Here is a 57,278-nt window from a genome sequence, read left to right on the forward strand (position 1 = left end):
GATGTCGACCAGGGGCAGTCCAGCTTCGCAGCCCAGGCTGGCACGGCCGGCAGCCATGGTTACGGCAGTTTCACGCTAGCGGCGAATGGCAGCTGGACCTACACGGCCAACAATGGCCAGGCGGCGATCCAGCAGTTGGGTGCAGGAGAGTCGATCAGCGACAGCTTTATTGCAGTCTCGTCCGACGGGACCGCCAGCCAGGTGGTGACGGTGACGATCACCGGGACCAACGACGTGCCGGTGATCGGCGGCGTCGCCAGCGGCGCGGTGACCGAGGATGCCTCGACGCCGAACCTGAGCACCAGCGGCGCGCTGACGATTGCCGATGTCGACCAGGGGCAGTCCAGCTTCGCAGCCCAGGCTGGCACGGCCGGCAGCCATGGTTACGGCAGTTTCACGCTGGCGGCGAATGGCAGCTGGACCTACACGGCCAACAATGGCCAGACGGCGATCCAGCAGTTGGGTGCAGGAGAGTCGATCAGCGACAGCTTTATTGCAGTCTCGTCCGACGGAACGGCGAGCCAGATCGTGACGGTGACGATCACTGGCACTAATGACGTGCCGGTGATTGGCGGCGTTGCCACCGGCGCGGTGACCGAGGATGCCTCGATGCCGAATCTGAGCACCGGTGGTGCGCTGACGATTGCCGATGTGGATGCGGGCCAGTCCAGCTTCGCAGCCCAGGCTGGCACCGCCGGCAGCAACGGCTACGGCAGTTTCTCGCTCGCGGCCGATGGCAGTTGGAGCTACATGGCCGACAACGGCCAGGCAGCGATCCAGCAACTGGGCGCCGGTCAATCGATCAGCGACAGCTTTACTGCAGTCTCGTCTGACGGAACGGCCAGTCAAGTGGTGACGGTGACGATCACTGGCACCAACGACGTGCCGGTGATTGGTGGAGTGGCCAGCGGCGCGGTGACCGAGGATGCCTCGACGCCGAACCTGAGCACGAGCGGTGCGCTGACGATTGCCGATGTAGACCAGGGTCAGTCGAACTTCACGCCCCAGGCTGGCACCGCCGGTAGCAACGGCTACGGCAGTTTCTCGCTGGCGGCCGACGGCACTTGGACCTATGCGGCCGACAACAACCAAAGCGTGATTCAGCAGTTGGGTGCAGGGGAGTCGATCAGCGAGAGCTTTACCGCAGTTTCCTCCGACGGTACGGCGAGCCAACTCGTGACGGTGACCATCACCGGGACCAACGATGTGCCGGTGATCGGTGGCGTCACCAGCGGCGCGGTCAGCGAGGACGGATCGGCTCCGAATCTGAGCACCAGCGGTGCGCTGACGATTGCCGATGTAGACCAGGGTCAGTCGAACTTCACGCCTCAGGCCGGCACCAGCGGCAGCAACGGCTATGGCAGCTTCACGCTCGCGGCGAATGGCAGCTGGACCTACACGGCCGACAACAGCCAGTCGGCGATCCAGCAACTGGGCGCTGGCGAGTCGATCAGTGACAGCTTCACTGCAGTGTCGTCCGATGGGACGGCCAGCCAGGTGGTGACGGTGACGATCACCGGCACCAATGACGTGCCGGTGATTGGTGGCGTCGCCAGTGGGGCGGTGACCGAGGACGCCTCGATGCCGAACCTGAGCACCGGTGGTGCGCTGACGATTGCTGATGTAGACCAAGGTCAGTCGAACTTCGCGTCACAGGCCGGCACGGCCGGCAGCAATGGCTACGGCAGCTTCTCGCTAGCGGCCGACGGCACTTGGACCTATGCAGCCGACAACAGCCAAGGCGCGATCCAGCAACTGGGCGTCGGTCAATCGATCAGCGACAGCTTCACCGCCGTGTCGTCCGACGGAACGGCCAGTCAGGTGGTGACGGTGACGATCACCGGGACCAATGACGTGCCGGTGATCGGTGGAGTGGCCAGCGGCGCGGTGACCGAGGATGCCTCGACGCCGAACCTGAGTACCAGCGGCGCGCTGACGATTGCCGATGTGGATGCAGGCCAGTCGAACTTCGCCCCTCAAGCGAGTACGGCCGGCAGCCATGGCTACGGCAGTTTCACGCTGGCGGCGAATGGCAATTGGACTTACGCGGCCAACAATGGTCAGACGGCGATCCAACAACTGGCCGCAGGTCAAACGATCAGCGACAGCTTCACCGCGGTGTCGTCGGATGGCACCGCCAGCCAAGTGGTGACGGTAACGATCACCGGCAGCAACGACGTGCCGGTGATTGGTGGCGTTGCCAGCGGCGCGGTGACCGAGGATGCTTCGACGCCGAACCTGAGCACCAGCGGTGCACTGACGATTGCCGATGTCGATCAAGGCCAGTCCAGCTTCGCAGCCCAGGCTGGCACCGCCGGAAGCAGCGGCTACGGCAACTTCACGCTTGCGGCCAATGGCAGCTGGACCTACACGGCCAACAATGGCCAAGCGGCGATCCAACAGCTTGGCGCAGGTCAGTCGATCAGCGACAGCTTTACTGCAGTCTCGTCCGACGGGACCGCCAGCCAGGTGGTGACGGTAACGATCACCGGCACCAACGACGTGCCGGTGATTGGCGGTGTGGCCAGCGCTACGGTGCAAGAAGACGTTGCGGTGTCCGGTGGCAGTCTCGCGGCCAGCGGCGCGCTGACGATTGCCGACGTGGATGCGGGCCAGTCGAACTTCGCGGCTCAAGCGAGCACTGCCGGCAGCAATGGCTACGGCAGCTTCGCATTGGCAGCTGACGGCAACTGGACCTACACGGCCAACAATGGCCAGACGGCGATCCAGCAGTTGGCGGCAGGTCAATCGATCAGCGACAGCTTTACTGCAGTCTCGTCCGACGGGACCGCCAGCCAGGTGGTGACGGTAACGATCACTGGCACCAACGACGTGCCGGTGATCGGCGGCGTGGCCAGCGGCGCGGTGACCGAGGATGCCTCGACGCCGAACCTGAGCACCGGTGGTGCGCTGACGATTGCCGATGTCGACCAGGGCCAGTCGAACTTCGCGCCCCAAGCGAGCACTACCGGCAGCAATGGCTACGGCAGCTTCGCATTGGCAGCCGACGGCAACTGGACCTACACGGCCAACAATGGCCAGGCGGCGATCCAGCAACTGGCCGCAGGTCAATCGATCAGCGACAGCTTCACTGCAGTCTCGTCCGACGGCACCGCCAGCCGGGTTGTGACCGTGACCATCGCCGGCACCAACGATGCCCCCGTACTGAATGCTGCCGCGACACCCGCTCTGGCGTCGGTCAACGAGGATGCCGGCGCACCGGTCGGGGCCGTCGGGACGCTCGTATCGAGCCTGGTGAATCTGAATCCGCCGGCCGGCGGCCTCGACAACGTGACCGATGCGGACAACGGCGCCATCACCGGCATCGCGTTGTCGGGGGTGAATGCCTCCAACGGAAGCTGGTGGTATTCCACCAACGGCGGCGCCAGCTGGGCAGCGGTGGGTGCGGTGTCGGACGCGTCCGCGCTGCTGTTGGCCGCGGACGCGAACACGCGTGTCTACTTCCAGGCGAATCCGAACTTCAATGGAACAGTCGGCAATGGCATCACCTTCCACGCCTGGGACCAGACGAGCGGCACGGCGGGCACCACGGCCAGCACTGTGACGAATGGAGGCAGCTCCGCGTTCTCGAGCGCCACCGACACGGCGAGCATCACCGTCAACGCGGTGAACGACGACCCGGTCGCCGCGACCGACAGGGTCATCGTGTCCAGCAGCACGCTGGTCACGCTGTCGGCGAGTTCGCTGCTCGGCAACGACACCGACATCGACGGTCTTGCGTTGACGATCACAGGCGTCAGCGGCGCGGTCGGGATTTCGGGCCTGACCCTGGACGCCACCAACGGCACGATCAGCTTCACCAGCGGCAGCACGGCGGGCGCCGCGGCCGGCAGTTTCCAGTACACCGTGTCGGACGGGGCCGGCGGCACCGCCACAGCAACGGCGACGATCGACGTCATGGCCGTGTCCAACGGCAACGCAGCCGACACGATCGATCTCAGCGCGGCCGGCACCTACCAGGCCTCCTTCATCGATGGCCGCGGCGGCGCCGACAACCTGACCGGCGGTGCGGGCGGTGACGTCTTCATCGGAGGCAGCGGCAACGGAGCCGACACGCTGCTCGGCTCTTCCGGCAACGACCTCCTGATCGGCGGCGACGGCAACGACACCCTGTCGGGCGGTGCCGGCAACGATGTGCTGCGAGGCGGCCTGGGCAGCAACGACTCGATGGATGGCGGTGCCGGCACCGAGGACCTGCTCGACTTCTCGGATGGGACCGTGGCGGTCAATTTCACGCTGGTCCAGAGTGCCGCATCGACCACTATCGTCAACGGCACCGGCGGACTCGGCAACAACGACACCTACCAGAACATCGAAGGCGTGATCGGAACGGGCCTGGCCGACACTCTCACCGGCAGCGCCTCGAACGACATCATCCGCGGTGGCGCCGGCAACGACACGCTCGATGGGGCAGGGGGCACCGGTGACCTGCTCGACTTCTCGGACGGCACCGCCGGGCTCACGTTCACGTTGACGCAAAGCAGCAGCAGCACGAGCTTCAATGCCAGCGCCGCCGGGCTCGGCACCGACAGCTACAGGAACTTCGAGGGCGTCATCGGCACGGCCTTCGCCGACACGATCACCGGTTCTGCGTCGAATGACCAATTGCGCGGCGGCGGCGGCAACGACGTGATCAACGGCCTTGCGGGCGACGACCGCATCGTCGGTGGAGCCGGCGCCGACATACTCACCGGCGGCGCGGACAACGACACCTTCGTTTTCGACTCGGCACCCAATGCTGTGGATTCGATCACCGACTTCGATGCGTCGGGATCGGCGGCGAGCGGCGACCTGATCGAGCTGTCGCGCGGCACGTTCACGGCCCTCACGACTGCGAGCGGAAGCACGCTGTCGGCGGCCGAGTTCGCGTCCTTGAACGGCGGTGGCGCGGGAGACGTGGTGGGGGCGGGCGTGCACGTGATCTACGACAGCGCGACGGGCAACCTGTATTACGACGCCGACGGCCTGGGCGCCGCCAACCGCACGCTGGTGGCGACGTTGACGCTGAGCAATCCGGCCGACACCTTCGACAGCAACGACATCAAGGTCGGGCTGTGAGAAATCGCCCGCCGCCCGCGGGTGCGGGTGGCGGCACAAGAGAGAAATCGACATGAAGCCTCTTCTCCAGCTTCTCGAGCGGCCGCTTCTTTTCGTTGCGGGCTTCTCGTTCTTCGTGAACCTGCTGCTGCTCGCCCCCGCGCTTTTCATGCTGCAGGTTTTCGACCGCGTGCTGACGAGCCAGAGCCGGGAGACGCTGCTGGTGCTGCTGATCGGCGTCGCTGTGGCGCTCGGCCTGATGCTGATGCTGGACTACCTGCGCAGCCGGCTGCAGGGCGTCGCGGGCAATCTGATCGCCGATCAGCTGTCTCCGGTGGTGGCCAAGGTCATGCTGGCCCGCACGGCGCGGCGCGCCGAGCGCGTGCCTTCCGAAGGCTTGCGCGACGTCGCAGCGCTGCGTAGCCTGTTTTCCGCCCAGGGCCTGCTGGCCCTGTTCGATGTGCCATGGACATTCGTCTATGTCGCGGTCATCTGGATGGCGCATCCGATGCTGGGCATGGCCGCCGCCGCCGCGTCGGTGCTGATGCTCATCCTTGCCGTGGTGAACGACCGCATCACGCGCCGCGACATCGAAGCCCTGCAGAAGGACGCCGCCAGGGCCACGCGCTACCTCGAATCCTCGATGCAAAACGCGGAGCTGGCGCAATCGCTCGGAATGGGGGAGGCGGTGATCGGGCGCTGGCGGGATCTCAACGCCGGCGTCGCCGCGCGGCAGGGGCCGACCGCGCGCAAGTCGGTGGCGATGGCTGCGCTCACGCGCACCACGCGCCAGGCGGTGCAGGTCCTGTTGCAGGCACTGGGTGCCTACCTCGTCATCACGGGCGAGGGCACGCCGGGCATCCTGGTGGCCTGCACCATCCTGCTCGGCCGGGCGCTGGCGCCGGTCGAACAGGTGGTGGGGAGTTGGCGCGTGCTGGCCGAGGGGCGCCTCGCCTTCGCGCGCCTGTCCGAGGTGCTGGGTGCCGCCGAGCGGCAGCCGCAACGCATGGCGCTGCCGGCGCCGAGTGGCCGCCTGTACGCGGAGGGCCTCGTGTTCCGGCCTCCGCAGGGCGAGCGGATGATCCTCGCGGGCGTGTCGCTGAGCCTGGAGCCCGGCGAGTCGCTGGCCATCACCGGCCCCAGCGGCGCCGGCAAGTCGACCCTGGTGCGCCTGTTGACCGGCCTGTGGCGACCGCATGCAGGTGTCGTACGGCTGGACGAGGTCGACCTCGCGCAATGGCCGCGCGAAGAACTCGGCCCCTGGCTCGGCTATGTGCCGCAGGATGTCGAGCTGTTCGCCGGCACCGTTGCCGACAACATCGCGCGGCTGGGCGAGGTCGATGCGGACAAGGTCGTGCAGGCGGCACAGCGTGCCGGCGTGCATGCGCTGATCCTGGCGCTGCCCGAGGGCTACGACACCGTCGTCGACAACATGGGCGTGATGCTGTCGCCGGGCCAGCGCCAGCGCATCGCGCTGGCGCGCGCGCTCTATGGCAACCCGAAGCTGCTGGTGCTGGACGAGCCCAACTCCAACCTGGACGGGGCGGGCGAACTGGCGCTGGGCGAGGCCTTGAAGGCGCTGCGCGGGCAGGTCACGGTGGTCGTCGTCACGCACCGCAGCGCGCTGGTGCAGCATATGGACAAGCTCCTGGTGTTGGAGGCCGGCCGCGTCAAGCAGTACGGACCGGCGGCGGAGGTGATGCAGACGATCAGGCGTTCGGGTCAGAACACGGGCAGCGCCCAGGTGGTGATGATGCCGTCGCGCCCTGCGGAGAAGGTGTCATGAGCGCCGCGCCGGGCCGCCCCAAGCAAGCTCGCACCGCAGTGCGCAGCACGGAGGTTGTCCGATGACTCACGCGGCGCATGCCATCGCGGCCAACGACCCTCTGGCGCTGCATATGCGCGAAGCGCGCAGCCTGATGCACTGGGGCCTGGCCGTGCTGGTCTGCGGATTTCTGCCGGCCGCCGCGTGGCTGGGCTTCGCGCCGCTGTCGTCCGCCGTGGTGGCGCAGGCCTATGTGAAGGTGGATCTGAACCGGCGCCCAGTGCAGCATGCCGAAGGCGGCATCGTGCGCGAGGTCCTGGTGCGCGACGGCCAGCATGTGCGGCTGGGCGAGCCCCTGCTGGTGCTGGGTGACGTCTCGGTCGATGCTGACAGGAACCGGCTGGACCACCGCGTCAAGACCGAGCGCGCCAGCCTCGCGCGGCTCGATGCGGAGCAGACCATGGCGCGCGCGATCACCTTCGCTCCCGACGTGGTCGAGACAGCGGCGGCCGACCCACGCCTGGCAGCGCAACTGGACAAGGAGCGCGCGCTGTTCGAGGCGCGGCGCGATGCGCTGGTGGGGCAGGTGCGCCTGCTGCGTTCGCAGCGCGAGAAGGTGGCCGAGGAGATCGGCGCGCTGCGCGCTCAGATCATGCAGGCGAGCGAGTCAATGAAGTTCCAGAAGAACGATCTGGAGACCAACCGCAAGCTGCTCAAGGATGGCTTCATTTCGGCCACGCGCATCGCGCAGCTCGAAGGCACCGTGGCCGACTACGGCGTGAAGATCGAGGAGCGGCGCGCGGAGCTGGCGCGCGCCGAGCAGCGCACGGTCGATGCCGATCTGCGCATCCGCTCGCTCGAGAGCGACTACCGCCAGCAGGCGAGCGACCAGCTCAAGGTCACGGCGGCGCGACTGGCCGAGATCGAGCAGGAGCGGCGCAAGTCGGCCGACGCCTCGGCGCGCCAGGTGATCACGGCGCCGGCCAGCGGCGAGATCATCGATCTGAAGTATTCGACGCCCGGCGCGGTGATCCCGCCTCGCGAGACCATCGCCGACGTGGTGCCGGACGACACCCGCCTGGTGACCGATGCGCGCGTCCGCCCCGAGGACATCGGGCGGATTCAACGCGGGCAGCCGGCCGACATCCGGTTCACGGCATTCAAGTACCGCACCACGCAATTGGTGCACGGCAAGGTGATCTATGTGTCGGGCGACCGCCTGATCGACCATGCGACCGGCGCTCCCTACTACTCGGTGCTGGTCGAGGCCGACCCGGCTTCTCTCGCGACGGCGGGAGACCTGAAGCTGCTCGCCGGCATGCCTGCCGAAATCTACCTGCGGGGAGAGGAGCACACCGCGCTCCAGTACATGGTGGAGCCGATCACCCAGGTGCTGCGCCGCGCCGCGCGCGAGCGTTGATGCGCCGCAGCCCTGCGTGCGGCGGCGCTGGCGCAGGGGGCAAAATGCGGGCATTCGCCGTGCGCGCCTTGCGCTTGAAAAATGTTCTGCTGTTTCGGCGGGACCTGAAGCGGCAAGTCATCGTTATCTATGGACACTGAACACACCTGGGCCGGCCGCTTGTCGGTCGCGCCGATGATGGATTGGACGGACCGCCATTGCCGGTACTTCCATCGCCTTCTGTCGCGCCAAGCATTGCTCTACACCGAGATGGTGACGACCGGTGCGCTGGTGCATGGCGACGTGCCCCGGCACCTGCGCTTCCACGCCGAGGAACACCCGGTCGCACTGCAGCTGGGCGGCAGCGAGCCGGCGGACCTCGCGCACTGCGCGAAGCTCGGCGAAGAGTGGGGCTACGACGAGATCAACCTGAACTGCGGCTGCCCGAGCGAGCGCGTGCAGCGCGGCGCTTTCGGCGCCTGCCTGATGAACGAGCCGCAACTGGTGGCCGACTGCGTGAAGGCGATGGTCGATGTGGTGAGCGTGCCCGTCACGGTCAAGCACCGCATCGGCATCGACAAGATCGAGAGCTACGAATTCGTGCGCGACTTCGTGGGCCAGGTGAGCGAGGCTGGTTGCCAGACCTTCATCGTGCACGCGCGCAATGCGTGGCTGAAGGGACTGAGCCCGAAGCAGAACCGCGAGATTCCGCCGCTGCGCTACGAGCTGGTGCACCGGCTGAAGCACGAGTTTCCGTCGCTGCGGTTTTCCATCAACGGCGGTATCTCGGTCAGCGCACAGGTGCATGAACACCTGCGCCTGCTCGACGGCGTGATGGTCGGGCGCGAGGCGTATCACAACCCCTGGTGGCTGGCCGAGTGGGACGCAGAGTTCTACGGCGCAGAAGCGCAATCGCTGACGCGCGACGAGGTCGAGTCGCTGATGTGCGACTACATGGCGCGCGAGGCGGCCGAGCATGGCACGCAGTGGTGGTCGATCGCGCGGCACATGCTGGGCCTGCGCAACGGCTTGCCGGGCGCGCGGCGCTGGCGCCAGGTCTGGAGCGATCACCGGCTCAAGATGCTGCCTGCGCACGAGGTGATGGCGATGGCGCGCGAGCCGGCTGCGCAAGCCGCCTGAAGCCCCACACGCATCGCACGCTTTCCCCAAAAGCAGGCCCGCCGCGGCTTGCTGCCTCTTGTTGAAACATTGTTCCGAAATCTCTACTTCGCGATAAGTGGCGCGTCAACCGTTTTTTGCTGAAAAATGAGGAGCATCAGGGACATAAAAAGGTTTGGATAAATGAATGACGCGGTTGGCGGCAAAGAAGAGGTAAGTGCGCTCGCCAGGGGCCTGGCTCTCCTCAGGGTCATCGGCATGGCATCGGCACCCATAGGCAATCGCGAACTGGCTGACACCACGGGCATCCCCAAGGCCACGGTGTCGCGGCTCACCGCCACGCTGGTGAGTGCGGGGTATTTGCGACAGTCGCAGGACAGCGAGCGCTTCAGCCTCGGCCCGGCGCTACTCGACATGAGCAGCCGCTACCTGCGCCAATTCGACCTGCGCACGGTGGCGCGGCCGCACCTGGCGGCGCTGTCGGAATCGGCCGGCGTGAGCGTGCACATGGGCGTGCGCGACGAACTCGACATGCTCATCATCGATTCGGTGCGGCCGCGTTCCATGGTCATCAGCTCGCGCATCGAGGTGGGCACGCGCATGACCATCGCCACCTCGGCCGCCGGGCGCGCCTACCTGGCGGCGTTGCCGGCGCAGGACCAGGCCGAACTGCTGGCGCAGATCCGAGCCGAGAGCGGGGAGAGCTGGAGCGCCATCGAGCCCAGCCTGATGGCCGGCCTCGACGAGTACGCCCGGCTGGGCTACTGCAGCTCTTTCGGCGAATGGAATCCGCACATCCACGCCATCGCCTTCGCACTGCAGGGCCCGCGCGGCGAACGCTACTCAGTGAGCTGTGCCGGCCCCGCATACCTGCTGCCCAAGGACACGATGGTGGTGCGCATCGCGCCGCTGCTGCTGGAGACGGCGCAGCGTCTCGCCGGGGAAGCAGGAACCTCGAGCCAGGAATGAGGGGCGCCCGGCCCTGATTGCTCAGCTTCAGCACGTAGCCCCGGCCGCATTCCAATGCGCCATGGAGGTGTTCCTCGCCGGCGCGGCGCCGCGCTGGCAGGTTTCAGTTCGCGGCTTCGAGGCCGTTCTGGAAGTGCTCCCGCATGCGGGCCATGGCGGCATCCGCGTCGCGCGCCTCGATGGCGGCCATCACCGAGCGGTGCTCCGCCAGCGACTCCGCAATGCGCCCCGCCTTCAACAGCGAGTTGTGCCGGTTGAGCTTCATCACCTTGCGCAGGTCGGCCACCATCTGGTCGCGCCACTTGTTGTTGGCGATGGCCAGCAGCTGCATGTGGAAGCGCTCGTTGATCGCGAAGAAATGCTCGCGGTTTCCGACCGCGGCTTCCAGCTCGGCATGCAGCGCCTTCAGCTCCGCACGCTGCGCGTCGGTGGCACGCTCGGCCACCACGCCGGCGGCATCGCTTTCCAGCAGTGAGAGCAGGTGGTAGACGTCGGCCAGGTCCTGCTCCGACACCTCGGTGACGTAGGCGCCGCGCCGCACCTTCATCGTGACCAGGCCCTCGGCCGCCAGCACTTTCAAGGCCTCGCGCAGCGGCGTGCGGCTGATGCCGTATTCCTCGGCCAGCTTGAGTTCGTCGATCCAGCTGCCGGGCTCCAGCTCGCGGCGGAAGATCCGCTGGCGCAACAGCTCGGCCACCTCTTCGTAGAGGGCGCGGGGGGTGAGGGTAACGGCGGACATGGGCCGGACTGTACTGCAAAAATGGGGTTTGAATTAATAATTATGGATCGGTTAGACTCGCGGCCGGCTTGCAAATCCGTGCAGGCGAATTTGCGAATACCCTGAAAGACCCTGCGAACGGCCCCTTCATGAGCAGTACACCCGAACCCTCTTTCAAGCCCGCCGATCTCGAAGCCTGGGCCAAGGCCGCTGCCAAGTCAGCGCCGGGCGGCGACGTGAATGCGCTGAACTGGATCACGCCCGACGGCATCGCGGTGAAGCCGCTGTACACCGCGGCCGACCTGCAGGGCCTGAAGTACACCGACACACTGCCCGGCTTCGAGCCCTACCTGCGCGGCCCGCAGGCCACCATGTACGCGGTGCGCCCCTGGACCATCCGCCAGTATGCGGGCTTCTCGACCGCCGAGGAATCCAACGCCTTCTATCGCAAGGCGCTGGCCGCCGGCGGCCAGGGCGTGAGCGTGGCCTTCGACCTGGCCACCCACCGCGGCTACGACAGCGACCACCCGCGCGTGACGGGCGACGTCGGCAAGGCCGGCGTGGCGATCGATTCGGTCGAGGACATGAAGATCCTGTTCGACCAGATCCCGCTGGACAAGGTCAGCGTGTCGATGACGATGAACGGCGCCGTGCTGCCGGTGCTCGCGGGCTACGTGGTCGCGGCCGAAGAGCAGGGCGTGGCGCAAGACCAGCTCAGCGGAACCATCCAGAACGACATCCTCAAGGAGTTCATGGTCCGCAACACCTACATCTTTCCGCCAGCGCCGAGCATGCGGATCATCGGCGACATCATCGAGTACACGGCGCAGAAGATGCCCAAGTTCAACTCGATCTCGATCAGCGGCTACCACATGCAGGAAGCCGGCGCCAACCAGGCGCTGGAACTGGCCTTCACGCTGGCCGACGGCAAGGAGTACGTGAAGACCGCGCTGGCCAAGGGCCTGGACGTCGACGGCTTTGCGGGGCGCCTGAGCTTCTTCTGGGCCATCGGCATGAACTTCTATCTTGAAGTCGCCAAGATGCGCGCAGCGCGCCTGCTGTGGTGCCGCATCATGAAGGAGTTCAACCCCAAGAACCCCAAGAGCCTGATGCTGCGCACGCACTGCCAGACCTCGGGCTGGAGCCTCACCGAGCAGGACCCGTACAACAACGTGGTGCGCACCACCATCGAGGCGATGGCCGCGGTGTTCGGCGGCACGCAGTCGCTGCACACCAATGCGCTCGACGAAGCCATCGCGCTGCCCACCGAGTTCAGCGCCCGCATCGCGCGCAACACGCAGCTCATCATCCAGGAAGAGACGCACATCACGAACGTGATCGACCCCTGGGCCGGCAGCTACATGATGGAGAAGCTCACGCAGGACATGGCCGATGCGGCCTGGGCCATCATCGAAGAGGTCGAGGCGATGGGCGGCATGACCAAGGCGGTCGACAGCGGCTGGGCCAAGCTCAAGATCGAGGCGGCCGCGGCCGAGAAGCAGGCGCGCATCGACTCGGGCAAGGACGTGATCGTGGGCGTCAACAAGTACAAGCTCAAGACCGAGGATGCGATCGACAGCCTCTCCATCGACAACGTGATGGTGCGCGAGCAGCAGGTGGCGCGGCTGCAGAAGATCCGCGCCTCGCGCGACAGCGCCAAGGTGCAGGCCGCGCTCGACGCGCTGACCGAAGCCGCGGAGAACGGCACCGGCAACCTGCTCGCACTCAGCATCGATGCGGTGCGCCTGCGCGCCACGGTGGGCGAGATTTCGGATGCGCTCGAAAAATCATTCGGCCGCCATCGGGCCGACACGCAAAAGGTGACCGGTGTGTACGCAGCTGCCTACGACTCGGCCGAAGGCTGGGAAGCCCTCAAGACCGAAATCAACGCCTTCGCCGAGGAACAGGGCCGACGCCCGCGCGTGATGATCTCCAAGCTTGGGCAGGACGGGCACGACCGCGGCGCCAAGGTGGTGGCCACTGCATTTGCCGACCTGGGCTTCGACGTCGACATGGGGCCGCTGTTCCAGACCCCCGAGGAATGCGCGCGCCAAGCCATCGAGAACGACGTGCATGCCGTCGGCGTGAGCACGCTCGCGGCCGGCCACAAGACGCTGGTGCCCGCCATCATCAACGAACTGAAGAAGCAGGGCGCGGACGACATCATCGTGTTCGTCGGCGGCGTGATTCCGCGGCAGGACTACGACTTTCTCTACGAAGCCGGCGTCAAGGGCATCTACGGTCCGGGCACGCCCATTCCGGCCAGCGCCAAGGACGTGCTGGAACAGATCCGCGCGGCGGTCTCGGCCTGAGAAGCAGAGCGTGGGCGATCTCTTGTCTCGGCTGTCGCTGCAGCCGGTGGAATCCAGCGATTTCGAGGCCATGCTGGCCCTGCGCGTCGATGCGATGCGCCCCAGCCTGGAGCGCGTGGGGCGCTTCGATCCCGCGCGCTCGCGCGAACGGCTGCAGGCCGGTTTCGTCGTGCCCTTCATGCATCACATCGTGCTCGACGGCGAGCTGCGCGTCGGCTTCGTCACGCTCAAGCCCGAGGGCACCGACGCCCTTCGGCTCGACCACCTTTACCTGCGCACGGGCTTCCAGGGCCTGGGCATCGGCGAATGGGTGCTCGAGTGGGCCAAGGCGCAGGCGCGCCAGCAGCAACTGGACATCAAGCTCACCGCGCTCGTGCAGAGCGACGCCAACCGCTTCTACCTGCGCCATGGCTTCGTGCTCGAAGGCGAGGAGGGCGTCGACCTGCACTACCGCTGGCGCGTGTCTCCGGAGGACGCGTGCTGAACACCGTGCAGGCGCTGGAAGGCGCGGTCGTCGATACGTCGGGCATGTCGCAGCGCCGCGCGATCGCCAAGGCGATCACGCTGCTCGAATCGACCCGTGCCGATCACCGCGCGCAGGCCGACGAACTGCTCACCGCGCTGCTGCCGCGCACCGGCAAATCGTTCCGCCTCGGCATCTCGGGCGTGCCGGGCGTCGGCAAGTCGACCTTTATCGAGACGCTGGGCCTGCTGCTGATCGGCAAGGGGCATCGCGTGGCGGTGCTCACCATCGACCCCTCGTCCACCGTCTCGGGTGGCTCCATCCTCGGCGACAAGACGCGCATGGAGCACCTCTCGGTGCACGAGCGCGCCTACATCCGGCCCAGCCCGTCGAGCGGCACGCTCGGTGGCGTGGCCGAGAAGACGCGCGAGGCGATGCTGGTGTGCGAGGCCGCGGGCTACGACATCGTGATCGTCGAGACCGTGGGCGTGGGCCAGAGCGAAACGGCCGTGGCCGGCATGACCGACATGTTCGTGCTGATGCAGCTGCCCAACGCGGGCGACGACCTGCAGGCCATCAAGAAGGGCGTGATGGAGCTCGCCGACCTCGTCGTCATCAACAAGGCCGACATCGACAAGGACGCCGCGACGCGCGCGCAGGCGCAGATCACCTCGGCGCTGCGCCTTTTCGGCCACCAGGGCAACCCGGACCACGCGCATGCGGTGCATGACGCGCACAGCGGCGAGCAGGTGCGCTTTTGGCTGCCGAGGGTGCTGCAGCTCTGCGCATTGGCCGGGACCGGCGTCGATGCCTTCTGGGACGCCGTCACCCAATTCAGGCAACTGCAGACGGCCAACGGCAAGCTCGCCAGGCGCCGCGAGAAGCAGGCCACCGCGTGGATGTGGGAGCGCATCGACGCCGGGCTCAAGCACGCCTTCAGGCATCACCCGCAGGTGCGCGAGCTGCTACCCGAGCTCACGCAGCAGGTGGCCGAGGGCGCGCTGCCTGCATCGACGGCAGCGCGCCAGCTGCTTGCGGCGGCCGCAATCACCGCCAGGCCATGACCAAGACCACAAACGAAATTCAGGACCACAGCTTCGGAAGCACACCATGCAAGAACTGATCGAACAACTCGAAAAGCGCCGCGCCCAGGCGCGTCTCGGCGGCGGGCAGAAGCGCATCGACGCGCAGCACGCCAAGGGCAAACTCACGGCGCGCGAACGCATCGAGCTGCTGCTCGACGACGGCACCTTCGAGGAGTGGGACATGTTCGTCGAGCACCGCTCGGTGGACTTCGGCATGGCCGAGCAGAAGATCCCCGGCGACGGCGTGGTCACCGGCTACGGGATGATCAACGGCCGCCTCGTGTTCGTGTTCAGCCAGGACTTCACCGTCTTCGGCGGCGCGCTCAGCGAGGCCCATGCCGAGAAGATCTGCAAGGTGATGGACCAGGCCATGAAGGTCGGTGCACCAGTCATCGGTCTCAATGACTCGGGCGGCGCGCGCATCCAGGAGGGCGTGGCCTCGCTCGGCGGCTATGCCGACGTGTTCCAGCGCAACGTGATGGCCTCGGGCGTGGTGCCGCAGATCAGCATGATCATGGGCCCCTGCGCGGGCGGCGCGGTGTATTCGCCGGCCATGACAGACTTCATCTTCATGGTGAAGGACTCGAGCTACATGTTCGTTACCGGCCCTGAGGTGGTGAAGACCGTGACACATGAAAGCGTCACTGCCGAAGAGCTCGGCGGCGCCGTCACCCACACCACGCGCAGCGGCGTGGCCGACATGGCGTTCGAGAACGACGTCGAGGCGCTGATGATGCTGCGCCGCCTGTACAACTACCTGCCGCTCAACAACCGCGAGAAGCCGCCGGTGCGCCTGGGCAACAACGGCCAGGGCGACCCGGCCGACCGGCCCGACTATTCGCTCGACACGCTGGTGCCCGACAACCCGAACAAGCCCTACGACATCAAGGAGCTGATCCTCAAGGTGGTGGACGACGGCGATTTCTTCGAGCTGCAGCCCGACTATGCGAAGAACATCGTGATCGGCTTTGCCCGCATGGAAGGCCAGACCATCGGCATCGTGGCCAACCAGCCGCTGGTGCTGGCGGGCTGCCTCGACATCAAGTCGAGCATCAAGGCCGCGCGCTTCGTGCGCTTCTGCGATGCCTTCAACATCCCGGTGGTCACCTTCGTCGACGTGCCCGGCTTCATGCCCGGCACGGGCCAGGAGTACGGCGGCATCATCAAGCACGGCGCCAAGCTGCTCTACGCGTATGCGGAGTGCACGGTGCCGAAGATCACCGTCATCACGCGCAAGGCCTACGGCGGCGCCTACGACGTGATGGCCTCCAAGCACCTGCGCGGCGACGTCAACCTCGCCTGGCCGCGCGCCGAGATCGCGGTGATGGGCGCCAAGGGCGCGGTGGAAATCATCTTCCGCGAGGACAAGAACGACCCCGAGAAGCTGGCCGCCCGCGAGGCCGAGTACAAGGCGCGCTTCGCCAACCCGTACGTGGCGGGCGCGCGCGGCTACATCGACGACGTGATCCTGCCGCACGAAACGCGCAAGCGCATCTGCCGCTCGCTCGTGATGCTGCGCGAGAAGAAGCTCGAGAACCCGTGGCGCAAGCACGGCAACATTCCGCTCTGAGCCGTATGCGCAGCCACTACCCCCAGTTCCGCGAGGGTGCGGAACCTGGATTGGTGCCCAAGCTGGGCGGTCTGCCCTGGGGACTGCCCCGTCGTTTGTGGCCGGTCTGCCGCGAATGCAATCGCGCCATGAGCCACCTCGCGCAGCTGCCCGCGGATGGCGACGCGCTGCCACTCGCAGATGGCGAGGTGCTGTTCCTGTTCAAGTGCGAGTGGGACAGCATCTGCAGCTTCTGGGAGCCCGACGGAGGCGCGAACGCCGCATTCGTCGTGCAGCGCGCCGAGCTGGGGACCGGGCCCACTGCGCCGCCTTCGGATCCTGCCGAAGGACCGCCCGCCTTGCTGCGCGAAATCTCCATCACGGGATGGCGTGCCGACGACGATGGCGCGCCTTCGGAACTCGAAGAGGCCTTCTACGACTACCAGGCCCATTCCGAACTGCCGGAGGAGGTCGCGCACCCCCACGACTGGGCGAGCGCGTGGCGTACCAAGAGCGGCGGCGTGCCGTACTGGACGGCCAACGGCGCGCAGCAGATGCCCGCCGGGCGCCTGTTCCTGCAGATCGACAACTGGGTCGATCTTGCCGACGGCAGCAACGCCGAAGTGGCGAACTTCTGCTCCGACGGTACGGCCTACGTGTTCGTCGACCGCGCGCAAGCGCCGCCGGTGTATTCGATGTTTATCAACCGCTGAGACCCCGCGGAGACCCTAGATGTTCAAGAAAATACTCATTGCCAACCGCGGGGAAATCGCCTGCCGCGTGATTCAGACCGCGAAGAAGATGGGCATCCTCACCGTCGCCGTCTACTCCGACGCCGACAAGGAAGCCCGCCACGTCGAGCTGGCCGACGAGGCCGTGCACATCGGTGCCGCGCCCAGCCGCGAGAGCTACCTGCAGGCCGACCGCATCATCGCGGCCTGCAAGAAGACCGGCGCCGAGGCCGTGCATCCGGGCTACGGCTTCCTCTCGGAGAACGAAGCTTTCGCGCGCAAGGTCGAGGAGGAGGGCATCGCCTTCATCGGGCCGAAGCACTATTCGATCGCCGCCATGGGCGACAAGATCGCCTCCAAGAAGCTCGCGAACGAGGCCAAGGTCAACACCATTCCGGGCTGGAACGACGCCATCGAGACGGCCGAGCGCGCGGTCGAGATCGCGAAGGACATCGGCTATCCGGTGATGATCAAGGCCTCGGCCGGCGGAGGCGGCAAGGGCCTGCGCGTGGCCTTCAACGACAACGAGGCCTTCGAGGGCTTCACCTCCTGCCGCAACGAGGCGCGCAACAGCTTCGGCGACGACCGCGTGTTCATCGAGAAGTTCGTCGAGGAGCCGCGCCACATCGAGATCCAGGTGCTGGGCGATTCGCACGGCAACGTGATCTACCTGAACGAGCGCGAATGCTCGATCCAGCGCCGCCACCAGAAGGTGATCGAGGAGGCGCCGTCGCCCTTCATCTCCGATGCCACCCGCCGCGCGATGGGCGAGCAGGCGGTGCAACTGGCCAAGGCCGTGAAGTACCAGAGCGCGGGCACGGTGGAGTTCGTGGTCGGCAAGGACCAGAGCTTCTACTTCCTGGAAATGAACACGCGGCTGCAGGTGGAGCACCCGGTCACGGAGTGCATCACCGGCCTCGACCTGGTGGAGCTGATGATCCGCGTGGCGGCCGGTGAGCAGCTGCCGCTCACGCAGGAGCAGGTGAAGCGCAACGGCTGGGCCATCGAATGCCGCATCAACGCCGAGGACCCGTTCCGCAGCTTCCTGCCTTCGACCGGCCGCCTGGTGAAGTTCCAGCCGCCGGCCGAGACCATGTTCGCAAGCGACACCGAGCACCTAAACGGCGTGCGCGTGGACACCGGCGTGTACGATGGCGGCGAGATCCCGATGTACTACGACTCGATGATCGCCAAGCTCATCGTGCACGGCAAGGACCGTCAGCATGCGATTGCCCGCATGCGCGAGGCGCTCAACGGCTTCGTGATCCGCGGCATCAGCAGCAACATCCCGTTCCAGGCGGCGCTGCTGGCGCATCCGAAGTTCGTGGCGGGTGACTTCAACACGGGCTTCATCGCCGAGCACTACGGCAAGGGCTTCCATGCGGAAGACGTGCCGCACACCGATCCGTCGTTTCTGGTTGCGCTCGCGGCCTACGTGCACCGCCGCTACCGCGCGCGCGCATCGGGCATCAGCGGGCAGCTCGAAGGTCACGGCGTGAAGGTGGGGGAGCAGTTCGTCGTGGTGGAGATGGGGCCGGAAGGCAAGCATGTGCACCACCCGGTGTCGGTCACCGATTTCCACGGCAAGACTGGCGCGAGCGCGGTCGCCGTCGGCGGCAAGAACTACAAGATCGACAGCGGCTTTGCGCTCGGCGCCATCCGCGTGCAGGGCACGGTCAACGACCGGCCCTTCACCGCGCAGGTCGAGCGCGGGGCGGGCAAGAACCCGCTGGCGCTGCGCGTGTCGCACGACGGCACGCAGATCGAGGCGATGGTGCTGTCGCCGCTGGGCGCGCGGCTGCTCGAACTCATGCCCTACAAGGCGCCGCCGGACCTGAGCAAGTTCCTGATGTCGCCGATGCCGGGCCTGCTGGTCGAGGTGTCGGTGCAGCCGGGGCAGCAGGTGCGGGCCGGCGAGAAGCTGGCCGTGATCGAGGCCATGAAGATGGAAAACGTGCTGTTCGCTTCGCAGGACGGCGTGGTGGGCAAGATTTCGGCGGAAAAGGGCGAGTCGCTCGCCGTCGATCAGATCATTCTGGAGTTCAACTGATGGGTGCCAACGACCTGCAACAAACGATCACGCTGCACCGGCCTGCGAAGGCCGCGGCGCCGCAAGGGCCATGGACGGTCGAAGCGATACAGGCGCTGCTCGACAAGCCGCTGATGGACCTGCTGTTCGAGGCGCAGACCGTGCATCGCCAGCACTTCCCGGAAGGCGACATCGAACTGGCGACGCTGCTCTCGGTCAAGACCGGCGGTTGCCCCGAGAACTGCGGCTACTGCCCGCAGTCGGCCGAGTTCGACACCGGCGTGAAGGCGCAGAAGCTCATGGAAGTCGACGAGGTGGTGCGCGCCGCGCAGGCCGCCAAGGACGCCGGCGCCACGCGCTTCTGCATGGGCGCCGCATGGCGGGCGCCGAAAGACCGCGACGTCGAGAAGGTGGCGGTGCTGGTCGAGGCCGTGAAGGGGCTGGGCCTGCAGACCTGCGCCACGCTCGGCATGCTGGAGCCGCACCACGCGCACCAGCTCAAGGCCGCGGGCCTGGACTACTACAACCACAACCTCGACACCGCGCCCGAGTACTACACCGACGTGGTCGACACGCGCACCTACCAGGACCGGCTCGACACCCTGGCCCATGTGCGCAGCGCCGGCATCAGCGTGTGCTGCGGCGGCATCGTCGGCATGGGCGAGGCGCCGGTGCACCGCGCGGGGCTGATCGCGCAGCTGGCCAACCTGAACCCGTACCCCGAGTCGGTGCCCATCAACAGCCTGGTGCGCGTGCCCGGCACGCCGCTGGCCGATTCGGAGCCGGTCGATCCGTTCGACTTCGTGCGCATGATCGCAGTGGCCCGCATCACCATGCCGACCGCGCGCGTGCGGCTCTCGGCCGGGCGCCAGCAGATGGGCGATGCGGTGCAGGCGCTGTGCTTCATGGCCGGCGCGAATTCGATCTTCTACGGCGACAAGCTGCTGGTTACCGGCAACCCCGACGTCGAGGCCGACACGGTGCTGCTGGGCAAGCTCGGGCTCAATGCGCGGCAGGTGCAGGAGCAGCCGGAAGGCTGCGCGGCATGAGCACCAACGCACGACCCTTCAAGGTGCTGGGCATCCAGCAGATCGCCATCGGCGGCACGGACAAGCTGCGGCTGCAGAAGCTCTGGGTCGACATGCTGGGGCTCGAAGTCACGGGCACCTTCAAGAGCGAGCGCGAGAACGTCGACGAAGACATCTGCGCGATGGGCGCGGGGCCGTTCAAGGTCGAGGTCGACCTCATGCAGCCGTTGGACCCCGAGAAGAAGCCCGCCGTCCACACCACGCCGCTCAACCACGTGGGCCTGTGGATCGACGACCTGCCCAGGGCCGTCGAGTGGCTCACGGCGCAGGGCGTTCGCTTTGCGCCCGGCGGCATCCGCAAGGGCGCGGCCGGCTTCGACATCTGCTTCCTGCATCCGAAGGCGAGCGACGAGTTTCCGATCGCGGGCGAGGGCGTGCTGATCGAGATGGTGCAGGCGCCACCCGAGGTGGTGGCAGCCTTCAGCGCGCTGGCCGCTACGCGTTGAGTACTTTCTTGATCGGCGGCCTGACGTCCGAACGCTGAGGCGGCAGCATCGGCTGGTGCTCGCGCGCCGGGTTCAGGATGATCGAGGTCGCCGTCTCGGTGAGGATGCAGAACTTGGTGACTACCGCATCGAGGTGGCTCACGTCGATCACCGCGATCTCGAGGATCCAGCTGTCGTCGCCGGTCACGTTGTAGGCATTGACGCATTCGGGCGTCTGCTGCACCAGCTCGACCACACGCGCGTAGTCGGCGCGGCCCACGCGGATGATCGCGCGGATGCCGTAGCCGAGCTTGCTTAGATTTACCGTCGCGCGGTAGCCGCTGATGACGCCTGCCGCTTCGAGCTTCTTTACGCGCTCGGTCACGGCGGGCTGGCTCAGGTGCACGCGGCGGCCCAGTTCTGCCATGGTCAGGCGCGCGTCGTTCTGCAGTTCGGCGAGGATGCGGGTGTCGTGGGCGTCCAGGGCGGGGTTTAAGGAAAAGTCCATGCAACTCCTTTAAATCGACGGTTTGGCGAGGGCAGAACCATGAATCTCGCATGGCTGCCGGGGGATCGCTTTCATACCATGACCGGCATCTCACACCAAGAAGAAACACTCTCCACATGCCGACTCTCGCTTCTCCCGCCCAAGCTGCACCCATTGCCGCGCGCCCTCGGCTGCCGCCGCTGCTGTGGCTCTGTCTCGCCGCCACGTGGATGGTCTGGGGCTCGACCTACCTCGCGATCAAGTACGCCCTGATCAGTTTTCCGCCGTTTCTGCAGATGGGCTCGCGCTTCCTGCTCGCGGGCGCGCTGCTGGCGCTCTGGATGCGCTGGCGCGGCGCACCGTGGCCATCGCTCGCGCAGTGGCGCAATGCCTTCGTCGTCGGCGCGCTGATGCTCGGCGGTGGCATGGGCGGCACGGCGAATGCCGAGGTGTCGATCGGCTCGGGGCTGGTGGTGGCGTTCATCGCGGTGATCCCGCTGCTGATTGCGCTGATGAACCTGATCTGGGGCGTGAGGCCGTCGCGGCTGGAGGCCGCTGGTATCGCGCTCGGCCTCGTCGGCGTGCTGATGCTGACGCAGGGCAGCGGTTTCCGTTCCTCGCCCGAGGGGCTGATCGCCATCTGCATCGCCTGCGTCTGCTGGTCGCTGGGCAGTGTGCTGAGCCAGCGCAGCCTGCTGCTGGCGCCCGGCGCGATGGGCTTTGCGAGCGAGATGCTTTGCGGCGGCCTGGTGCTGATGGGGCTTGCCGCGATGTCCGGCGAAACGATGAGCTGGCCGCTGCAGCCCGAAGCGGTCGCCGCGTGGATCTACCTCGTGGTGTTCGGTTCGTTGATTGCCTTCAACGCCTACATGGTGCTGCTCGCGAAGGCGCCTGCTGCGCTGGCCGCGAGCTACACCTTCGTCAATCCGGTGATCGCGATGCTGCTGGGCGTGTGGATCGCCAACGAGACGGTCACTCGCTTCGAGTGGTACGCCGTGGCCGTCGTCTTGGCTGGTGTGCTGCTGATGCTCTTCAAGCGAAGAGCATGAAACTCGATTTCCGCTAACACCGCGGAACCGGCTTTGCCGGGCCGCAGGTGTTGCCCCCGGAAGGGGGGTGGTGGAGCGACACGAAGTGCGCGAAGCCTGGGGGAGAGCTTTTGCTATGCGCCGGGGCGGCGCCACACCGCAAGCGTAGCCGCGAGCAGCCACATGCCGGCTGCGCAACTGCGGTTCATGGCCTTGAGGCCGCGCTGCGAGAGAAAGCGCACGGCCTGCGTGCCGGCCGACGCATAGGCCAGCATCACGCAGGTGTCGAGTGCGACGAACACCGTGCCCAGCAGCAGGTACTGCGGGCCTTGCGGTTTCGCGATGTCGATGAACTGCGGCAGGAAGGCGGCGAAGAACAGCACCGTCTTCGGATTCGACAATGCCACCGCGAGGCTGCGCATCAGTGCCACGCGGCCCTGTGGCCGGACCTCGAGCGGCGACTTGGCCAGCGCCGTGCCGAGGTCGGCGGCCTCGCTGCGCCAGAGCTTGATGCCCAGCCACACGAGGTACGCCACGCCGGCGATGCGGATCGCGTTGAAGAGCCACTCCGAAGCCGCGAGCAGCGAGCCCAGCCCGAGCGCGACGACGGCGATCAGCGTGACGCTGCCGAGCGACGCGCCGGCAATCCCCCAACTTGCACGGCGCATGCCGCCTTCGATGCCGTTGGACAGCGCCAGCAGCATCGTCGGCCCCGGAATCAGGGCCAACGCGAGCGAGGCGACGACGTAGATGAGCAGGGTGTCGAGTGTCATGGCTTGGTGATGGTGGTCGGCGGGCGTTGTCGTTGTTGCGAGGCGGCGCGGGCACGCGCCAGTGCGGCTTCGACGATGGCGCGCTTGCGGGCGCCGGCGTCTTGCAGGGCTTCGGGCTCGGGCGCCTTGTCGGCCAGCCGCGCGTCGGTGTTGCGGTGCCGGCCATGCACCTCGTAGCGGCGCCGCGCGCTGACAGCCTGTTCAGTCGACCAGGCCTGCCAGCCACTGAGGCCGGGCGTCTCGACTTCGAGCGAGATGCAGTCGACGGGGCAGACCGGAATGCACAACTCGCAGCCCGTGCAGTGGGCTTCGATCACGGTGTGCATCCGCTTGTTGATGCCGACGATGGCGTCGGTGGGGCAGGCATCGAGGCACAGCGTGCAGCCGATGCACCAGGCTTCGTCGATGACCGCCATGGCACGCGGGCCTTCGGTGCCGAATTGGGCATCGAGGGGAAGGGCGGCGCGGCCGGTGAGTTGCGCGAGCCGCTCGATGCCTTCGGCACCGCCCGGCGGGCACTGGTTGATACCGGCCTCGCCGCCGGCCACGGCCTGGGCGTAGCTTGCGCAATCCGGGTAGCCGCACCGCGTGCACTGCGTTTGAGGCAGCGCGTCGTTGATGCGTGCGGCGAGCCCGTCCATGGGGTGAAGCTGCGCGCGCTTCAGCGCGCAGTCGGCCTTTTCTTCACGGCCACGCTCGCGGCCTTCTTCACTGGAACTTTCTTGGCCGCGACGGCGGCTGCCTTGCGCTCCGGCTTGATCGTGTCCTCTGCTGCGAGGCCGCCACGGTTGCCGGCACGGCTTTGCGGCTGGTCGTTGGCCGCGATGAACTTCAGCACCTTCGGATAGACCAGTTCGCGCCAGCGGCGGCCGCTGAAGATGCCGTAGTGGCCTGCGCCCTTGACTTCGTAGTGCTCGCGCTTGTCGTCGGCGATGCCGGTGCACAGGCTGTGCGCGGCTTCGGTCTGGCCCGAGCCCGAGATGTCGTCGAGTTCGCCTTCGATCGTGAGCAGGGCGGTGGAATGGATGTCCTGCGGATGCACGCGCTCCACCTGGCCCTTGGGGTTCTTGACGTCCCAGGTGCCATTGACCAGGTTGAACTCCTGGAACACGGTGCGAATGGTTTCGAGGTAGTAATCGGCGTCCATGTCGAGCACGGCGTTGTACTCGTCGTAGAACTTGCGGTGCGCCTCGGCACTGGCGTCGTCGCCCTTGATCAGGTCCTTGAAGTAGTCGTAGTGGCTGCTGGCGTGGCGGTCGGGGTTCATTGCCACGAAGCCGGTGTGCTGCAGGAAGCCGGGATAGACCTTGCGGCCTGCGCCGGGGAAGCCCTGCGGTACGCGATAGATCACGTTGTTCTCGAACCACTCGAAGCTCTTGTTCATCGCGAGGTTGTTGACCGCGGTGGGCGACTTGCGCGCATCGATGGGCCCGCCCATCATGGTCATGGTCAGCGGCAGCTGCTCGCCGCGGCTGGCCATCAGCGACACGGCAGCCAGCACCGGCACGGTCGGCTGGCACACGCTCACCACGTGGCAGTTGCCATATTCGGCCTGCAGGCGGCGGATGAACTCCTGCACGTAGTTGATGTAGTCGTCGAGGTGGAACTCGCCTTCCGACAGCGGCACGAGGCGCGCGTTCTTCCAGTCGGTGATGTAGACCTTGTGGTCCTGCAGCATGGTGCGCACGGTGTCGCGCAACAGCGTGGAGTAATGGCCCGACAGCGGCGCCACGATCAGCACCACGGGCTGGCTCTTGAGCGTCTTGAGAATGTGCGGTTCGTCGGTGAAGCGCTTGAAGCGGCGCAGCTCGCAGAACGGCTTGTCGAGCTCGACGGCCTCCTGGATCACCACATCTTCACCGTCGACCTTCACCGACTTGATGTTGAACTCGGGCTTCTCGTAGTCCTTGCCGAGCCGGTAGAGCAGGTCGTAGCCGGCGGCCATGCGCTGGGCCATGGGCACCTGGCCCCACACGGCGCCCTGGCCGTAGAGCTTGGAGGCCGCCTGGGCGAAGTCCGAGAAGGGCTCCATCAAGGAACGCTGGGCTTCGTAGAGTTGGTAGAGCATCGCTGGTGTAGGAGTGGAATGTTGCGGTGCAATATATATCAGCGCCGTCGGCAAGGTGCAGGGGGCCTTACCCCTACGTAGATCCCCCCGCCGGGACCAATTTCACCAAATGTGAAGGAATTGTCGTGAAACGAATTCCCTCACACTGGCTGACCGTCAGATGACCTTGGCAATCGACGCGCAGACGTAGTCGATGTTCTTGCTGTTGAGCGCGGCCACGCACATGCGGCCGGTGTCGGTGCCGTACACGCCGAACTCATTGCGCAGGCGCACCATCTGGTCCTTGGTCAGGCCCGAGTAGCTGAACATGCCGATCTGCGTGGTGATGAAGCTCATGTCCTGTTTCACGCCGGCAGCCTTGAGGCCGTCGACCAGCTTCTGGCGCATGGCCTTGATGCGCACGCGCATCTCGCCGAGCTCCTTTTCCCAGAGGGCGCGCAGCTCGGCGTTGTTGAGCACTGCCGCCACCACGGCGCCGCCGTGCGTGGGCGGGTTGCTGTAGTTGGTGCGGATGGCGATCTTGAGCTGCGACAGCACGCGGCCCGCTTCTTCCTTGCTTTCGCACAGCACCGACAGGGCGCCCACGCGTTCGCCGTACAGGCTGAAGCTCTTCGAGAACGATGTCGACACGAAGAAGGTCAGGCCGGCATCGACGAACTTGGCGACGGCCGCGCCGTCTTCCTTCAGGCCGTAGCCGAAGCCCTGGTAGGCCATGTCGAGGAAGGGCACGAGGCCCTTGGCCTTGACGGCGGCGACCACCTGGTCCCACTGGGCCGAGGTGATGTCGTAGCCGGTCGGGTTGTGGCAGCAGGCATGCAGCACGACGATGGTGCCGGCCGGCGTCGCGTTCAGGGCGGCCAGCATGCCGTCGAAGTTGATGCCGCGCGTGGCTGCGTCGTAGTAGGGGTAGCTTTCGACTTCGAAGCCCGCGTTGGTGAACAGCGCGCGGTGGTTTTCCCAGCTCGGGTCGCTGATCAGCACCTTGGCGTTCGGGTTGAGCTTCTTCAGGAAGTCGGCGCCGACCTTGAGGCCGCCGGTGCCGCCGATGGCCTGGATGGTGGCGACGCGGCCCGAGGTGACGGGTTCGCTGTCGGCGCCGAAGACCAGCGCCTTCACGGCGTTGTCGTACGCGGCAATGCCGTCGATCGGGAGATAACCGCGCGCCGTGGGCGCTTTCATCATGTTCTGCTCGGCCGCCTGCACGCACTGGAGCAGCGGCAGCTTGCCGTTGTCGTCGTAATAGACGCCGACGCCGAGATTGACCTTGCTGGGGTTGGTATCGGCTGCAAATTGCTCGTTGAGGCCGAGGATCGGGTCGCGCGGTGCCATTTCGACCGCGGTGAACATAGACATGGAAAGGTCCTTTGGGATGAAAGCTGCGCTGTAACCGGAGGAGGCTTTATCCTTTCCGGTTGCCTTGAATTTTACCGGCGCGAGCGCCACCTGTCGGGAACAGCCATGCCAGAGAACAACGAAGCCATAGCAGACCTGAAGAAACTGGACCCGATCGGCCCGGCGAAACAGGGGGAATTCGTCCGCTATCCGGGCTCGCCCTTCGAGCTTTTCCAGCCCTATCCGCCGGCCGGCGACCAGCCGACGGCCATCGAGGGGCTGGTTGAGGGCGTGATCGACGGCGAGGTGTTCCAGACCCTGCTGGGCGTGACCGGCTCCGGCAAGACCTACACCATGGCCAACGTGATCGCCCGGCTGGGCCGCCCGGCCATCGTGTTCGCGCCCAACAAGACGCTGGCGGCGCAGCTCTACAGCGAATTCCGCGAGTTCTTCCCGAAGAACGCCGTCGAGTACTTCGTCAGCTACTACGACTACTACCAGCCCGAGGCCTACGTGCCGCAGCGCGACCTGTTCATCGAGAAAGACTCGTCCATCAACGAGCACATCGAGCAGATGCGGCTGTCGGCCACCAAGAGCGTGCTGGAGCGGCGCGACACGGTGATCGTGGCCACGGTAAGCGCCATCTACGGCATCGGCACGCCCGAGGACTACATGGAGATGCGGCTGATTGCCCGCGTCGGCGACAAGGTCGGCCAGCGCGACCTGATCTCGCGGCTGATCCGCATGCAGTACCTGCGCAACGAGCAGGACTTCGCCCGGGGCACCTTCCGCGTGCGGGGCGACACCATCGACGTGTTTCCGGCCGAGCACAGCGAACTGGCGATCCGCTTCGAACTGTTCGACGACGAGATCGAGTCGCTGCAGCTCTTCGACCCGCTGACGGGGCGCATCCGGCAGAAGGTGCCGCGCTTCACCGTGTATCCGTCGAGCCACTACGTGACGCCGCGCGACAAGGTCATGGCGGCGGTGGAAACCATCAAGATCGAGCTGGGCGAACGGCTCAAGGAACTGGTAGGCGCGGGCAAGCTGGTCGAGGCGCAGCGGCTGGAGCAGCGCACCCGCTTCGACCTCGAAATGCTCGCCGAAATCGGCCACTGCAAGGGCATCGAGAACTACACCCGCCACCTCTCGGGCGCTGCGCCGGGTGAGCCGCCGGCCACGCTGACCGACTATCTGCCGAAGGACGCGCTGATGTTCCTCGACGAGAGCCACCAGATGATCGGCCAGCTCGGCGGCATGTACAACGGCGACCGGGCGCGCAAGACCACGCTGGTCGAATATGGTTTTCGCCTGCCGAGCGCGCTGGACAACCGCCCGCTCAAGCTCGAGGAGTTCGAGACCCGCATGCGCCAGTGCATCTTCGTCTCGGCCACGCCGGCGCAGTACGAGAAGGACCATGCCGGCAACGTGGTCGAACAGCTGGTCAGGCCCACCGGGCTGATCGACCCCGAAGTCGAGGTGCGGCCCGCCACGCACCAGGTGGACGACGTGCTGGGCGAGATCCGCATCCGCGTCGAGAAGAACGAGCGCGTGCTCATCACCACGCTGACCAAGCGCATGGCCGAGCAGCTGACCGATTACCTGGGCGACAACGGCGTGAAGGTGCGCTACCTGCACAGCGACGTGGACACCGTCGAGCGGGTGGAAATCCTGCGCGATCTGCGCCTGGGCACTTTCGACGTGCTGGTGGGCATCAACCTGCTGCGCGAGGGGCTCGACATTCCCGAGGTTTCGCTGGTGGCGATCCTCGATGCCGACAAGGAGGGCTTCCTGCGCGCCGAACGGTCGCTGATCCAGACCATTGGACGGGCGGCGCGGAACCTGAATGGCAAGGCCATCCTGTACGCCGACCGGATGACCGATTCGATGAGGAAGGCCATCGACGAAACCGAGCGCCGCCGCGCCAGGCAGATCGCCCACAACGAAGCCAATGGCATTACGCCGCGCAGCATCGTCAAGCAGGTGCGCGACCTGATCGACGGCGTCTACAGCGAGAAGACCGGCAAGGAAATGGCCAAGCTCGACCTGGAACGCGCCAAGGTCGAAGACATGAGCGAGAAGGACGTCGCCCGGGAAATCAAGCGGCTTGAAAAGCAGATGCTGGAACACGCCCGCAACCTCGAATTCGAGAAGGCGGCCCGGGTGCGCGACCAACTGGCGCTGCTGCGGGAGCAGGCATTCGGGGCGTCGGGCGGCGACAACATCGCGATCCTGCCGCAGTAGGCGGACCGCGCTAGTTCGGAGGTTCGCATTCTTCAAGCGAACCGCGCGGGGGTTTACCCCAGCGCGGTTCAGGGCCTTCTGCTATACTTGAGCGAAATACTCAACAACAAAAAAAGAACTTCGCGATGAAGGACCGACTCCCACCGGCTGGTTCACCAGCGTCAGGGATCGGACAGGGCGGAGACGAAGTCACCGCGGTCCAGGCCACGGTGTCATTTCAACGGTAAGCACTTGAAGGAGCTTGCGATGCGTCTCACTACCAAAGGCCGTTTTGCGGTCACAGCAATGATCGATCTGGCGTTGCGTCAGAACACCGGTCCGGTCACGCTGGCTGCGATCAGCCAGCGGCAGCAGATTTCGCTGTCGTACCTCGAGCAGCTGTTCGGCAAGCTGCGCCGCCACGAGCTGGTCGAGTCGACCCGCGGCCCCGGCGGCGGCTACAGCCTCGGTCGCAAGGCTGCGGATATCACCGTGGCCGACATCATTGTTTCCGTCGATGAGCCTATCGATGCCACCCAGTGCGGCGGCAAGGAAAACTGCCTGGGCGAAGCCGGCCGCTGCATGACGCACGAACTCTGGGCCTCGCTGAACCAGCGCATGGTCGAGTTCCTTGATTCCGTCACCTTGCAGAAGCTGGTCGACGACCAGATCGCCAAGGGCGTGCAGATCGAGAACAAGCCGGTCGTCAAGCGTGCCATCTCGGCGCAGCCGGTGGTCAAGCCGATTCGCGTGAATGCGCCGAATTCGGTGTTCGCCCTCGGCAACGCCTTCGCCAAGTCCTGAGACCTGATTTCCGGCGGCGCCTCCGGGCGCCGGCACGAGCAGCCCAGATCAAGAAACAACCCCCCGCCAGCACGAGCCAGCCATGGACGTAACTCCTCATTTCCCGATCTATCTCGATTACGGCGCCACCACGCCGGTCGACCCGCGTGTGGTCGACGCCATGATTCCCTGGTTGCGCGAACACTTCGGCAATCCGGCATCGCGCAGCCATGCCTGGGGTTGGGAGGCTGAAGAAGCGGTCGAGAAAGCGCGCGGCCAAGTGGCTGAGCTGATCAACGCAGATCCCCGCGAAATCGTGTGGACCTCGGGTGCGACCGAGTCGATCAATCTCGCGCTCAAGGGTGCGGCCCACTTCTACAAGGGCAAGGGCAAGCACCTGATCACGCTGAAGACCGAGCACAAGGCCGTGCTCGATACCATGCGTGAACTGGAGCGCCAGGGCTTCGAGGTCACCTACCTCGACGTCGAGGAAAACGGCCTCGTCGACCTCGAGAAGTTCAAGGCGGCCATTCGTCCCGACACCATCCTGGCCAGCGTGCTGTTCGTGAACAACGAGATCGGCGTGATCCAGGACGTGGTCGCGCTCGGCAATGCCTGCCGCGAAAAGGGCGTGATCTTTCACGTCGATTCGGCCCAGGCCACCGGCAAGGTCGAGATCGACATCACGAAGCTGCCCATCGACCTGATGAGCCTCGCTTCGCACAAGACCTACGGCCCCAAGGGCATCGGCGCGTTGTACGTGCGCCGCAAGCCGCGCATCCGCCTCGAGGCGCAGATGCACGGCGGCGGCCACGAGCGCGGCATGCGCTCCGGCACCTTGCCCACGCACCAGATCGTCGGCATGGGCGAGGCCTATCGCATCGCCAAGCTCGAGATGAAGGACGACATCGCCCATGCACGCAGCCTGCAAAAGCGCCTGCTCGACGGCCTGAAGGACGTTGAACAGGTGTTCATCAACGGCGACCTCGAGCACCGCGTGCCGCACAACCTGAACATGAGCTTCAACTACGTCGAAGGCGAGTCGCTGATCATGGGCATCAAGGGCCTGGCGGTGTCGTCGGGTTCGGCCTGCACCTCGGCCAGCCTCGAGCCCAGCTACGTGCTGCGCGCCCTGGGCCGCAGCGACGAGCTGGCCCACAGCAGCCTGCGCATGACCATCGGCCGTTTCACGACCGAAGAAGAAATCGACTACGCCATTTCGACCATCAAGCACAACGTTGCCAAGCTGCGCGAGCTGAGCCCCCTGTGGGAGATGTTCCAGGACGGCGTCGACATCAGCACGATCCAGTGGTCGGCCCACTGATACAGGGCAGCCCAAGGCTCCACGATTGAACAAAGTTTGAGAGGTACACCATGGCATATTCTTCCAAGGTCATCGACCACTACGAAAATCCCCGCAACGTCGGCTCCTTCGAAAAAGGCGACGATTCGGTCGGCACCGGCATGGTCGGAGCACCGGCCTGCGGCGACGTGATGAAGCTACAGATCAAGGTCAACCCCGAAACCGGTGTGATCGAAGACGCGCGCTTCAAGACCTACGGCTGTGGCTCGGCCATTGCCTCGTCGTCGCTCGTGACCGAATGGGTCAAGGGCAAGACGCTCGACGAAGCGGCTGCGCTGAAGAACGCGCAGATCGCCGAAGAGCTGGCGCTGCCGCCCGTGAAGATCCACTGCTCCATCCTGGCCGAAGACGCGATCAAGGCCGCCGTGAGCGACTACAAGGCCAAGCACGGCGTCAAGACCGCCGAGTCTGCTGCCGAAGCCGTCCACTGACATGGCCGTTACGCTGACCGAAGCCGCTGCGCGACACGTCACCCGCTATCTCGGCAAGCGAGGCAAGGGTGTGGGCGTGCGGCTGGGCGTGAAGACCACGGGCTGCTCGGGCCTGGCCTACAAGCTCGAGTACGTTGACGAGTTCACGCCTGAAGACGTGGTGTTCGAAGACCACGGCGTGAAGGTGCTGGTCGACCCGAAGAGCCTGGCCTACATCGACGGTACGCAGCTCGACTTCGTGCGCGAAGGCCTGAACGAAGGCTTCAAGTTCATCAACCCGAACGAGCGTGATCGCTGCGGTTGCGGGGAAAGCTTTCGCATTTGATGCGTCGTCGCTGAGCGCGACCACAGCCGCCACCATGTCATGTGCTGGCGGTTTTTTCTTGATCCATATGAGCCCCCACGTTCGGCACTTTGTGTCCTCACTGCCCCCCGAGGGGGCGCAGACCGCCTTTGGGGCGGCCCGGCAGGCAGTCTGATGAACCTGAACGACACCGACTTTCAACTGTTTGCCGTCCCGGCGACTTTCGCGCAGGACCGCGCCGCGCTCGACGCGCGCTGGAAAGAACTGCAGCGCGAGGTTCACCCGGACCGCTTTGCCGCGCAGGGCGCCGCGGCGCAGCGCGTGGCCATGCAATGGTCGGTGCGCATCAACGAGGCCTACCAGCGGCTCAAGGACCCGATCCGCCGTGCCAGCTACATCTGCGAATTGCACGATGCGCCGCTGAACACCGAGAACAACACGGCGATGCCGGCGGAATTCCTGATGCAGCAGATGGAGTGGCGCGAGGCGCTGGACGACATCGACAGCACCGCCGCGCTCGACAAGTTGCTGGCCGAGGTCGAAGCTGCTCGCGCACGCGCACTCTCGTCCCTCGACTGGCTGATCGACGAAAAAGGCGACTACCCCGCCGCCGCGCAGCAGGTGAGAGCCCTCATGTTCATTGAGCGCTTCGGACAGGACCTCGAAGCCAAATTCGATCAATTGGGACAATAAGGGCATGGCTCTTCTTCAGATTTCCGAACCCGGCCAGGCGCCCGACCCGCATCAGCGCCGCATCGCCGTGGGCATCGACCTTGGCACCACCCATTCGCTGGTGGCCGCGGTGCGCAACGGCGTGGCCGAATGCCTGCCCGACGACAAAGGCCGCGTGCTGCTGCCTTCAGCGGTGCGCTACCTCGAAGGCGATCGCCGCCAGATCGGCTTCGATGCAGCGGCCGCGCGCGCGCAGGACCCCGCCAACACCATCACCTCGGTCAAGCGGCTCATGGGCCGCGGCCTCGCCGACATCGCGAACCGTGACGCCATGTCGTACCGCATCGGCGGCGACGATGGCGGCATGGTGAAGGTGCACACCTCGGCCGGCGAGAAGTCGCCCGTCGAAATCAGCGCCGAAATCCTGGCCACGCTGCGCTTTCGCGCCGAAGACACCTTCGACGACGAGCTCTACGGCGCTGTCATCACCGTGCCGGCGTATTTCGACGAAGGCCAGCGCCAGGCGACCAAGGACGCCGCGCAGCTGGCCGGCCTCAACGTGCTGCGACTGATCAGCGAGCCTACCGCCGCGGCGATCGCATATGGACTGGACAACGCGAGCGAAGGCGTCTACGCGGTTTACGACCTGGGCGGCGGCACATTCGATATTTCGATCCTGCGGCTCACGCAGGGCGTTTTCGAGGTGATTGCCACGGGTGGCGACTCCGCCCTCGGCGGTGACGACTATGACCATGCTCTGGCCGGCTTGGTGCTTGCCCAGACGGGCCTGCACGCCGACAGCGATGCCGACAAGGCGGCGTTGCTGGTTGCCGCGCGGGCCGCGAAAGAGGCGCTGACCGATTCGGAATCCACCGCATTCCGCGCGGAAGTGGCAGGCGCAGCCGCCAGCCTCGAGCTGACGCGCGAGCAGTTCTACACCGCCACCCAGTCGCTCACCGACCGCACCATCGCCGCCGTGCGCAAGGCGCTGCGCGACGCGAAGCTCAAGCCCGACGACCTGAAAGGCATCGTGCTGGTCGGCGGGTCCACCCGCATGCCGCAGGTCCGGCGCGCCGTTGCCGATTTCTTCGGCCGCGAACCGCTGGTCAACCTGAATCCCGACGAGGTCGTGGCTCTCGGTGCTGCCATCCAGGCCAACCAGCTGGCCGGCAACAACGGTGCGGGCGAGCTGCTGTTGCTCGACGTGATCCCGCTGTCGCTCGGCATCGAGACCATGGGAGGGCTGGTCGAGCGCATCGTGCCGCGCAACCAGACCATTCCGACCGCGATGGCGCAGGACTTCACGACGTATCAGGATGGCCAGACCGCGTTGGCGCTGCACGTGGTGCAGGGCGAGCGCGACCTCGTGTCCGACTGCCGCAGCCTCGCGCGCTTCACGCTGCGCGGCATTCCGCCGATGGTGGCCGGCGCGGCGCGCATCCGTGTGACCTTCACGGTCGATGCCGACGGCCTGCTCAGCGTGAGCGCGAAGGAGCAGGGCAGCGGCGTTGAAGCCAGCGTGGCGGTCAAGCCGTCGTACGGCCTGTCGGACGACCAGATCGCGACCATGCTGCAGGAAAGCTTTTCCACCGCGCAGCAGGACATGCAAGCCCGCGCACTCGTGGAAGCACGCGTCGATGCCGACCGCATGCTGCTAGCCACGCAGAGCGCGCTCGATGCCGACGGCGACCTGCTCAGCGTTGAGGAGCGCGCGGTCATCGACGCATCGATGGCGCAGTTGCGCGAGGCCGCCAAGGGCAGTAACGAGGCCGCCGCCATCGACGCGGCCACCAAGAGGCTGGCCGATGACACCGAGGCCTTCGCCGCCCAGCGCATGAACGCGGGCATTGCGCGCGCGCTTGCCGGGCGCAAGGTCGAATCTCTCTAGAACAACAACATGCCCACGATCAAGATCTATCCGCATCCCGAATACTGCCCGCAAGGCGCCGAGATCACCGCGCCGGCCGGCACCTCGATCTGCGAGGCTCTGCTCGACAACGACATCAACATCGAGCACGCGTGCGAGATGAGCTGCGCGTGCACCACCTGCCACGTGATCGTGCGGGAGGGCTTCAGTTCGCTCAATGAGGCAGAAGAGGGCGAGGAAGACCTGCTCGACCGTGCCTGGGGCCTGGAGCCGCAGTCGCGCCTGAGTTGCCAGTCGATCCTGGCGCAGGAAAATGTGACGATCGAGATTCCCAAATACTCGATCAACCACGCCAAAGAGAATCACTGAAAGAGCCACCGCATGTCGCGCCAGATCGTCCTCGACACCGAAACCACCGGCCTTTCCGCCGAGAACGGCGACCGCATCATCGAGCTCGGCTGCGTGGAGCTCTTCGCCCGCAAGCTCACCGGCAACGACCTGCACATCTACTTCAACCCCGAGCGCGAGAGCCATGAAGACGCGTTGAAGGTTCACGGCCTGACGACCGACTTCCTGCGCGACAAGCCGAAGTTCGCGACGCTGGCCAACGACATCGTTGAATACCTGCGCGATGCCGAGCTGATCATCCACAACGCGGCCTTCGACGTCGGCTTTCTCAACAAGGAGTTCGAGCGCGCCGGATTGCCGCCGCTGCGCACCTTCGTCAGCGAAGTGACCGACACGCTGGCCATGGCCAAGCAGGTCTACCCCGGCAAGCGCAATTCGCTGGATGCGCTGTGCGACCGTTTCGGCGTCGACCGCTCCAACCGCACCTTCCACGGCGCCAAGCTCGACGCGCAGCTGCTGGCGGACGTGTACATCAACCTCACGCGCGGTCAGGATGCGCTGCTGATCGACGTGGCCTCGAACGAGCCCGCGCAAGGTACAACCGTGGTGGCCATCGACCTGAGCCAGTTCGAGCTGCCGGTGATCATGGCGGCCGAGCACGAACTGACCGCGCACGAGGCGGTGTTGGTGCAACTCGACAAATCGAGTGGCGGTCGCACGCTGTTTCGGGAAAACGGCTGAAAAGCTATGGCATAATCTGAGGCTTCGCACAACGCGATACGTTTTCAAGACGCTGAAGGCAAACGGCAGCGTTTCGGGCGGTTAGCTCAGGGGTAGAGCACAGCATTCACACTGCTGGGGTCGGAGGTTCGAAACCTCCACCGCCCACCAAATCAAAAAGCGACCTGGATTTCCAGGTCGCTTTTTTGTTGTGCGTTTTCTTCTGGATCCACTGCGCGCCGAACAGGTCGGGTTCTGCGGGATGCCCGGCGTGCGGCACATGAGCTGTCGGTCCGCACCGACGGCAAGTGCAGCCAAGGGCCGTTTGAACTTTCCATGTCGGAGTTCTAGAACCAATGGGAAAGGAGCGCCACCATGGCCACCCATCCCGACCTTCCGACACCTGTCACACCGGATCTGCCCGTCGAGCCCGACGAAGGGCCGAGCACACCACCCGACGAACCCACCGATCCCGAGCCGCCGCCCTCCGTAAAGTGATTCCACGCGCGGGCCGCGCTAAGCTCGCGTGATGGAAGAAATTGATTGCGCCGTCATCGGCGCCGGTGTGGTGGGGCTGGCAGTGGCGCGCGCCTTGGCGCTCGCCGGGCGGGAGGTGCTGGTGCTCGAATCCGAAGGTGCGATAGGGACGGGCACGAGTTCGCGCAACAGCGAAGTCATTCATGCAGGCATCTACTACCCGCAGGGCTCGCTGAAGGCGAAGCTTTGCGTTGAAGGGAAGGAGTTGCTGTACGCCTATGCGGCGGAGCGCGGTGTGCCGCATCGACGCTGCGGCAAGCTCATCGTGGCGACATCGCCGGGGCAGGCGGACCAGCTCGATGCCATTCGGGTCAAGGCTGCGGCGAACGGTGTCGGCGACCTGGCGATGCTGACCGCGCAGCAGGCCGGCGCGCTGGAGCCGCAGCTGCATTGCGTCGCGGCGCTGCATTCGCCAAGCACCGGTATTGTCGACAGCCATGCCCTCATGCTGAGCCTGCTCGGCGATCTGGAGAACGCAGGCGGCATGCTGGCGCTGAAATCGTCCATCACGCGCGCCGAATGTGGCGCTGGGGCTGTTGTCCTGATCGCGGAGGACGGCACGGCGTTGCGTTGCCGTAGCGTGGTCAATGCGGCAGGTCTCGGTGCCCCTGCGTTGGCGCGGTGCTTCGAGGGCCTGCCGCCTTCGGCGGTGCCCGTGGAGCACTTTGCCAAGGGCAATTACTTCACTCTGTCGGGGCGTGCGCCGTTCGGGCGCCTCGTCTATCCCGTGCCCGAGCCCGGCGGATTGGGCGTACACCTCACGATCGACCTCGGCGGCCAAGCCAAGTTCGGGCCCGACGTGCAGTGGGTGTCCTCGCCTGGCGACCTGGTGGTGGACCCGACGCGCGGCGACGGTTTCTATGCCGAGGTGCGCAAGTACTGGCCCGCGCTGCCCGACGGTGCCCTGATTCCGGGCTATGCGGGGATGCGGCCGAAGATCTCGGGCCCGGGCGAGCCGGCGGCGGACTTCATGATCGACGGACCCGATTCGCATGGCATACAAGGGCTGGTCAATCTCTTCGGTATCGAGTCGCCGGGCCTCACGAGCAGCCTGGCCATCGGCCGGCACGTCGCGCGCCTGCTGGCGGGTGAATGAAGCGCGCTCGTGCGCAATGAAGTCGCATCTCGCACCAAAGTCTGATCATCTGTCGCGCCCGAGGGCCTTTTGTGCCTGTAACATGACAGGACGCCATCGCTGGCGTGAAAGCCGCCGGCGCGGTGCCGGTGTCATCAATGGAGGAAAGATTCCAATGAGTGCATCACAAAATCTTGAAGCAGCGGCCGAAGACATCGCAAGCGACGTGCGCGGCGTGCTGGCAAGCAAGGACCTGGATTCGGTTCCCCACATCAAGGCGCTGCGCCAGCGCATCGACACCAAGCTGGCCATCGCACGCGAACTAGCGGCCGAGAAGAGCAAGCTCGCCGCCAAGAAGGCCCGCGAAGCGGCCAACTCCGCCAACGCCTACGCCCATGACGAACCATGGCAGATCGCCGGTGCTGCACTGGCTGTCGGCGTGTTGGTGGGCCTGCTGCTTGGCCGCCGCTGACCTGAGCATTCGCCGCCGCAGCATCGTTCGCCCGGACATGGCCGGAGCCAGCCCATGAGGCTGTCGTCCCTGTTCGGGCTGAACGCCCGGATTCGCCGGCTGCGCATCGCTGCCGCCGAAGGCGCGCTGGCGGCCGAAGACCGGGTGCAGCTACTGCGCATGGCCTGGGAGGACGAGAAGCAGCGCCTCAAGCTGTTGCTTGTCTTCAGTCTGGCCGTGTTGGGGCTGACCACGGTCACGGTGGCTCTGCTGTCCGTGGCGGTGGTGGTTCATTTCTGGGAAACGCCTCACCGCATCGTGGCCGCATGGTCGGTGGCGGGGGTGTGGATCGTGCTTTGGCTGGCGGCCGCCATCGGCTTGCTGCTGACGCTGCGCAACGCATCCAACAGCTTCGTGCCGGCACGCCGCGAGTTCGAACGCGACTGGGCCTGGGTCCAGGACCGTTTCGGCCTCGGCAAGGACCCTGAGCAGGACGAAGAGGCGCCGCGCCCCCCGCGGCCTGCCACGCGCGAGGAACTGCTGGCGCGCATGGAGCGTCAGCGCGAGCGCATCGCGACGTTGCAGGGTGGACGCGAGCAGGCTCAGCCGGTCGGCGGTTCAGGCGAGGGTGAAGCGCCTCCGCCCAACGAATCGGCGGCCGCCGCGGCACTGCGCATTGCGCGTGCGCATCCGGTGGCTACCGGCGTCGTTGCTGCGGCCGCCGTGGTGGTGATCCGGCCGAAGCGCCTGCTGCGTTGGGCCGCGGTCATCGCGCCAATACTCTGGCGCATGCGCTGAAAGAGACGAAGAAAGAAGCTCAGGCCTGGCTGCGATCCCGCAGCAGCGCCTGGGCGGCTTCGCGCACCAGCGCAGGGCCGCGGTAGATCAGGCCGGTGTAGATCTGCACCACGTCCGCACCCGCGGCGATCTTGGCCTTGGCATCGGCTGCGCTCAGGATGCCGCCGACCCCGATGATCGGAAAACCCGAACCGAGCGCCGCACGCAACTGGGCGACAACGCGGTTGCTGGCCTCGCGCACCGGCGCACCCGACAGTCCGCCCGCTTCATCCGCATGCGGCAGGCCCTTGACCGCATCGCGCGCGAGCGTGGTGTTGGTGGCGATCACGCCGTCCATGCCATGGCGCTTCAGCGTGGCGGCGATCACCGCCACCTGGGCCTCGTCGAGATCGGGGGCGATCTTCACGAACAGCGGGGAGCGCTTGTTGTGGCGCGCGGCCAGCGCCTCGCGCCGTTCGGCCACCGCGCCGAGCAGCGCATCGAGCGCCTCATCGCTCTGCAGCGTGCGCAGGTTGGCGGTGTTGGGGCTCGAGATATTGATCGTCACGTAGTCGGCGTGCGGGTATACGCCGTCGAGGCAGAGCAGGTAGTCGTCCACCGCGCGCTCGATCGGCGTGGCGGCGTTCTTGCCGATGTTCAGGCCCAGCAGCATCGGCGACGTGGTGCCCGTGCCGGTCTTGCGGAAACGCGCCTTCTGCACATTGGCCAGGAAGGCGTCGAGCCCTTCGTTGTTGAAGCCGAGCCGGTTGATCAGCGCATCGCGCTGCGGCAGCCGGAACATGCGAGGCTTGGGGTTGCCCGGCTGCGCCTTCGGCGTCACCGTACCGACTTCGACGAATCCGAAGCCCATCGCGGCGAAGGCGTCAATGCAGCGGGCGTTCTTGTCAAGCCCGGCCGCCAGGCCCACGCGGTTTGGAAAGTGCAAGCCGGCGAGCTGGATCGGGTCGTTCACGCGCGGTGCCGAATAGGCGCAGGCCAGCGGCGTGTTCTGGGTGCGTGCCAAGCCGTCCAGCGTGAGTTCATGGGCGTGCTCGGGGTCGAAGCCAAACAGGAAAGGGCGGGCCAGGCCGTAGAGCGAAGAGGGCATCAGCAGGGGCATCGGATAATTCTGAACTTCTATGAGCCAAGGATTCTCCGCGATGACCGCACCCGCCACCCCAACCCCTCTTTCTCAGGATGAACTCAAGGCCCAGGTCGGCCTTGCCGCGCTGGCCTACGTGGTCAAGGGCGAGATCGTCGGCGTCGGAACCGGCTCCACGGTGAACAAGTTCATCGACGCGCTGGCCACCATCAAGGACGAGATCAAGGGCGCTGTCTCCAGCTCGGTAGCTTCGACCGAGCGCCTGCGCGCACTGGGTATCCCGGTGTTCGACAGCAACGAGGTGGAAGAACTGGCTGTCTACATCGACGGCGCCGACGAAATCGACCACCGCGGCTTCATGGTGAAGGGCGGTGGCGCCGCGCTCACGCGCGAAAAGATCGTGGCGGCGCAGTCGCGCAAGTTCATCTGCATCGCCGATGCGTCCAAACTGGTCGACGCGCTGGGCGCGTTTCCGCTGCCCGTGGAGGTGATTCCGATGGCCGCGCGCCGGGTGATGCGCCAGTTCGCGAGCATGGGTGGCATCGCCCAGGTGCGCGAGAAGGACGGCCTGCCGCTGGTTACCGACAACGGTCAGCACATCGTGGACGTGACTGGCCTGCGGATCACCGATCCGCTGGCCTTCGAGTCCGAGGTGAGCCAATGGCCTGGCGTGGTGACGGTGGGTGTCTTTGCGCACCAGAAAGCCGACGTGTGCCTGCTGGGTACCCCGACGGGCGTGAAGACGATGCAGTTCGCCCGATGATCCGCGGCCGCGAACGCGGCCTGGGTCAGAACTTGATGCCGGCCGGGTTGCTTGGGGTCGGTTCGCTCGAGGCGGGAGGCGGCGACGCGGGCTGCGCAGCCGGTGCCGCAGGGGCCCGGGTTGCGGGTGCTGCCTGTTGCGCGATCAGTGGCCGCGCCAGGCCGTTGCGATAGCCCGCGGGCAGGCTGTTGCTCTTGGGATAGCCGGCCGCGTCGAGGTACTGCGACCACTCGGCATCCGAAAAGCCCTTGAGCTGCTGCGATCCGATGGTCAGCAGCGGCAGCGAACTCTGGCTGCTCAGGCGCTGTAGCGCCTGGACTTCCTCGTTGCTCTTGACGGTTCGCTCTTCGAACGGGATGCCACGCGTGACAAGCAGCGAGCGTGCCGTGCTGCAGGGGCCGCATTCGTCGCTGCTGTACAGGGTGACGGGGTAGCGCTGCGCCACCTGCCGCAATTCATACGGCAGGCCCGCATTGGCGGGCGTGGTGACGCCGCCCTGCGGCCCCGAAGCCGCTTCGGTGCTGGCGGTCGGAGCGCGATCTGAAAAGGTGACCTTGCCGTTTTTGTCGACCTGGCGGTAGATGGGCTGTGCCATCGCGCCCGCGGCAACGAGCGCAAGGGCGAGGCCGCTCAGGCGATGCAGTGAGAGTTTGTGAATCGGATGCATCGCCCGAGTATCGCAAGCTTCAGCGCCGCATCAAACGGGCTGGGGCTCCGCCATACCCTGATGTCGCAGCAGCGCATCAAGCTGGGGCTCGCGGCCGCGGAAGGCCTTGAACGAATCCATGGCGCTGCGGCTGCCGCCGGCCTCCAGGATGGCCTGGCGGTACTTGCGGCCGGTCTCGATGTTCGGCTCGCCGTCGGCGCCCACGGTTTCCTCGAAGGCCGCGTAGGCGTCGGCACTCAGCACCTCGGCCCACTTGTAGCTGTAATAGCCGGCCGCGTAGCCGCCCGAGAAGATGTGGCTGAAGGTATTCGGCGTGCGGCTGAACGGCGGCGAGGGCATCACGGCCACCTCGGCGCGCACCTTGCCGAGCAGCGCCATCACATCGCCGGGCTTGGCCGCCGCTGCGTGGTACTCGGTATGCAGCAGCATGTCGAACAGCGAGAACTCGATCTGGCGCAGCGTCTGCAGGCCGCTCTGGAAGTTCTTGGCGGCCGTCATCTTGTCGAACAGCGCGCGCGGCAGCGGCTCGCCGGTGTCGACGTGGGCGGTCATGTGCTTGAGCACGTCCCACTCCCAGCAGAAGTTCTCCATGAACTGGCTCGGCAGCTCGACCGCGTCCCACTCGACACCGCTGATGCCCGAGACGTCGCGCTCGTTCACCTGCGTGAGCATGTGGTGCAGGCCGTGGCCGAACTCGTGGAAGAGGGTGGTCACGTCGTCGTGCGTGAGCAGCGGCGGCTTGCCGTCGACGCCGCTGGCGAAGTTGCACACCAGCTGCGCAACCGGCGTTTGCAGCACGCCGTTGTCGGGGCGTAGCCAGCGGGCGCGCACATCGTCCATCCAGGCGCCGCCGCGCTTGGCGGCGCGCGCGGAGGGGTCCAGGTAGAACTGGCCGACCTTCTGGCCGGCGCGCTCGATGCGATAGAACTCCACGCTCGGGTGCCACGTGGGCGCCGAGTCGCGGCGGATCGACACCTCGAACAGCGTCTCGACGATCTTGAACAGCCCGGCCATGACCTTCGGCGCGGGGAAGTACTGCTTTACCTCCTGCTCGCTGAAGGCATAGCGCGCTTCCTTGAGCTTCTCGCCGATGTAGTTCCAGTCCCAGGGTTGCGGGTCGGTGATGCCCAGCTGCTCCGAGGCGAAGACTCGCAGGTCGGCCAGGTCGCGCTCGCCATAGGGCTTGGCCTTGGTGGCGAGATCGCGCAGGAACTTGACGACTTGCTCGGGCGATTCGGCCATCTTCGGCACGACGGACAGCTCGCCGTAGTTCCTGTAGCCCAGCAGCTTCGCTTCTTCCTCGCGCAGCGCGAGGATCTCCGTGATGAGCGCCGTGTTGTCGAAGGCGGCATCGCCGAATTCGCTGGCGCGCGTGACGTAGGCGCGGTAGAGCTTCTCGCGCAGCGCGCTGCTCCTGGCGAACTGCATCACCGGCAGGTAGCACGGCATCTTGAGCGTGAGCTTGTAGCCTTCCTTGCCCTCGGCTTCGGCGGCTGCGCGAGCGGCGCTCACGACGTCCTCGGGCACGCCCTCGAGATCGCCCAGCGAGGCGTAGTAGGCAAAGGCATCGGTCGCGTCGAGTGCGTTCTCGCTGAACTTCTGGCTCAGCTCGGCCTGGCGCTCCTGGATGTCGGCGAAGCGCTTCTTGGCGTCGCCCTGCAGTTCGGCGCCGCCGAGCACGAAGTTGCGCACGGCGTTCTTGTGCGCCTGGCGCTGCTCGGGGTTGAGCGTGGCCGGATCGATGGCCTTGTATTTGGCGTACAGGCGCTCGTCGGAACCCAGGCGGGTCCAGAACGCGGTGACGCGCGGCATGGCCTCGTTGTAGGCAGCGCGCAGCTCCGGCGTGTCGGCCACGGCATTGAGGTGGCCGACGGCACCCCAGGCGCGGCTGAAGCGTTCGGAGGCCACGTCGAGCACCCTGGAGATCGCGTTCCAGTCGGCCGGGAATTCGGACGCCGTTACCGTCTGCAGCGCGGTCTCGGCATCGGCCAGCAGGGTGTCGACCGCGAGCGACACATGCTCGGGCCTGATGCGATCGAACAGCGGGAGATCGGTGAAGTCGAGGAGTGGGTTGTTCGTGGTGGCCATGGAAATCACTTGGCGGCGCGTTCCGCAGCTTCAAGGGTATTGACGAGGAGCATGGCGCGGGTCATCGGGCCGACGCCGCCCGGCACGGGGGTGATCCAGCCAGCCACTTCCTTCACGCTGTCGAAATCGACGTCGCCGGCCAGCTTGCCGTCGGCCTTGCGGTTCATGCCGACGTCGATGACCACCGCTCCGGGCTTCACCATGTCGGCCGTCAGGAGATCGAGCTTGCCCACGGCAGCCACGATCACGTCGGCCTGCCGCGTGATGGCGCCGAGGTTTTGCGTGGCGCTGTGGCAGATGGTCACGGTGGCGCTCTTGGCCAGCAGCATCATGGCCATCGGCTTGCCGACGATGTTGCTGCGGCCGATGACCACCGCGTGCTTGCCGCGCAGGTCGTAGCCGATGGATTCGAGCATCTTCATGCAGCCGTGCGGCGTGCAGGGCCAGAAGCCGGGTGCGCCGGTCATCAGCGCGCCGGCGCTGGCGACGTGGAAGCCGTCGACGTCCTTGGCGGGCGAGATCGTCTCGATGACTTTCTGGCTGTCCATGTGCTTGGGCAGTGGCAGCTGAACCAGAATGCCGTGCACCTTCGGGTCGTCGTTGAGGGCGCGGATGCGGGCCAGCAAGTCAGCTTCGCTCAGGTCGGCGGGGTAGGTCTCGAGCGTGGCCTGCAGGCCGGTCTCGGTGCTGTCGTTGACCTTGTGCTTCGTGTAGACCTGGCTGGCCGGATCGCTGCCCACCAAGATGATGGACAGTGCCGGGTTCACGCCGCGCGCCTTCAGCGCGGCGGTGCGGCCGGACACCTCGGCACGAATGGTTTTGGCGAGGGCGTTGCCGTCGATCAGTTGGGCGGTCATCGGTTTTGATTTTCCAAGTAAAAACGCCCGCTTGCGCAGGCGTGGGGAAGGTGCGTGGCTATCGGCGGGATAGCTGCGGCTCAGGAGGCCTTGGCCGTGGGGGCCGCTTGCCCGAGCGCTATCTTGAGCAGATCGGCCACAGTGTTGGCGTTGAGCTTTTCCATGATGTTGGCGCGATGCGCCTCGACCGTCTTGATGCTGATGCCGAGGTCGTCGGCGATCTGCTTGTTCAGGCGGCCGGCGACGATGCGTTCGAGCACCTGCGCCTCGCGGCCCGTGAGCTTGGACAGCAGCGCATCGCGGCTGGCCGACTGCTGGTGCTGCGTGAAGGCGCCGCGCGCATGTTCGAGCATGCGCTCGACCAGCGTGACGAGCTCTTCGTCGTTGAAGGGCTTCTGGATGAAATCCATCGCGCCCTTCTTCATGCTGTCGACCGCCATCGGCACGTCGCCGTGGCCGGTGATGACCACGATCGGCAGCGGGGAGCGGCGTTCGATCAGGCGATCCTGCAGTTCGAGGCCGGTCATGCCGGCCATGCGGATGTCGACGATCAAACAGGCGACTTCGCGCGGGTCGTATCGGGAGAGAAAGGATTCGGCGGAATCGAAACAGCGGACTCTGTAGTCCTTGCCCTCGAGCAGCCATTGCAGCGAATCGCGTACGGCTTCGTCGTCGTCGACGACATAGACCGTGCCCTTCTTCGGAATCAAACTCATGCAGGTACCTTTGCCTCGTCGCTAGCTACGGAACTGATAGCGTCCAACACCGGAATCCAGAAGGAAAAACGGCATCCGATCACATCCGGGCCATTGTAGATGTTCTCCGCCTGCATCCGGCCGCGGTGCGACTCGACGATGGTGCGGCACAGATTGAGCCCGATGCCCATGCCCTCGGGCTTGGTGGAGAAGAAGGCTTCGTAGAGCCGGTCCATCACTTCCGGAGCGAGCCCCTTGCCCGTGTCCTGCACCGAGAACTCGATGGCGTTGTGGCCTTCGATGACCTTGGGCAGCACGCGCAGCTCGACGCTGCGGCGCGCCAGCGGGCGCTCGGCGATGTCGATGGATTCGGCCGCGTTCTTCAGCAGGTTGACCATCACCTGTTCGATGAGGATCGGGTCGACGCGCACCACCGGCAGCCGCGCGGCCACGTAGTGGTTCAGGCGCACGTTGCGCCGGCGCAACTCGATGCCTGCCAGCTCGACCGCCTCGCTCACCATGGTGGCCACGTCGGCCGGCGTGCGGTTGGGTTCGCTGCGCTTCACGAAAGAGCGGATGCGCTGGATGATCTGGCCGGCGCGCTGGGCCTGCTTCGACGTTTTCTCGAGCGCGGCGAGCAGCGCGTCGTTGTCGATCGATTGGCCCTTGATGCGCGACATCATCCCGTTGCAGTAGTTGGTGATGGCGGTCAGCGGCTGGTTGAGCTCGTGGGCCACGCTGGAGGCCATCTCGCCCATCGTGATGAGTCGGCTCGCAGCCTGGGCCTTGTCGGCCTGAGCGGCGGCCTGCTCCTCGGCGTCGCGGCGCGGCGTGATGTCGGTGGCGATCACCAGCTGCGCGAGGCGGCCGTCGACCCATGTCAGGTAGCGCGAACGCACTTCGAGCCATTTGCCGAGGTGCGGCACGAAGATTTCGTTGTTGGCCGCCTGCGCCGCGGTGAGCGTGTCGATCGGCAGGCCCGCGTACGGATCGACGTCGTCGAGGCCCTCGTCGTGCGCATTCGAGGCTGGCACACCTGCCTGCGCGACCATGCCCAGATGGCCCACGGTGTCGGAGCCGAACCAGAGTCGGTACAGCTTGTTGGCGAACAGCAGTTCCTCGCTGCCGATGGGCGCGACGGACACGGCCGCATCGAGCGCTTCCAGCACGGTGGTGAAGCGTTCGTACGAAGCCGACAACTGCTCGCGGATGCGCGTGGGCTCGGTGATGTCGGTCATCGACGTCATCCAGCCGGTCTGGTGGCCGCGCGCGTCGATCAGCGGCGACACGTAGAGCCGGGCGTTGAACACGCTGCCGTTCTTGCGCTTCACGCGCACCTGGAAGCCGCCGGGCAGGGCGCGGCCATGCAGCTCTTCTTCCAGGCGCTCGTTCATCACTTCGCGGTCGGATTCGAGCCAGTAGGGGAAGGGCGGCGACTGGCCGACGAGCTCGGCCTCGCTCCATCCGGTCATCGCGCAGAAGGCGGCGTTCACGTAGGTGATGCGGCCCTGCAGGTCGAGCACGCGCATGCCGGTCAGCATGGAGTTCTCCATGGCGCGGCGGAAATTGGTTTCTGCGACCAGCCGCTGCTGTGCCTGCAGCCGCCGCCGCGTGTGCCGCCAGGTGCCGATGAGCATCCAGCTCGTGAGCACGCTGAGCGCGCAGACCAGCCAGAACAGCCCGTTGCCGACCACGCCCTGCGAGGTGCGGTAGGCCTGCGCCCGCAGCACCAGAGCATTGCCCACCGGGGACACCGGCACTTCGTATTCGTTGGTCCGCTCGGTCCAGGGCAGCAGGCGCGTGCCGCCTTCCTTCAGGGTGGTGGTGTTGCCCGCGATCGCGTGGCCCTTGGCGTCGAGCAGCGACACCGCATAGCGCGCCTGTACTTCGGACGGCATGCCGTAGCGCAGCAGCCCGTCGACCGAGAACTCGCCAAGCACGACGCCTGCGAACAGGCCTTGATCGAAAAGGGGGATGTGCAGCTGCAGCATCGCAGGGGGGTCGCCCCCGGCCACGGGCTGCGAATACACCGGCTGGCGCAGCTCGCGGGCCAGCGCATAGTTGCTCTCGATGTCGCCGGGACGCAGCACGTCGCCGATCAGGTGCTGCTGGGCCGGGTGCACGCTGGGCGCCGCATAGCCGGCCTTGAAGCGGCGGCGGTCGTCGATCCAGGTGATGGTCTGCAGCTCGGGGAACTGGCTCACCAGCGACTCGGCTCGGCTGGTGAATTCGACTGGGTCGATCTCGCGGTTGGAAGCGTCGCGCGCGATGCGCATCAACTGCTCCTGCCGTTCCAAAAGCCGCAGGCGCATGCGCTGCTGTGCGTATTCGACGTCGCGGCGTACCGACTCCTGCTCGCGCTCGACTTCCTCGGTGCGCAGGTACCAGAAGGCGGACACGATGGCGGCAAGAAACAACAGCACGGCCGCCATCGGCGCGAGCATGGCGACTGCGTCCTGCAGCACCGGCGTCTGCCGGCGCCACCACCTGCGCCACCAGGACAGGGGCGAGGCATTCACGGCACTGCGGGCAACTGCCAGCGGAGAGGAAAAAGGCATGGTCCGAGTTTAGGTGAAGCCCTTCGGAAACGACGGCAAAGCAACGTCGGCCCGGGCTTGCGCGCGGTTTTGCGCAGGGCAAACGCGAACTGAAAATATCACATTAAGAAATTGCTACGCACTATTTGAAATCTCGATGTTTCTATGCGAAACTCCGCCGCGTTCGCTGCACAGCGCACTTAAATTACAGCCACAGCCCTAAAAGGAGAGACAAGCATGTCGGCAAATCCCGAGAACCTGTTCGGCTCGGCCGCAAACGATGCGGACGCCCAGGAGACCCGTGAATGGATGGATGCACTGTCCTCCGTCATCCAGAGCGAGGGTCCGGAGCGGGCCCACTTCCTTCTCGAGCAACTGCTCGAACATGCCCGCCAGAACACGGTCGACATGCCGTTCTCGGCCAACACGGGCTACGTCAACACCATCGAGCCCTCGCAGGAGGCCCGCAGCCCCGGCAACCTCGAGATCGAACAACGTCTGCGTGCCTACATGCGCTGGAATGCCATGGCGATGGTGGTCAAGGCCAACCGCATCCACCCGCCCGAAGGCGGCGACCTCGGCGGCCACATCGGCTCCTTCGCCTCGCTGGCCAGCATGTTCGGCGCCGGCTTCAACCACTTCTGGCACGCCGAGAGCGAGAACCACGGCGGCGACCTGCTCTACATCCAGGGCCACGTTTCGCCCGGCATCTATGCCCGCGCCTACCTCGAAGGCCGCCTCTCCGAAGAGCAGCTGCTCAACTTCCGCCAGGAAGTGGACGGCAAGGGCCTGTCGAGCTACCCGCACCCCAAGCTGATGCCGGAGTTCTGGCAGTTCCCGACCGTCTCGATGGGCCTGGGGCCGCTGATGGCGATCTACCAGGCGCGCTTCCTCAAGTACCTGCATGCACGCGGCATCGCCAACACCGAGAACCGCAAGGTCTGGGTGTTCTGTGGCGACGGTGAAATGGACGAGGTGGAATCGCTGGGCGCCATCGGCCTGGCGGCGCGCGAGAACCTCGACAACCTGATCTTCGTCATCAACTGCAACCTGCAGCGCCTGGACGGTCCGGTGCGCGGCAACGGCAAGATCATCCAGGAACTGGAAGGCGAATTCCGCGGTGCCAACTGGAACGTCGTCAAGCTGATCTGGGGCAAGGGTTGGGACGCCCTGCTCGAAAAGGACCATGACGGCGCGCTGCGCAAGATCATGATGGAGTGCAACGACGGCGACTACCAGGCCATGAAGGCCAACGATGGCGCCTACGTGCGCAAGAACTTCTTCGGCCGCGACCCGCGCACGCTGAAGATGGTCGAGCACATGACCGACGACGAGGTCTGGAGCCTGCAGCGCGGCGGCCACGACTCGCAGAAGGTGTACGCCGCCTTCCACGCCGCCCAGAACCACAAGGGCCAGCCCACGGTGCTGCTCGTCAAGACCGTCAAGGGCTTCGGCATGGGCAAGATCGGCGAAGGCAAGAACACGGTCCACCAGACCAAGAAGCTCGGCGACGAGGACATCAAGGCCTTCCGCGACCGCTTCAACATTCCGATTCCTGACAGCCAGATCGCCGAGCTGCCGTTCTACAAGCCGGCCGACGACACGCCGGAAATGCGCTACCTGCACGAGCGCCGCAAGGCGCTCGGCGGCTACCTGCCGCATCGCCGCGCCAAGGCCGACGAAAGCTTCACGGTGCCCTCGCTCGACACCTTCAAGTCGGTAATCGAGCCCACGGCCGAAGGCCGCGAGATCTCGACCACGCAGGCCTACGTGCGCTTCCTCACGCAGCTGCTGCGCGACAAGGCGCTGGGCCCGCGCGTCGTGCCCATCCTGGTGGACGAGGCACGCACCTTCGGCATGGAAGGCTTGTTCCGCCAGATCGGCATCTACAACCCGCACGGTCAACAGTACACCCCGGTCGATAAAGACCAGGTCATGTACTACAAGGAAGACAAGGCCGGCCAGATCCTGCAGGAAGGCATCAACGAAGCCGGCGGCATGTCGAGCTGGATCGCGGCGGCCACGTCGTACAGCACGAACAACCGCATCATGGTGCCGTTCTATGTGTACTACTCGATGTTCGGCTTCCAGCGCATCGGCGACCTCGCCTGGGCGGCCGGCGACATGCAGGCCCGCGGCTTCCTGCTGGGCGGCACCTCGGGACGCACCACGCTGAACGGCGAAGGCCTGCAGCACGAAGACGGCCACAGCCACATCCTGGCCAACACCATCCCGAACTGCGTGAGCTACGACCCGACCTTCGCGCACGAAGTCGGCGTGATCCTGCACCATGGCCTCAAGCGCATGGTCGAGAAGCAGGACAACGTCTACTACTACCTGACGCTGCTCAACGAGAACTACGCGATGCCCGGCCTCCAGCCCGGTACCGAAGAGCAGATCATCAAGGGCATGTACCTGTCGAAGCAGGGCCCTGCGCTCAAGGCCAAGGCACCGACCGTGCAACTGCTGGGCAGCGGCACCATCCTGCGCGAAAGCTTTGCCGCGCAAGAGCTGCTCGAAAAGGACTGGGGCGTGTCGGCTTCCGTGTGGAGCTGCCCGAGCTTCAATGAGCTCACGCGTGACGGCCAGGACGCCGACCGCTGGAACCTGCTGCACCCGGACCAGACGCCGCGCGTGCCCTTCGTGGCCGAGCAGCTTGCGCCCACCACCGGCCCGGTGGTCGCCTCGACCGACTACATGAAGGCCTACGCCGAGCAGATCCGCCCCTTCATCCCGAAGGGCCGCAACTACAAGGTGCTGGGCACCGACGGCTTCGGCCGCAGCGACTTCCGAAACAAGCTGCGCGAGCACTTCGAGATCAACCGCCACTACATCGTGGTGGCTGCGCTCAAGGCGCTGAGCGAAGATGGCACCGTGCCGGTGGCCAAGGTGGTGGAAGCGATCAAGAAGTACGGCATCAATGTCGACAAGGTCAACCCGCTCTACGCCTGACCCTCAACAATCAACGAACGAAACGGCGCCTCAGGGCGGGAGACAAACGATATGGCAGCAGTGGAAGTCAAGGTGCCGGACATCGGCGATTTCGATGAAGTCGCGGTGATCGAGGTGCTCGTGAAGGTGGGCGATACGGTCAAGGCCGAGCAGTCGCTCATCACGGTGGAGTCGGACAAGGCATCGATGGAAATTCCGTCGTCGACCGCTGGCGTGGTCAAGGAGCTGAAGGTCGAGGTCGGCAGCAAGGTCAAAGAAGGCTCGGTGGTGCTCGTGCTCGAGGCCGAGGGAGCGGGTGCTGCAGCAGCACCGGCGCCCGCGGCTGCTCCGGCAGCAGCGCCGGCTCCTGCGCCGGCCGCAGCGGCCCCCGCGCCGGCTGCTCCCGCGGCAGCCCCGGCGGCCTCGGGCCCGGTGGAGGTCAAGGTGCCCGACATCGGCGACTTCAAGGACGTCGCCGTCATCGAAGTACTCGTGAAGGTGGGCGACGTGGTCAAGGCCGAGCAGTCGCTCATCACGGTGGAGTCGGACAAGGCCTCGATGGAAATTCCGTCGTCGGCTGCGGGCGTGCTCAAGGAACTCAAGGTCAAGGTGGGCGACACGGTCAACATCGGTGACCTGATCGCGGTGCTCGAAGGCGCTGCAGGGGCCGCTGCTCCGGCGCCGACCCAGGCAGCGGCTGCCGCACCGGCAACCGCAACCGCCAATGCACCTGCACCGGCTGCTGCATCGGCGCCTGCTGCCGCCGCTGCTCCGGCTCATCAGCCGACGGTCGCCCCCAGCGCCAGCCTTCCGCACGCCTCGCCCTCGGTGCGCAAGTTTGCGCGCGAACTCGGCGTGCCGCTCGAAGAGGTCAAGGGCTCCGGTCCCAAGGGCCGCATCACGCAGGAAGACATCCAGAACTTCACCAAGGCCGTGATGAGCGGCCAGGCCAGCACCAAGGCCTCGGCGGCCAAGGCTCCGGCCGGTGGTGGCGACGGCGCCGCGCTGGGCCTGATCCCATGGCCCAAGGTCGACTTCACGAAGTTCGGCACGGTCGAGCGCAAGGACCTGTCGCGCATCAAGAAGCTCAGCGGCGCGAACCTGCACCGCAACTGGGTGATGATCCCGCACGTCACCAACAACGACGAAGCCGACATCACCGAGCTCGAGGCCTTCCGCGTCTCCACCAACAAGGAGAACGAGAAATCGGGCGTGAAGGTCACGATGCTGGCCTTCGTCATTAAGGCGGTGGTCGCGGCGCTGAAGAAGTTCCCCGAGTTCAACACCAGCCTGGACGGCGACCAGCTCGTCTACAAGCAGTACTACAACATCGGCTTCGCGGCGGACACGCCCAACGGCCTCGTGGTGCCGGTGCTCAAGGATGCCGACAAGAAGGGCATCCTGCAGATCAGCGCCGAGATGGGCGAGCTCGCCAAGAAGGCGCGCGACGGCAAGCTCGGCTCGGCCGACATGCAGGGCGGCTGCTTCTCGATCAGCTCGCTGGGCGGCATCGGCGGCACGCACTTCACGCCGATCATCAACGCTCCCGAAGTGGCCATCCTCGGCCTCTCGAAGGGCCAGATGAAGCCGGTGTGGGACGGCAAGCAGTTCGTGCCGCGCCTGACGCTGCCGATGTCGCTGTCGTACGACCACCGCGTGATCGACGGCGCCCTGGCTGCGCGTTTCAACGCCTACCTGGGCCAGGTGCTCGCGGACTATCGCCGTATTCTTCTATGACCCCCCGAGCACCTGCGGTGCTCCCCCCAGAGGGGGGCGCCTCCCTTGGGGCGGCCCGGCGGGAGGCGCTATGACCACCGTAGTGGCCGTCCGCAAAGGCGGCCAGGTCACGATGGCAGCCGATTCTCTGGTGACCTTCGGCGACACGCGGCTTTCGCACCGCGCCGAGGCGAACCAGAAGATCTTCACCGTCGAGGATGCGGCGGGGCAGAGCCTGTTCGCGGTGGCTGGTGCCGCCGCGCACTTCCTGGTGCTGCAGCACGCGCTGGCCGCGCAGCCGCGCGAGCAGTTGCTGTTCGGCAGCAAGCACGAGATCTTCCGCACCTTCACGATGCTGCATCCGGTGCTGAAGGACTCGTTCTTCATGCAGACCAAGGAAGACGAGCACGAGCCCTACGAGTCGAGCCAGTTCACGATGCTGCTGGCCAACCAGAGCGGCATCTACGGCATCTATAGCTACCGCGAGGTGTTCGAGTTCAAGGAGTTCTGGGCCATCGGCTCGGGACGCAGCTTTGCGCTCGGCGCCATGCACGCGGCCTATGACATCAAGTCGCGCAACTCGCGCGACGTGGCGGAGGCAGGCATCGCCGCCGCCTGCGAATTCGATCGCAATTCGGCCCCACCGGTCGACGTTCTCACACTCAAACTGAAAGTGTCCAAATGAGCGAACAACAAATCAAGGTGCCCGACATCGGCGACTTCGACGAAGTGGCAGTGATCGAGGTGCTGGTCAATGTAGGAGACACGGTCAAGGCCGAGCAGTCGCTGATCACGGTCGAATCGGACAAGGCCTCGATGGAGATTCCGTCGTCCGCTGCCGGCGTGGTGAAGTCGCTGGCCGTGAAGGTGGGCGACAAGGTCAAGGAAGGCTCGGTGGTGCTGACGCTGGAGGTGGACGGTGCCGCGGCGGCAGCGCCCGCAGCGGCCGCACCGGCGCCCGCAACTGCGCCCCCCGCATCCAAGGCAGCGCCCGCACCGGCCCCTGCATCGGCGGCCGTGGCGGTGTCGAGCTATGGCGGCAAGGTCGATGTCGAATGCGACGTGATCGTGCTCGGCGCCGGCCCCGGCGGGTACTCGGCCGCCTTCCGTGCCGCTGACCTGGGCCTGAAGGTCGTGCTGATCGAGCGCTACGCCACCCTCGGCGGCGTGTGCCTGAACGTCGGCTGCATTCCGTCGAAGGCGCTGCTGCACGTGGCTTCCGTGATGGACGAGGTCAAGCATTTCGCCGACCTCGGCGTGAGCTTCGCCGCGCCCACGGTCGACCGCGCCAAGCTGCTCGGCCACAAGAACAAGGTGGTGGGCAAGCTCACCGGCGGCCTCACGGCCATGGCCAAGATGCGCAAGGTGACGGTGCTGCGCGGCGTCGGCAACTTCATCGATCCGTACCACCTCGAGGTGGAAGAAACCTCCGGCACGAGCTGGGACACCACCGGCAAGAAGCAGACGGTCAAGTTCCGCAACGCGATCATCGCGGCCGGTTCGCAGTCGGTGAGCCTGCCGTTCATGCCGAAGGACCCGCGCGTGGTCGACTCGACCGGCGCGCTCGAGATGGGCACCGACCCCAAGCGCATGCTGATCCTGGGCGGCGGCATCATCGGCCTCGAAATGGGCACGGTGTATTCCACGCTCGGCGCGCGCCTGGACGTGGTCGAGATGCTCGACGGCCTGATGCAGGGCGCCGACCGCGACCTCGTGAAGGTCTGGCAGAAGATGAACACCCCGCGCTTCGACAACATCATGCTCAAGACCAAGACGGTCGGCGCCGAAGCCACGAAGGAGGGCATCAAGATCACCTTCGAGGGCGAGAACGCGCCGAAGGAACCGCAGGTCTACGACCTCGTGCTGCAGGCCGTGGGCCGCAGCCCGAACGGCAAGAAGATCGGCGCCGAGAAGGCAGGCGTCACGGTGAGCGACCGGGGCTTCATTCCGGTCGACATCCAGATGCGCACCAACGTGCCCCACATCTTCGCCATCGGCGATATCGTGGGCCAGCCCATGCTGGCGCACAAGGCGGTGCACGAGGCGCACGTGGCGGCTGAAGTCATCGCCGGCGAGCAGAAGGGGGACAAGGAGTTGTCCAGCGCCGCCTTCAATGCCCGCGTGATCCCCAGCGTCGCCTACACCGACCCCGAAGTGGCGTGGGTCGGCCTCACCGAGGACCAGGCAAAGGCCGAGGGCATCAAGGTCAAGAAGGGGCACTTCCCGTGGACGGCCTCGGGCCGCGCCATTGCCAACGGCCGCGACGAGGGTTTCACCAAGCTGCTGTTCGATGCCGAAACGCACCGCATCCTCGGCGGGGGCATCGTCGGCACGCATGCCGGTGACATGATCGGCGAGATCGCTCTGGCGATCGAGATGGGCGCGGACGAGATCGACATCGGCAAGACCATCCATCCGCACCCGACGCTGGGCGAAAGCATCGGCATGGCGGCGGAAGTGGCGCATGGCACCTGCACGGACCTGCCGCCCGCGAAGAAGGCCGCATGACCCAGGGGGCGATCGAGCGCCCATGAAAAAATCCCGCCGAAGCGGGATTTTTTTCGTCCTGACTTGCGGAGGGCTCAGTTGCCGGTGTTGGCGAGAGCCGCGGCCTTGACTTCTTCCGTCGGTGCGCCGGGTACGCGGCGGGCGCCGTCGAAGCGGTGTTGCCAATAGCTTCCGTTCATGTCTTCCACGCGAACCTGGGCGCCGGAGCGGGGCGAGTGGATGAACTTGCCTTCGCCGACGTAGATGCCGACATGGCTGAAGGCGCGGCGCATGGTGTTGAAGAACACGAGATCGCCGGGCTTGAGCTGGCTGCGATCGATCTTCTCGGTGGCGGCAGCTTGCTCTTCGGCGCGGCGCGGGAGCATGTGGCCCACGGTCTGGTTGTACATGGCGCGAACGAAGCCGCTGCAATCGAAGCCCGATTCGGCGGTGTTGCCGCCGCGACGGTATGGAACGCCGAGGAAGCCGATGGCGGTCACCACGAGATCCGAAGTGCGTTCGGTGACGGTCTGGCGAACCTGCTTGAGCTGTCCGATGATGCCCTTGTCGGCGAGCATTCGTGCCAACTCGTCATCGGTCTTGTCTTGTTGGGGGGCCGCATGAACGGCGACGGCAAATAGAAGGGACGCGGGAAGGACGAAAAAACGCATGGCGCGTAGGATATTGATGACGCGCGGTTATGTCAATTTAAACAGAATTAGCGAATCCATTTGTAAGTCATTGATTTACATGGGAAATTTTAATCCGGTCCAGGAAAAAATGTAACGGCGAACGTTTATGGCCCATAAGCGGTTGACCTCGAAAGGGCCCTCGGACCTCGGGTTGATCGATGCTCTTGCTGGATTCAGTCGTTATTTCCCGTCAAGATCGCCCCAACTTCACGGAAAAGCCATGAATTTGCCGCGCTTATCACTTTTGGCTTCTCTTCGTCTCTGGACATTTGTCACGGTAATCGGTTTCTGCGCCACCGCCGCGGCGCAGATGAGGCCTGAAACGTTAGTTACCGGTCTTGAAAACCCGTGGGGCGTCGCCTTCCTCCCGGGTGGCCGTTTCGTGGTGACGGAGCGGCCCGGCCGCCTCCGGCTGGTCGGTGCCGACGGGAAGATCTCGGCGCCCATCGCGGGCTTGCCTCTCATCGCGGCGGGCGGGCAGGGCGGCTTGCTCGACGTGCTGGCCGATTCCGACTTCGAGAAAAACCGCACGCTGTACTTCTGCTTCTCCGAACCCGATGCCGGCGGTTCGGCCAACAGCACCGCGCTGGCCCGCGCCAATCTGTCGGCCGACGGCACCAAGCTCGAGGGGCTGAAGATCATCTTCAGCCAGCAGCCCAAGGTCGCGAGCCGCAACCACTTCGGCTGCCGTATCGTAGTGGCGCGCGATGGCGCGCTGTTCCTCACGCTGGGCGACCGCTTCAGTCGCAAGGAAGACGCGCAGAAGCTCGACAACCACCTGGGCAAGATCGTGCGCATCGGCAAGGACGGCACGGCGCCCAAGGACAACCCCTTCGTCGGCAAGGCGGGCGTGCTGCCCGAGATCTGGAGCTACGGCCATCGCAACGGACAGGGCGCCACGCTTGCGCCCGACGGCCGCCTCTGGATGACCGAGCACGGGCCGCAGGGCGGCGACGAAATCAACATTCCGCAGGCCGGCCGCAACTACGGCTGGCCTGTCATCACCTACGGCGAGAACTACGGCGGCGGAAAGATCGGCGACGGCATCACGGCCAAGGAGGGCATGGAGCAGCCGCTGCACTACTGGGTGCCGTCGATCGCGCCGTCCGGCATGGCGTTCCTGACCAGCGACCGCTACGGCGCGGGCTGGAAGGGCAACCTGTTCGTGGGCTCGCTCAAGTTTGGCTATCTCGACCGCATCGAGCTGAAAGGCGCAAAGGTGGTCGCCGAGCACAAGCTGCTGGCCGAGGGCCGCGCCCGCATACGCGACGTGAAGCAGGGGCCGGATGGATTGCTCTACGTGCTCACCGACGAAGCCGACGGCAAGCTGCTGCGCCTGCGGCCGAACTGAGTTCGGCGCGAATTTTCAGCCAGGGCAGCCCGGCAGCGGCAAGGTCGGCAGCATCCGGCGCCAGAGGCGGTTCCACTCAGGCCAGTCGTGGCCGCCTTCTGTCGTGAAAACGCGCTCGGGCGGCAGTACGTTCGCCAGTAGCCGGTTGCTGAAGGCAAAGCGGTCGTCCACGCCGTAGCCCAGATAGAGCGGCGGCCGCGCGCCTGCCGTGTTCGTGAAGCCCGCGTAACCGCGCAGCCATTGCCAGAGCTGCGTCTCGTTGGGCGTTCGCGGAGGGCTCGCGGCCGGGTCGACCAGCGGCCCGTTCCACCTGGCGAGGCCGCCCGCGTTGGCGATGTCCGTGCCGAGCGCGCGCTCGCCGAGATAGGGCGCGAGCGTCACCACCCCGGCGAGTTCGCCGGGGTGTGTCTGCGCATAGAGCATTCCGCCGAAACCGCCGAGGGAAATGCCGACGAACCAGATGTGGCGGTAGCCCTGGCTGCGCGCCGGCGCGACCACGTCGGCGCTCAGGCGATCGAGGATGGTCTTGTCGTTGTAGTAGCCCAGATGTGCGTCGACCAGCATCACGTCTGCCGCGACGCGATTCTCCTGAACGGCATGGACGAAGCCCTCGCGCGCGAACTCGTCGGGCGCCGAGTAGGCGCCGGGAAGCATGACCAGCAGCGTGTCGACCTCGCCGCGTGCGCAGCTGCTCTTTTCGAGCGAAGTCGCCATCGGCACCACGGCCTTGCGCACGCCGCCGCAGGCCACGGCGAGCAGCGCGGCGCCGAGGCCCAGCACCGCGAGGCACGCCCGTTTGGAGAACAGCTTCATGCGCCGCAGTTTAGGCGTGCCTCGATGCGGGCAGACGGCCCGTGCCGGCGGGCGCACGTCGAGAGAGCCCGACGCGGTCCTTTCGGTGGTACGGTTCAGCCCAACTCAACCGATACCTGAAAGACACCGCTCATGCTGCTCGACGCCTCGCTCTCCCAACTCGTTCTGGTCGACTACCAGGCGCGGCTGATGCCGGCGATCTTCGAGGGCGAGGCCGTCGCGCAGAACGCAGTGCGCCTCGGCAAGATGGCGCACCTGTTCCAGGTGCCGGTGTTCGGCACCGAGCACAACCCCTCCAGCCTTGGCGAAAACCTGCCCGACGTCCGCGCGCTGTGCCAGCGCACCCTGTCGAAGATGCATTTCAGCGGCGTGGAGGAAGGCCTCGGCGAGTGGCTGCGCGTGCCGGCCAAGGCGCCGCAGGGCAATGCGCGCAGCCTGCCCAAGCATCTGCAAAAGCCCGCCGCCGCGGCCGAGGAGCGCAACAGCATCGTGATCGCCGGCTGCGAAGCCCATGTCTGCCTGCTGCAGACCGCGCTCGACCTGCTGGAAGACGAGTTTGAAGTCTGGGTCGTGACCGATGCCTGCGGTTCGCGCACCGAGCGCAACCGCGACGCGGCCTTCGACCGGCTG

General features: G+C 66.0%; 48 protein-coding genes and 1 tRNA gene (1 of these 49 running past the window's edge). 35 read left to right on the top strand and 14 right to left on the bottom strand.

Annotated elements, in window-relative coordinates; translation table 11 throughout:
* The 5 genes from ACCD11_RS16090 to ACCD11_RS16110 all read left to right on the top strand — a co-directional run.
* The coding region (locus ACCD11_RS16090; RefSeq protein WP_413314640.1) for a VCBS domain-containing protein at positions 1 to 5,079 on the top strand (5,079 nt) is incomplete at its 5' end.
* Between the two features lie 52 nt (positions 5,080 to 5,131).
* Complete coding sequence (locus ACCD11_RS16095) at positions 5,132 to 6,844, top strand: type I secretion system permease/ATPase (RefSeq protein WP_007828148.1); 1,713 nt, start codon at positions 5,132 to 5,134, stop codon at positions 6,842 to 6,844.
* Between the two features lie 61 nt (positions 6,845 to 6,905).
* On the top strand, positions 6,906 to 8,243 hold the full coding sequence (locus tag ACCD11_RS16100; protein ID WP_413314641.1) for an HlyD family type I secretion periplasmic adaptor subunit: 1,338 nt from the start codon (positions 6,906 to 6,908) through the stop codon (positions 8,241 to 8,243).
* 129 nt (positions 8,244 to 8,372) lie between these two features.
* Positions 8,373 to 9,362 (top strand): tRNA dihydrouridine(20/20a) synthase DusA, encoded by a 990-nt coding sequence (gene dusA / locus ACCD11_RS16105; RefSeq protein ID WP_413314642.1) that lies wholly within the window; start codon positions 8,373 to 8,375, stop codon positions 9,360 to 9,362.
* A 162-nt stretch (positions 9,363 to 9,524) separates the two neighbouring features.
* Entirely contained in the window at positions 9,525 to 10,310 is a 786-nt protein-coding gene (locus ACCD11_RS16110; protein WP_413314643.1) for an IclR family transcriptional regulator, read from the top strand.
* A gap of 103 nt (positions 10,311 to 10,413) precedes the next feature.
* Here ACCD11_RS16110 and ACCD11_RS16115 read toward each other — a convergent pair whose 3' ends face one another.
* Positions 10,414 to 11,049 carry a GntR family transcriptional regulator gene (locus ACCD11_RS16115; protein WP_413314644.1) on the bottom strand — a complete coding sequence of 212 codons (636 nt, stop codon included), beginning with the start codon at positions 11,047 to 11,049 and terminating at the stop codon, positions 10,414 to 10,416.
* Positions 11,050 to 11,177: 128 nt separating this feature from the next.
* Here ACCD11_RS16115 and scpA point away from each other — a divergent pair, with 128 nt between their 5' ends.
* From scpA to ACCD11_RS16155, 8 genes are all read left to right on the top strand, one after another.
* Complete coding sequence (scpA, locus tag ACCD11_RS16120; RefSeq protein ID WP_413314646.1) at positions 11,178 to 13,340, top strand: methylmalonyl-CoA mutase; 2,163 nt, start codon at positions 11,178 to 11,180, stop codon at positions 13,338 to 13,340.
* 10 nt (positions 13,341 to 13,350) lie between these two features.
* A complete protein-coding gene (locus tag ACCD11_RS16125; protein WP_413314647.1) occupies positions 13,351 to 13,824 on the top strand; it encodes a GNAT family N-acetyltransferase in 474 nt (157 codons plus the stop codon).
* Positions 13,818 to 14,867, top strand: a complete 1,050-nt coding sequence (meaB, locus tag ACCD11_RS16130) for a methylmalonyl Co-A mutase-associated GTPase MeaB (RefSeq protein WP_413314649.1) — start codon at positions 13,818 to 13,820, stop codon at positions 14,865 to 14,867. Before ACCD11_RS16125 ends, meaB begins: the two co-directional genes overlap by 7 nt.
* Positions 14,868 to 14,913: 46 nt before the next feature.
* Entirely contained in the window at positions 14,914 to 16,458 is a 1,545-nt protein-coding gene (locus ACCD11_RS16135; RefSeq protein ID WP_007828159.1) for an acyl-CoA carboxylase subunit beta, read from the top strand.
* A 128-nt stretch (positions 16,459 to 16,586) separates the two neighbouring features.
* Positions 16,587 to 17,150 (top strand): hypothetical protein, encoded by a 564-nt coding sequence (locus ACCD11_RS16140; RefSeq protein WP_413314650.1) that lies wholly within the window; start codon positions 16,587 to 16,589, stop codon positions 17,148 to 17,150.
* A 19-nt stretch (positions 17,151 to 17,169) separates the two neighbouring features.
* Entirely contained in the window at positions 17,170 to 19,218 is a 2,049-nt protein-coding gene (gene accC, locus ACCD11_RS16145) for an acetyl-CoA carboxylase biotin carboxylase subunit (RefSeq protein WP_413314651.1), read from the top strand.
* A complete protein-coding gene (bioB, locus tag ACCD11_RS16150) occupies positions 19,218 to 20,246 on the top strand; it encodes a biotin synthase BioB (protein WP_413314653.1) in 1,029 nt (342 codons plus the stop codon). Before accC ends, bioB begins: the two co-directional genes overlap by 1 nt.
* Positions 20,243 to 20,731 carry a VOC family protein gene (locus ACCD11_RS16155; RefSeq protein ID WP_413314654.1) on the top strand — a complete coding sequence of 163 codons (489 nt, stop codon included), beginning with the start codon at positions 20,243 to 20,245 and terminating at the stop codon, positions 20,729 to 20,731. Before bioB ends, ACCD11_RS16155 begins: the two co-directional genes overlap by 4 nt.
* On the opposite strand, the gene ACCD11_RS16160 is transcribed toward ACCD11_RS16155, so the two are convergent.
* Positions 20,721 to 21,218, bottom strand: a complete 498-nt coding sequence (locus ACCD11_RS16160; RefSeq protein WP_413314655.1) for an Lrp/AsnC family transcriptional regulator — start codon at positions 21,216 to 21,218, stop codon at positions 20,721 to 20,723. The two genes, ACCD11_RS16155 and ACCD11_RS16160, sit on opposite strands and share 11 nt — an antisense overlap.
* A gap of 116 nt (positions 21,219 to 21,334) precedes the next feature.
* On the opposite strand from ACCD11_RS16160, the gene ACCD11_RS16165 reads away from it, so the two are divergent.
* Positions 21,335 to 22,246, top strand: a complete 912-nt coding sequence (locus ACCD11_RS16165) for an EamA family transporter (RefSeq protein ID WP_413314656.1) — start codon at positions 21,335 to 21,337, stop codon at positions 22,244 to 22,246.
* A gap of 113 nt (positions 22,247 to 22,359) precedes the next feature.
* Here ACCD11_RS16165 and ACCD11_RS16170 read toward each other — a convergent pair whose 3' ends face one another.
* From ACCD11_RS16170 to ACCD11_RS16185, 4 genes are all read right to left on the bottom strand, one after another.
* Complete coding sequence (locus ACCD11_RS16170) at positions 22,360 to 22,998, bottom strand: LysE family translocator (protein WP_413314657.1); 639 nt, start codon at positions 22,996 to 22,998, stop codon at positions 22,360 to 22,362.
* Positions 22,995 to 23,639 carry an RnfABCDGE type electron transport complex subunit B gene (locus tag ACCD11_RS16175; protein WP_413314658.1) on the bottom strand — a complete coding sequence of 215 codons (645 nt, stop codon included), beginning with the start codon at positions 23,637 to 23,639 and terminating at the stop codon, positions 22,995 to 22,997. The genes ACCD11_RS16170 and ACCD11_RS16175 overlap by 4 nt, the downstream gene beginning before the upstream one ends.
* A 20-nt stretch (positions 23,640 to 23,659) precedes the next feature.
* Entirely contained in the window at positions 23,660 to 25,066 is a 1,407-nt protein-coding gene (locus ACCD11_RS16180) for a polyhydroxyalkanoate depolymerase (protein WP_007828179.1), read from the bottom strand.
* A 156-nt stretch (positions 25,067 to 25,222) separates the two neighbouring features.
* Entirely contained in the window at positions 25,223 to 26,419 is a 1,197-nt protein-coding gene (locus tag ACCD11_RS16185; protein ID WP_413314659.1) for an amino acid aminotransferase, read from the bottom strand.
* 105 nt (positions 26,420 to 26,524) lie between these two features.
* On the opposite strand from ACCD11_RS16185, the gene uvrB reads away from it, so the two are divergent.
* From uvrB to ACCD11_RS16255, 14 genes are all read left to right on the top strand, one after another.
* The gene (uvrB, locus tag ACCD11_RS16190; protein ID WP_413314660.1) at positions 26,525 to 28,642 is read left to right on the top strand and encodes an excinuclease ABC subunit UvrB; all 2,118 of its coding nucleotides are present in this window, start codon (positions 26,525 to 26,527) and stop codon (positions 28,640 to 28,642) included.
* A gap of 246 nt (positions 28,643 to 28,888) precedes the next feature.
* On the top strand, positions 28,889 to 29,425 hold the full coding sequence (iscR, locus tag ACCD11_RS16195) for a Fe-S cluster assembly transcriptional regulator IscR (protein WP_007828186.1): 537 nt from the start codon (positions 28,889 to 28,891) through the stop codon (positions 29,423 to 29,425).
* Positions 29,426 to 29,507: 82 nt separating this feature from the next.
* The gene (locus tag ACCD11_RS16200) at positions 29,508 to 30,728 is read left to right on the top strand and encodes an IscS subfamily cysteine desulfurase (RefSeq protein ID WP_007828187.1); all 1,221 of its coding nucleotides are present in this window, start codon (positions 29,508 to 29,510) and stop codon (positions 30,726 to 30,728) included.
* A gap of 50 nt (positions 30,729 to 30,778) precedes the next feature.
* Positions 30,779 to 31,198, top strand: a complete 420-nt coding sequence (iscU, locus tag ACCD11_RS16205; RefSeq protein ID WP_007828189.1) for a Fe-S cluster assembly scaffold IscU — start codon at positions 30,779 to 30,781, stop codon at positions 31,196 to 31,198.
* A gap of 1 nt (position 31,199) precedes the next feature.
* Positions 31,200 to 31,523 carry an iron-sulfur cluster assembly protein IscA gene (iscA, locus tag ACCD11_RS16210; protein WP_007828190.1) on the top strand — a complete coding sequence of 108 codons (324 nt, stop codon included), beginning with the start codon at positions 31,200 to 31,202 and terminating at the stop codon, positions 31,521 to 31,523.
* Positions 31,524 to 31,676: 153 nt separating this feature from the next.
* The gene (gene hscB / locus ACCD11_RS16215) at positions 31,677 to 32,195 is read left to right on the top strand and encodes a Fe-S protein assembly co-chaperone HscB (RefSeq protein ID WP_413314662.1); all 519 of its coding nucleotides are present in this window, start codon (positions 31,677 to 31,679) and stop codon (positions 32,193 to 32,195) included.
* A 4-nt stretch (positions 32,196 to 32,199) separates the two neighbouring features.
* Positions 32,200 to 34,062 carry a Fe-S protein assembly chaperone HscA gene (gene hscA / locus ACCD11_RS16220; protein ID WP_413314663.1) on the top strand — a complete coding sequence of 621 codons (1,863 nt, stop codon included), beginning with the start codon at positions 32,200 to 32,202 and terminating at the stop codon, positions 34,060 to 34,062.
* 9 nt (positions 34,063 to 34,071) lie between these two features.
* The gene (gene fdx, locus ACCD11_RS16225; protein WP_106934216.1) at positions 34,072 to 34,410 is read left to right on the top strand and encodes an ISC system 2Fe-2S type ferredoxin; all 339 of its coding nucleotides are present in this window, start codon (positions 34,072 to 34,074) and stop codon (positions 34,408 to 34,410) included.
* Positions 34,411 to 34,422: 12 nt separating this feature from the next.
* Positions 34,423 to 35,130 (top strand): DNA polymerase III subunit epsilon, encoded by a 708-nt coding sequence (dnaQ, locus tag ACCD11_RS16230; protein ID WP_413314664.1) that lies wholly within the window; start codon positions 34,423 to 34,425, stop codon positions 35,128 to 35,130.
* Positions 35,131 to 35,205: 75 nt separating this feature from the next.
* Positions 35,206 to 35,280 (top strand) — tRNA-Val (locus ACCD11_RS16235).
* Positions 35,281 to 35,484: 204 nt separating this feature from the next.
* Entirely contained in the window at positions 35,485 to 35,607 is a 123-nt protein-coding gene (locus tag ACCD11_RS16240; RefSeq protein ID WP_007828195.1) for a hypothetical protein, read from the top strand.
* Positions 35,608 to 35,638: 31 nt separating this feature from the next.
* The gene (locus ACCD11_RS16245; protein ID WP_007828197.1) at positions 35,639 to 36,742 is read left to right on the top strand and encodes an NAD(P)/FAD-dependent oxidoreductase; all 1,104 of its coding nucleotides are present in this window, start codon (positions 35,639 to 35,641) and stop codon (positions 36,740 to 36,742) included.
* A gap of 154 nt (positions 36,743 to 36,896) precedes the next feature.
* A complete protein-coding gene (locus ACCD11_RS16250; RefSeq protein WP_007828200.1) occupies positions 36,897 to 37,193 on the top strand; it encodes a glycine zipper domain-containing protein in 297 nt (98 codons plus the stop codon).
* Positions 37,194 to 37,247: 54 nt separating this feature from the next.
* Positions 37,248 to 37,970 (top strand): phage holin family protein, encoded by a 723-nt coding sequence (locus ACCD11_RS16255; protein ID WP_413314665.1) that lies wholly within the window; start codon positions 37,248 to 37,250, stop codon positions 37,968 to 37,970.
* 19 nt (positions 37,971 to 37,989) lie between these two features.
* Here the strand turns inward: ACCD11_RS16255 and ACCD11_RS16260 are convergent, their stop codons facing one another.
* Positions 37,990 to 39,069, bottom strand: coding sequence for a quinone-dependent dihydroorotate dehydrogenase (locus tag ACCD11_RS16260; protein WP_413314666.1), 1,080 nt, complete (start codon positions 39,067 to 39,069; stop codon positions 37,990 to 37,992).
* Positions 39,070 to 39,109: 40 nt separating this feature from the next.
* Here ACCD11_RS16260 and rpiA point away from each other — a divergent pair, with 40 nt between their 5' ends.
* Positions 39,110 to 39,814: a ribose-5-phosphate isomerase RpiA gene (rpiA, locus tag ACCD11_RS16265; RefSeq protein ID WP_007828206.1), complete on the top strand. Its 705-nt coding sequence runs from the start codon at positions 39,110 to 39,112 to the stop codon at positions 39,812 to 39,814.
* A gap of 25 nt (positions 39,815 to 39,839) precedes the next feature.
* Here the strand turns inward: rpiA and ACCD11_RS16270 are convergent, their stop codons facing one another.
* From ACCD11_RS16270 to ACCD11_RS16290, 5 genes are all read right to left on the bottom strand, one after another.
* The gene (locus ACCD11_RS16270) at positions 39,840 to 40,481 is read right to left on the bottom strand and encodes a glutaredoxin family protein (RefSeq protein WP_007828208.1); all 642 of its coding nucleotides are present in this window, start codon (positions 40,479 to 40,481) and stop codon (positions 39,840 to 39,842) included.
* Between the two features lie 30 nt (positions 40,482 to 40,511).
* Entirely contained in the window at positions 40,512 to 42,569 is a 2,058-nt protein-coding gene (locus ACCD11_RS16275; RefSeq protein WP_413314667.1) for a M3 family metallopeptidase, read from the bottom strand.
* A 5-nt stretch (positions 42,570 to 42,574) separates the two neighbouring features.
* Positions 42,575 to 43,426 carry a bifunctional methylenetetrahydrofolate dehydrogenase/methenyltetrahydrofolate cyclohydrolase FolD gene (gene folD / locus ACCD11_RS16280; RefSeq protein ID WP_413314668.1) on the bottom strand — a complete coding sequence of 284 codons (852 nt, stop codon included), beginning with the start codon at positions 43,424 to 43,426 and terminating at the stop codon, positions 42,575 to 42,577.
* 80 nt (positions 43,427 to 43,506) lie between these two features.
* Positions 43,507 to 44,142, bottom strand: a complete 636-nt coding sequence (locus ACCD11_RS16285; RefSeq protein ID WP_007828214.1) for a response regulator transcription factor — start codon at positions 44,140 to 44,142, stop codon at positions 43,507 to 43,509.
* A complete protein-coding gene (locus ACCD11_RS16290; RefSeq protein WP_413314670.1) occupies positions 44,139 to 46,679 on the bottom strand; it encodes a PAS domain S-box protein in 2,541 nt (846 codons plus the stop codon). The genes ACCD11_RS16285 and ACCD11_RS16290 overlap by 4 nt, the downstream gene beginning before the upstream one ends.
* Positions 46,680 to 46,895: 216 nt before the next feature.
* Between ACCD11_RS16290 and aceE the strand changes: the two genes are divergently transcribed.
* The 4 genes from aceE to lpdA all read left to right on the top strand — a co-directional run bounded on the left by aceE (position 46,896) and on the right by lpdA (position 53,813).
* Positions 46,896 to 49,610, top strand: a complete 2,715-nt coding sequence (gene aceE / locus ACCD11_RS16295) for a pyruvate dehydrogenase (acetyl-transferring), homodimeric type (protein ID WP_007828218.1) — start codon at positions 46,896 to 46,898, stop codon at positions 49,608 to 49,610.
* A gap of 51 nt (positions 49,611 to 49,661) precedes the next feature.
* Positions 49,662 to 51,326 carry a dihydrolipoyllysine-residue acetyltransferase gene (gene aceF, locus ACCD11_RS16300; protein ID WP_413314671.1) on the top strand — a complete coding sequence of 555 codons (1,665 nt, stop codon included), beginning with the start codon at positions 49,662 to 49,664 and terminating at the stop codon, positions 51,324 to 51,326.
* A gap of 70 nt (positions 51,327 to 51,396) precedes the next feature.
* Entirely contained in the window at positions 51,397 to 51,990 is a 594-nt protein-coding gene (locus ACCD11_RS16305; RefSeq protein ID WP_007828222.1) for an MFS transporter, read from the top strand.
* Positions 51,987 to 53,813, top strand: coding sequence for a dihydrolipoyl dehydrogenase (gene lpdA, locus ACCD11_RS16310; RefSeq protein WP_413314672.1), 1,827 nt, complete (start codon positions 51,987 to 51,989; stop codon positions 53,811 to 53,813). The genes ACCD11_RS16305 and lpdA overlap by 4 nt, the downstream gene beginning before the upstream one ends.
* Positions 53,814 to 53,887: 74 nt before the next feature.
* On the opposite strand, the gene ACCD11_RS16315 is transcribed toward lpdA, so the two are convergent.
* Positions 53,888 to 54,463, bottom strand: a complete 576-nt coding sequence (locus ACCD11_RS16315; RefSeq protein WP_413314674.1) for a C40 family peptidase — start codon at positions 54,461 to 54,463, stop codon at positions 53,888 to 53,890.
* A gap of 241 nt (positions 54,464 to 54,704) precedes the next feature.
* On the opposite strand from ACCD11_RS16315, the gene ACCD11_RS16320 reads away from it, so the two are divergent.
* Complete coding sequence (locus ACCD11_RS16320; protein WP_413314676.1) at positions 54,705 to 55,835, top strand: PQQ-dependent sugar dehydrogenase; 1,131 nt, start codon at positions 54,705 to 54,707, stop codon at positions 55,833 to 55,835.
* A gap of 15 nt (positions 55,836 to 55,850) precedes the next feature.
* On the opposite strand, the gene ACCD11_RS16325 is transcribed toward ACCD11_RS16320, so the two are convergent.
* The gene (locus ACCD11_RS16325) at positions 55,851 to 56,648 is read right to left on the bottom strand and encodes an alpha/beta hydrolase (RefSeq protein WP_413314678.1); all 798 of its coding nucleotides are present in this window, start codon (positions 56,646 to 56,648) and stop codon (positions 55,851 to 55,853) included.
* Positions 56,649 to 56,780: 132 nt separating this feature from the next.
* Between ACCD11_RS16325 and ACCD11_RS16330 the strand changes: the two genes are divergently transcribed.
* A protein-coding gene (locus ACCD11_RS16330; protein ID WP_413314679.1) for an isochorismatase family protein crosses the window boundary here: on the top strand, positions 56,781 to 57,278 show its 5' portion. 105 nt of this gene lie beyond the right edge of the window; the window shows 498 of its 603 coding nt (coding positions 1-498); the start codon lies at positions 56,781 to 56,783; its stop codon lies beyond the right edge, outside the window.

This window comes from Variovorax sp. Varisp36 (assembly GCF_047304235.1).
GTDB lineage: Bacteria > Pseudomonadota > Gammaproteobacteria > Burkholderiales > Burkholderiaceae_C > Variovorax.

Bases quoted from the DNA above. Each gene is read 5' to 3' on its own strand.
- ACCD11_RS16095 (WP_007828148.1), top strand. From the start codon at position 5,132: ATGAAGCCTCTTCTCCAGCTTCTCGAGCGGCCGCTTCTTTTCGTTGCG.
- ACCD11_RS16100 (WP_413314641.1), top strand. From the start codon at position 6,906: ATGACTCACGCGGCGCATGCCATCGCGGCCAACGACCCTCTGGCGCTG.
- dusA (WP_413314642.1), top strand. From the start codon at position 8,373: ATGGACACTGAACACACCTGGGCCGGCCGCTTGTCGGTCGCGCCGATG.
- ACCD11_RS16110 (WP_413314643.1), top strand. From the start codon at position 9,525: ATGAATGACGCGGTTGGCGGCAAAGAAGAGGTAAGTGCGCTCGCCAGG.
- ACCD11_RS16115 (WP_413314644.1), bottom strand. From the start codon at position 11,049: ATGTCCGCCGTTACCCTCACCCCCCGCGCCCTCTACGAAGAGGTGGCC.
- scpA (WP_413314646.1), top strand. From the start codon at position 11,178: ATGAGCAGTACACCCGAACCCTCTTTCAAGCCCGCCGATCTCGAAGCC.
- ACCD11_RS16135 (WP_007828159.1), top strand. From the start codon at position 14,914: ATGCAAGAACTGATCGAACAACTCGAAAAGCGCCGCGCCCAGGCGCGT.
- ACCD11_RS16140 (WP_413314650.1), top strand. From the start codon at position 16,587: ATGAGCCACCTCGCGCAGCTGCCCGCGGATGGCGACGCGCTGCCACTC.
- accC (WP_413314651.1), top strand. From the start codon at position 17,170: ATGTTCAAGAAAATACTCATTGCCAACCGCGGGGAAATCGCCTGCCGC.
- bioB (WP_413314653.1), top strand. From the start codon at position 19,218: ATGGGTGCCAACGACCTGCAACAAACGATCACGCTGCACCGGCCTGCG.
- ACCD11_RS16155 (WP_413314654.1), top strand. From the start codon at position 20,243: ATGAGCACCAACGCACGACCCTTCAAGGTGCTGGGCATCCAGCAGATC.
- ACCD11_RS16160 (WP_413314655.1), bottom strand. From the start codon at position 21,218: ATGGACTTTTCCTTAAACCCCGCCCTGGACGCCCACGACACCCGCATC.
- ACCD11_RS16165 (WP_413314656.1), top strand. From the start codon at position 21,335: ATGCCGACTCTCGCTTCTCCCGCCCAAGCTGCACCCATTGCCGCGCGC.
- ACCD11_RS16170 (WP_413314657.1), bottom strand. From the start codon at position 22,998: ATGACACTCGACACCCTGCTCATCTACGTCGTCGCCTCGCTCGCGTTG.
- ACCD11_RS16175 (WP_413314658.1), bottom strand. From the start codon at position 23,639: ATGGACGGGCTCGCCGCACGCATCAACGACGCGCTGCCTCAAACGCAG.
- ACCD11_RS16180 (WP_007828179.1), bottom strand. From the start codon at position 25,066: ATGCTCTACCAACTCTACGAAGCCCAGCGTTCCTTGATGGAGCCCTTC.
- ACCD11_RS16185 (WP_413314659.1), bottom strand. From the start codon at position 26,419: ATGTCTATGTTCACCGCGGTCGAAATGGCACCGCGCGACCCGATCCTC.
- uvrB (WP_413314660.1), top strand. From the start codon at position 26,525: ATGCCAGAGAACAACGAAGCCATAGCAGACCTGAAGAAACTGGACCCG.
- iscR (WP_007828186.1), top strand. From the start codon at position 28,889: ATGCGTCTCACTACCAAAGGCCGTTTTGCGGTCACAGCAATGATCGAT.
- ACCD11_RS16200 (WP_007828187.1), top strand. From the start codon at position 29,508: ATGGACGTAACTCCTCATTTCCCGATCTATCTCGATTACGGCGCCACC.
- iscU (WP_007828189.1), top strand. From the start codon at position 30,779: ATGGCATATTCTTCCAAGGTCATCGACCACTACGAAAATCCCCGCAAC.
- iscA (WP_007828190.1), top strand. From the start codon at position 31,200: ATGGCCGTTACGCTGACCGAAGCCGCTGCGCGACACGTCACCCGCTAT.
- hscB (WP_413314662.1), top strand. From the start codon at position 31,677: ATGAACCTGAACGACACCGACTTTCAACTGTTTGCCGTCCCGGCGACT.
- hscA (WP_413314663.1), top strand. From the start codon at position 32,200: ATGGCTCTTCTTCAGATTTCCGAACCCGGCCAGGCGCCCGACCCGCAT.
- fdx (WP_106934216.1), top strand. From the start codon at position 34,072: ATGCCCACGATCAAGATCTATCCGCATCCCGAATACTGCCCGCAAGGC.
- dnaQ (WP_413314664.1), top strand. From the start codon at position 34,423: ATGTCGCGCCAGATCGTCCTCGACACCGAAACCACCGGCCTTTCCGCC.
- ACCD11_RS16240 (WP_007828195.1), top strand. From the start codon at position 35,485: ATGGCCACCCATCCCGACCTTCCGACACCTGTCACACCGGATCTGCCC.
- ACCD11_RS16245 (WP_007828197.1), top strand. From the start codon at position 35,639: ATGGAAGAAATTGATTGCGCCGTCATCGGCGCCGGTGTGGTGGGGCTG.
- ACCD11_RS16250 (WP_007828200.1), top strand. From the start codon at position 36,897: ATGAGTGCATCACAAAATCTTGAAGCAGCGGCCGAAGACATCGCAAGC.
- ACCD11_RS16255 (WP_413314665.1), top strand. From the start codon at position 37,248: ATGAGGCTGTCGTCCCTGTTCGGGCTGAACGCCCGGATTCGCCGGCTG.
- ACCD11_RS16260 (WP_413314666.1), bottom strand. From the start codon at position 39,069: ATGCCCCTGCTGATGCCCTCTTCGCTCTACGGCCTGGCCCGCCCTTTC.
- rpiA (WP_007828206.1), top strand. From the start codon at position 39,110: ATGACCGCACCCGCCACCCCAACCCCTCTTTCTCAGGATGAACTCAAG.
- ACCD11_RS16270 (WP_007828208.1), bottom strand. From the start codon at position 40,481: ATGCATCCGATTCACAAACTCTCACTGCATCGCCTGAGCGGCCTCGCC.
- ACCD11_RS16275 (WP_413314667.1), bottom strand. From the start codon at position 42,569: ATGGCCACCACGAACAACCCACTCCTCGACTTCACCGATCTCCCGCTG.
- folD (WP_413314668.1), bottom strand. From the start codon at position 43,426: ATGACCGCCCAACTGATCGACGGCAACGCCCTCGCCAAAACCATTCGT.
- ACCD11_RS16285 (WP_007828214.1), bottom strand. From the start codon at position 44,142: ATGAGTTTGATTCCGAAGAAGGGCACGGTCTATGTCGTCGACGACGAC.
- ACCD11_RS16290 (WP_413314670.1), bottom strand. From the start codon at position 46,679: ATGCCTTTTTCCTCTCCGCTGGCAGTTGCCCGCAGTGCCGTGAATGCC.
- aceE (WP_007828218.1), top strand. From the start codon at position 46,896: ATGTCGGCAAATCCCGAGAACCTGTTCGGCTCGGCCGCAAACGATGCG.
- aceF (WP_413314671.1), top strand. From the start codon at position 49,662: ATGGCAGCAGTGGAAGTCAAGGTGCCGGACATCGGCGATTTCGATGAA.
- ACCD11_RS16305 (WP_007828222.1), top strand. From the start codon at position 51,397: ATGACCACCGTAGTGGCCGTCCGCAAAGGCGGCCAGGTCACGATGGCA.
- lpdA (WP_413314672.1), top strand. From the start codon at position 51,987: ATGAGCGAACAACAAATCAAGGTGCCCGACATCGGCGACTTCGACGAA.
- ACCD11_RS16315 (WP_413314674.1), bottom strand. From the start codon at position 54,463: ATGCGTTTTTTCGTCCTTCCCGCGTCCCTTCTATTTGCCGTCGCCGTT.
- ACCD11_RS16320 (WP_413314676.1), top strand. From the start codon at position 54,705: ATGAATTTGCCGCGCTTATCACTTTTGGCTTCTCTTCGTCTCTGGACA.
- ACCD11_RS16325 (WP_413314678.1), bottom strand. From the start codon at position 56,648: ATGAAGCTGTTCTCCAAACGGGCGTGCCTCGCGGTGCTGGGCCTCGGC.